This is a genomic window from Mesorhizobium sp. SEMIA396 (genome assembly GCF_024518615.1).
Taxonomy (GTDB): Bacteria; Pseudomonadota; Alphaproteobacteria; order Rhizobiales; family Rhizobiaceae; genus Mesorhizobium.
In genome coordinates this window covers 962,538-1,004,657 of record NZ_JANIFC010000001.1, presented here as the reverse complement: position 1 = coordinate 1,004,657, position 42,120 = coordinate 962,538, and the positions used below count along the sequence as shown (strand labels likewise).

Annotated in this window: 39 protein-coding genes (1 of these 39 cut by a window edge); 8 read left to right on the top strand and 31 right to left on the bottom strand. The window is 63.2% G+C overall.

Annotated features, from left to right (window positions below; genetic code table 11):
• Window positions 1-191: 191 nt before the first annotated feature.
• The 3 genes from ilvC to NP503_RS04910 form a co-directional block, all read right to left on the bottom strand.
• Window positions 192-1,211, bottom strand: a complete 1,020-nt coding sequence (ilvC, locus tag NP503_RS04920) for a ketol-acid reductoisomerase (RefSeq protein WP_013531065.1) — start codon at window positions 1,209-1,211, stop codon at window positions 192-194.
• Window positions 1,212-1,236: 25 nt separating this feature from the next.
• Window positions 1,237-1,890: a TetR/AcrR family transcriptional regulator gene (locus NP503_RS04915; RefSeq protein ID WP_164749002.1), complete on the bottom strand. Its 654-nt coding sequence runs from the start codon at window positions 1,888-1,890 to the stop codon at window positions 1,237-1,239.
• Window positions 1,891-2,037: 147 nt separating this feature from the next.
• Window positions 2,038-2,496: a MarR family winged helix-turn-helix transcriptional regulator gene (locus tag NP503_RS04910; RefSeq protein WP_127270249.1), complete on the bottom strand. Its 459-nt coding sequence runs from the start codon at window positions 2,494-2,496 to the stop codon at window positions 2,038-2,040.
• Between the two features lie 94 nt (window positions 2,497-2,590).
• Between NP503_RS04910 and NP503_RS04905 the strand changes: the two genes are divergently transcribed.
• The gene (locus NP503_RS04905) at window positions 2,591-3,316 is read left to right on the top strand and encodes a glutathione S-transferase family protein (protein ID WP_127270251.1); all 726 of its coding nucleotides are present in this window, start codon (window positions 2,591-2,593) and stop codon (window positions 3,314-3,316) included.
• A gap of 36 nt (window positions 3,317-3,352) precedes the next feature.
• Here the strand turns inward: NP503_RS04905 and NP503_RS04900 are convergent, their stop codons facing one another.
• The 3 genes from NP503_RS04900 to NP503_RS04890 form a co-directional block, all read right to left on the bottom strand.
• Window positions 3,353-6,163 (bottom strand): CHAT domain-containing protein, encoded by a 2,811-nt coding sequence (locus tag NP503_RS04900; RefSeq protein WP_164749003.1) that lies wholly within the window; start codon window positions 6,161-6,163, stop codon window positions 3,353-3,355.
• Between the two features lie 37 nt (window positions 6,164-6,200).
• Window positions 6,201-7,403, bottom strand: coding sequence for an NAD(P)/FAD-dependent oxidoreductase (locus NP503_RS04895; RefSeq protein ID WP_236382982.1), 1,203 nt, complete (start codon window positions 7,401-7,403; stop codon window positions 6,201-6,203).
• 135 nt (window positions 7,404-7,538) lie between these two features.
• Complete coding sequence (locus NP503_RS04890) at window positions 7,539-7,949, bottom strand: helix-turn-helix domain-containing protein (protein WP_127269397.1); 411 nt, start codon at window positions 7,947-7,949, stop codon at window positions 7,539-7,541.
• A gap of 135 nt (window positions 7,950-8,084) precedes the next feature.
• On the opposite strand from NP503_RS04890, the gene NP503_RS04885 reads away from it, so the two are divergent.
• The gene (locus NP503_RS04885) at window positions 8,085-8,978 is read left to right on the top strand and encodes an SDR family oxidoreductase (RefSeq protein ID WP_127269396.1); all 894 of its coding nucleotides are present in this window, start codon (window positions 8,085-8,087) and stop codon (window positions 8,976-8,978) included.
• Between the two features lie 58 nt (window positions 8,979-9,036).
• On the opposite strand, the gene NP503_RS04880 is transcribed toward NP503_RS04885, so the two are convergent.
• Both NP503_RS04880 and NP503_RS04875 read right to left on the bottom strand, forming a co-directional pair.
• On the bottom strand, window positions 9,037-10,956 hold the full coding sequence (locus NP503_RS04880) for a potassium transporter Kup (RefSeq protein ID WP_127272417.1): 1,920 nt from the start codon (window positions 10,954-10,956) through the stop codon (window positions 9,037-9,039).
• Window positions 10,957-11,060: 104 nt separating this feature from the next.
• On the bottom strand, window positions 11,061-11,801 hold the full coding sequence (locus tag NP503_RS04875) for a pyridoxine 5'-phosphate synthase (protein ID WP_127271118.1): 741 nt from the start codon (window positions 11,799-11,801) through the stop codon (window positions 11,061-11,063).
• A gap of 135 nt (window positions 11,802-11,936) precedes the next feature.
• Here NP503_RS04875 and NP503_RS04870 point away from each other — a divergent pair, with 135 nt between their 5' ends.
• Window positions 11,937-12,359, top strand: a complete 423-nt coding sequence (locus NP503_RS04870) for an STAS/SEC14 domain-containing protein (RefSeq protein ID WP_127271116.1) — start codon at window positions 11,937-11,939, stop codon at window positions 12,357-12,359.
• On the opposite strand, the gene NP503_RS04865 is transcribed toward NP503_RS04870, so the two are convergent.
• The 10 genes from NP503_RS04865 to NP503_RS04820 all read right to left on the bottom strand — a co-directional run bounded on the left by NP503_RS04865 (window position 12,352) and on the right by NP503_RS04820 (window position 24,509).
• Complete coding sequence (locus NP503_RS04865) at window positions 12,352-13,479, bottom strand: ATP-dependent RecD-like DNA helicase (protein WP_027034850.1); 1,128 nt, start codon at window positions 13,477-13,479, stop codon at window positions 12,352-12,354. The genes NP503_RS04870 and NP503_RS04865 overlap by 8 nt on opposite strands.
• A gap of 144 nt (window positions 13,480-13,623) precedes the next feature.
• Entirely contained in the window at window positions 13,624-13,983 is a 360-nt protein-coding gene (locus NP503_RS04860; RefSeq protein WP_127272020.1) for a nitrile hydratase accessory protein, read from the bottom strand.
• Window positions 13,970-14,629 carry a nitrile hydratase subunit beta gene (nthB, locus tag NP503_RS04855; protein ID WP_127272759.1) on the bottom strand — a complete coding sequence of 220 codons (660 nt, stop codon included), beginning with the start codon at window positions 14,627-14,629 and terminating at the stop codon, window positions 13,970-13,972. Before nthB ends, NP503_RS04860 begins: the two co-directional genes overlap by 14 nt.
• Window positions 14,626-15,249, bottom strand: coding sequence for a nitrile hydratase subunit alpha (nthA, locus tag NP503_RS04850; RefSeq protein WP_127271239.1), 624 nt, complete (start codon window positions 15,247-15,249; stop codon window positions 14,626-14,628). Before nthA ends, nthB begins: the two co-directional genes overlap by 4 nt.
• An 80-nt stretch (window positions 15,250-15,329) precedes the next feature.
• Complete coding sequence (locus NP503_RS04845) at window positions 15,330-18,491, bottom strand: efflux RND transporter permease subunit (RefSeq protein WP_127273387.1); 3,162 nt, start codon at window positions 18,489-18,491, stop codon at window positions 15,330-15,332.
• Window positions 18,488-19,744 (bottom strand): efflux RND transporter periplasmic adaptor subunit, encoded by a 1,257-nt coding sequence (locus NP503_RS04840; RefSeq protein WP_127272403.1) that lies wholly within the window; start codon window positions 19,742-19,744, stop codon window positions 18,488-18,490. Before NP503_RS04840 ends, NP503_RS04845 begins: the two co-directional genes overlap by 4 nt.
• 243 nt (window positions 19,745-19,987) lie before the next feature.
• Window positions 19,988-20,584 carry a LysE family translocator gene (locus tag NP503_RS04835; RefSeq protein ID WP_127271476.1) on the bottom strand — a complete coding sequence of 199 codons (597 nt, stop codon included), beginning with the start codon at window positions 20,582-20,584 and terminating at the stop codon, window positions 19,988-19,990.
• A gap of 82 nt (window positions 20,585-20,666) precedes the next feature.
• Window positions 20,667-21,239 (bottom strand): acetolactate synthase small subunit, encoded by a 573-nt coding sequence (gene ilvN / locus NP503_RS04830; RefSeq protein ID WP_023757090.1) that lies wholly within the window; start codon window positions 21,237-21,239, stop codon window positions 20,667-20,669.
• Between the two features lie 85 nt (window positions 21,240-21,324).
• Entirely contained in the window at window positions 21,325-23,106 is a 1,782-nt protein-coding gene (locus tag NP503_RS04825) for an acetolactate synthase 3 large subunit (RefSeq protein WP_127272402.1), read from the bottom strand.
• 257 nt (window positions 23,107-23,363) lie between these two features.
• On the bottom strand, window positions 23,364-24,509 hold the full coding sequence (locus NP503_RS04820) for a DUF6600 domain-containing protein (RefSeq protein WP_127272401.1): 1,146 nt from the start codon (window positions 24,507-24,509) through the stop codon (window positions 23,364-23,366).
• Between the two features lie 420 nt (window positions 24,510-24,929).
• On the opposite strand from NP503_RS04820, the gene NP503_RS04815 reads away from it, so the two are divergent.
• Complete coding sequence (locus tag NP503_RS04815) at window positions 24,930-26,750, top strand: NAD(P)/FAD-dependent oxidoreductase (RefSeq protein WP_127268623.1); 1,821 nt, start codon at window positions 24,930-24,932, stop codon at window positions 26,748-26,750.
• A gap of 72 nt (window positions 26,751-26,822) precedes the next feature.
• Here NP503_RS04815 and NP503_RS04810 read toward each other — a convergent pair whose 3' ends face one another.
• Window positions 26,823-27,413, bottom strand: a complete 591-nt coding sequence (locus NP503_RS04810; RefSeq protein ID WP_127268622.1) for an HD domain-containing protein — start codon at window positions 27,411-27,413, stop codon at window positions 26,823-26,825.
• Window positions 27,410-28,561 (bottom strand): gamma-butyrobetaine dioxygenase, encoded by a 1,152-nt coding sequence (locus tag NP503_RS04805; protein ID WP_127268621.1) that lies wholly within the window; start codon window positions 28,559-28,561, stop codon window positions 27,410-27,412. The genes NP503_RS04810 and NP503_RS04805 overlap by 4 nt, the downstream gene beginning before the upstream one ends.
• Window positions 28,562-28,683: 122 nt before the next feature.
• Here NP503_RS04805 and NP503_RS04800 point away from each other — a divergent pair, with 122 nt between their 5' ends.
• On the top strand, window positions 28,684-29,562 hold the full coding sequence (locus tag NP503_RS04800; RefSeq protein WP_127268620.1) for a LysR family transcriptional regulator: 879 nt from the start codon (window positions 28,684-28,686) through the stop codon (window positions 29,560-29,562).
• A 4-nt stretch (window positions 29,563-29,566) separates the two neighbouring features.
• On the opposite strand, the gene NP503_RS04795 is transcribed toward NP503_RS04800, so the two are convergent.
• Genes NP503_RS04795 through NP503_RS04785 form a run of 3 tightly spaced genes read right to left on the bottom strand, consistent with a single transcriptional unit; the run spans window position 29,567 to window position 31,015 of the window.
• Complete coding sequence (locus NP503_RS04795; RefSeq protein ID WP_127268619.1) at window positions 29,567-30,094, bottom strand: GNAT family N-acetyltransferase; 528 nt, start codon at window positions 30,092-30,094, stop codon at window positions 29,567-29,569.
• Between the two features lie 44 nt (window positions 30,095-30,138).
• Complete coding sequence (locus tag NP503_RS04790) at window positions 30,139-30,447, bottom strand: hypothetical protein (RefSeq protein WP_127268618.1); 309 nt, start codon at window positions 30,445-30,447, stop codon at window positions 30,139-30,141.
• Window positions 30,448-30,451: 4 nt separating this feature from the next.
• Window positions 30,452-31,015: a helix-turn-helix domain-containing protein gene (locus tag NP503_RS04785; RefSeq protein ID WP_127272678.1), complete on the bottom strand. Its 564-nt coding sequence runs from the start codon at window positions 31,013-31,015 to the stop codon at window positions 30,452-30,454.
• A gap of 154 nt (window positions 31,016-31,169) precedes the next feature.
• Here NP503_RS04785 and NP503_RS04780 point away from each other — a divergent pair, with 154 nt between their 5' ends.
• The gene (locus tag NP503_RS04780) at window positions 31,170-32,999 is read left to right on the top strand and encodes an ATP-binding protein (protein WP_127272677.1); all 1,830 of its coding nucleotides are present in this window, start codon (window positions 31,170-31,172) and stop codon (window positions 32,997-32,999) included.
• Window positions 33,000-33,217: 218 nt separating this feature from the next.
• On the opposite strand, the gene NP503_RS04775 is transcribed toward NP503_RS04780, so the two are convergent.
• Entirely contained in the window at window positions 33,218-34,009 is a 792-nt protein-coding gene (locus tag NP503_RS04775) for a GGDEF domain-containing protein (protein ID WP_127271965.1), read from the bottom strand.
• A gap of 105 nt (window positions 34,010-34,114) precedes the next feature.
• Window positions 34,115-35,083, bottom strand: coding sequence for a tRNA (adenosine(37)-N6)-dimethylallyltransferase MiaA (gene miaA, locus NP503_RS04770; protein WP_127272676.1), 969 nt, complete (start codon window positions 35,081-35,083; stop codon window positions 34,115-34,117).
• Here miaA and serB point away from each other — a divergent pair.
• The gene (gene serB / locus NP503_RS04765; protein WP_127271592.1) at window positions 35,073-35,960 is read left to right on the top strand and encodes a phosphoserine phosphatase SerB; all 888 of its coding nucleotides are present in this window, start codon (window positions 35,073-35,075) and stop codon (window positions 35,958-35,960) included. The two genes, miaA and serB, sit on opposite strands and share 11 nt — an antisense overlap.
• The gene (locus NP503_RS04760; RefSeq protein WP_127271778.1) at window positions 35,957-36,529 is read left to right on the top strand and encodes a GNAT family N-acetyltransferase; all 573 of its coding nucleotides are present in this window, start codon (window positions 35,957-35,959) and stop codon (window positions 36,527-36,529) included. The genes serB and NP503_RS04760 overlap by 4 nt, the downstream gene beginning before the upstream one ends.
• Before the next feature lie 49 nt (window positions 36,530-36,578).
• Here the strand turns inward: NP503_RS04760 and NP503_RS04755 are convergent, their stop codons facing one another.
• From NP503_RS04755 to NP503_RS04730, 6 genes are all read right to left on the bottom strand, one after another.
• Window positions 36,579-38,096 carry a DegQ family serine endoprotease gene (locus NP503_RS04755; protein WP_127271780.1) on the bottom strand — a complete coding sequence of 506 codons (1,518 nt, stop codon included), beginning with the start codon at window positions 38,094-38,096 and terminating at the stop codon, window positions 36,579-36,581.
• A gap of 127 nt (window positions 38,097-38,223) precedes the next feature.
• Window positions 38,224-38,412, bottom strand: a complete 189-nt coding sequence (locus NP503_RS04750) for a DUF2065 domain-containing protein (RefSeq protein WP_023813072.1) — start codon at window positions 38,410-38,412, stop codon at window positions 38,224-38,226.
• A gap of 6 nt (window positions 38,413-38,418) precedes the next feature.
• The gene (gene hflC / locus NP503_RS04745) at window positions 38,419-39,387 is read right to left on the bottom strand and encodes a protease modulator HflC (protein ID WP_127271782.1); all 969 of its coding nucleotides are present in this window, start codon (window positions 39,385-39,387) and stop codon (window positions 38,419-38,421) included.
• A complete protein-coding gene (gene hflK / locus NP503_RS04740; RefSeq protein WP_023813074.1) occupies window positions 39,387-40,511 on the bottom strand; it encodes an FtsH protease activity modulator HflK in 1,125 nt (374 codons plus the stop codon). The genes hflC and hflK overlap by 1 nt, the downstream gene beginning before the upstream one ends.
• Window positions 40,512-40,679: 168 nt before the next feature.
• Window positions 40,680-41,198, bottom strand: coding sequence for a dihydrofolate reductase (locus NP503_RS04735; protein ID WP_127271784.1), 519 nt, complete (start codon window positions 41,196-41,198; stop codon window positions 40,680-40,682).
• Window positions 41,198-42,120, bottom strand: the 3' portion of a protein-coding gene (locus NP503_RS04730; protein ID WP_127271786.1) for a DUF4424 domain-containing protein. Its footprint extends 79 nt past the window's final position; 923 of the gene's 1,002 nt are visible here — the last part of the coding sequence; its start codon lies beyond the right edge, outside the window; it ends in the stop codon at window positions 41,198-41,200. The genes NP503_RS04735 and NP503_RS04730 overlap by 1 nt, the downstream gene beginning before the upstream one ends.

Here is a 42,120-nt window from a genome sequence, read left to right as displayed (position 1 = left end):
ATCGGCAGGAACCAACTGATCCAGCGTCACCATCTCGAGCGCGGTCTGTTCAGGGGCGGGTCGCTTCAACATGACCCAGTGAATCAAAAACCCCCAGCAAATGCCAGGGGTTTGTCAGCAGTCTGAACGGCGCCACTTGGCGCCGTTTTTGTTCATGGAAGCCGCTGTTTTCGAGCGCTTGTGGATTTCGCTCAGTTCTTGGCCTTGTCGACCAGCTTGTTCTTGGAAATCCAGGGCATCATCGCGCGCAGCTTGGCGCCGACTTCCTCGATCTGGTGGCTGTCATTGTTGCGGCGGATGCCCTTGAAGCGGGACATGCCGGCGCGGTATTCCTGCATCCATTCCGAGGTGAATTTTCCCGTCTGGATGTCCTTCAGCACGCGCTTCATCTCGGCCTTGGTCTCGGCGGTGATGATGCGCGGACCCGAGACATATTCGCCCCATTCGGCGGTGTTCGAGATCGAGTAGTTCATGTTGGCGATGCCGCCTTCATAGATCAGGTCGACGATCAGCTTGACCTCGTGCAGGCACTCGAAATAGGCCATCTCAGGCGCGTAGCCGGCTTCCACCAGCGTCTCGAAACCGGCCCGGATCAGTTCGACCAGACCGCCGCACAGCACGACCTGCTCGCCGAACAGATCGGTCTCGCATTCCTCGCGGAAATTGGTCTCGATGATGCCCGAGCGGCCGCCGCCGACGCCGCAGGCGTAGGACAGCGCCAGGTCGAGCGCATTGCCCGAGGCATCCTGGTTGACGGCGACCAGGCACGGCACGCCGCCGCCCTTCTGGTATTCGCCGCGCACCGTGTGGCCGGGACCCTTCGGCGCGATCATGACGACGTCGACAGTCGACTTCGGTTCGATCAGGCCGAAATGCACGTTGAGGCCGTGCGCGAAGGCGATCGCCGCACCGTCGCGGATGTTCGGCGCGATCTCGTTTTTGTAGATGTCGGCCTGCAGTTCGTCCGGCGTTGCCATCATCATCAGGTCGGCCCATTTGGCGGCGTCCGCCACGCTCATCACCTTGAGCCCATCGGCCTCGACCTTCTTGGCGGTCGCCGAGCCGGCCTTGAGACCGATGGCGATTTCCTTGGCGCCGGAATCCTTGAGGTTGAGCGCATGCGCCCTGCCCTGGCTGCCGTAGCCGATGATGGCGACCTTCTTGCCCTTGATCAGATTGAGATCGGCATCACGATCGTAATAGACGCGCATTTTGTCTTCCTTCCCGTTTTATGAATCAGAGGCCCTGCGGCCCGGTTTTTGCTCCGAAAAGAGCGAGAAACTGCTGCGTCGCGCGCGCGGCATCGCCGCCGATCGCCGCCTCAGTCAATTTCAGCCGGTCGCCAAGCAGCAGACGGATCTGCACGTCGCGGGCGACCAGCCCGAAAAAGGTGCGGAACGCCGTCTCGGCATCCGCGAAATCCAAAAGTCCGGTCCGTCGGCCGGCCTCAAGCACCGGCTTCAACCGTTTGGCCAATGCGAAGCGGCCGTTCTCAAGCACCACGGCGCCGAGATTGTCCTTGCCCGAACCGGCATGGCTGACCGCCACCCGGTTGAGCGCGATCGAGGTGTCACTGGAGATCACCTTGAGCCAGTCCGAGGCGAAGCGTTCGAGACTTGCGGTCAGGGAGGCAAGATCGAGCCCCTTGCCGTCAACCGGCGCCACCCGCACTTTCGAGGCCTGCCACTGCACCGTCGCCGTCAGCAGCCCGTCACGGTCGCCGAACCATTTGTAGAGCGTTTCCTTGGAGCAGCTGGCGCGGCGCGCCACGGCGGTCATGGTCAGATGATCGCCCTCCTCGACCAGCAGCCGCAACGCCGCGTCGAGCACGGCCTTCTGCCGTTCTGTCAGCGCTTCGCTGGTGTCGATGTCGGGCACGCTGTGCAACACGCTCTTCTCTCGAAAGGTCGGGCCACCGGTCATTCCGGTATGCCGTACCGTACGTTACGGTTCGGCATATTGCGCAATCCGAGGCCGCGCGCAAGAGGGCGGGCGCAAAATATCTGCAAGTGATGCGTTGCCGCGCGACAAGCCTCGCTAATCGGAGGCTGGCGGATGGCGCAATCGTCCAAGCAGTGCGGAGACCCTGGTCAATTCATCCGCCGACAGTTTGGCGCCAACCAGTTCGGTGATCGACCGTCCGTAGACAGCCCACATCTGGCGGCGTGTCTCGCGGCCCTTGGCGGTGATGCGGATGGTCTGGCCACGACCATCATCGGCCACCGTCAGTTTCTCGACGAGCCCATCGGCCTCGAGCCGGGCCAGCAGCCGCGAAATGTTGTATTGCGCGAACAGAGTGCGCTCGATGAGCTGGAACGGCCGCAGCCCGCCCTCGCTCGCCTCAGCGAGCTCATGCAGCACGTCGTACCAGGCAAGCGGCGGCAGGCCGGCGGCCTTCAACGCTTCTTCAGCGCTTTCCATCAGTTGGCGCGAAACGCGCATCAGGCGAGCCCAGGCCTTGATGGCTTCTGGCGAAGGCGTGGCTTTCTCGGTCATGGCCAAGCATAGGCAGTAGATGCATCTGCATCAAGCTTGACGATCGATGCATGTGCATCTATATAGATGCAAATGCATTAACCTTGGAAACCTCATGGCACACAAGCTCATCCTCGTCAGCCATCACCTCTGCCCCTATGTGCAGCGCGCCGCGATTTCGCTGGCCGAAAAGGGCGTGCCGTTCGAGCGCATCGATATCGACCTGGCCAACAAACCGGATTGGTTCAAAGCGATCTCGCCGCTCGGCAAGGTGCCGCTGCTGCGCGTACAGCGAAATGGCGAGGAAACGGTGATCTTCGAATCGGCCGTCATCCTCGAATTCCTTGAAGAGACGCAAGCCAATCCCCTCCACCCTGCCGACCCCTATGCCCGCGCCCGTCATCGCGCCTGGATCGAGTTCGGTTCGGCAACCCTCAACGCCATCGGCCGGTTCTATTCAGCCTCGACCGAAGCTGGCTTCCTGGCCGAATCCAGCGCGCTGTCCGCCATGTTCGATCGCCTCGAAGCCGAGCTGGCGGACGAGCCCGGCGGACCCTGGTTCGCCAGCAGGCACTTTTCGCTGGTCGACGCCGTTTACGGTCCGGTCTTCCGCTACCTCGATGTCTTCGACCGCATCGGTGATTTCGGCATTCTGGACGGCAAACCGCTCGTCCGAGCCTGGCGCAAAGCGTTGAGTGAGCGCCCGTCGATCAGGCAAGCCGTGGCGCCGGACTATCCGCAGCGCCTGCATGCTTTTCTGCAAGCGAAGGGATCGCACCTTTCAGGCCTCATCCGGCAAAACGACCCGGCCACCGCGCTTCGGTCAGCCCGATCCGCTTGAACGGATCGATCGCGGGCAAGCGTTGGCTCGCGGCCGTCAGTTTTCGAACATGACGAAGGCGGCCCATACCCGAGGGTCCTGCGCGCCTGATATCTCGCCGTCGCGGGCATCGCGACGGGCCTGGCGCAGCGCTTCCGGATAAGTCCGCCCGGCGGCGAGATGGCCGTAGAAGCTCACCATGAAGGCAGCGGTTCCCGCATCGTCCACAGGCCAAAGGGTTAGCAACGAGCGCTTCGCACCGGCAATGTTGATTGCCGTCGGCAGGCCGCGCAAACCGCCGACGAATGTCTCCTGGCCACGGGCCGTCTCGCAGGCGGAGAGCACAAGCAGGTCGAGGTTCGACAAATCCCACATCATCAGCTCCATGCCATAGAGCCGGCCGTCATCATCATCGCGCTTCATCGATTGCCGGTTTCCCGACCGGGACAGCACGACCTCACTCTGCCACAGCGCATTCACGGCACCGACGCCGCCCTCTTTCTCGTCGCGGTAGGCACCATGTGTGGCCAGATGCGCGACCGTGGCCTGCTCGATGTCCTTGCGCAGCGCCCGTTCGCCGGCAGCCGTTCCGGTAAGGGTCTCGACCGAATAATGATCGCCGCGCAGGATCGAGGCGATCGCGTCGACCTCCTTGCGGGTACCCGGTAGCGGCTCGGCACCCTTCTCCGCACCCCGTGCGTAATCCAGGCCGCCGGCCAGCAAGGCCTTGCCGGACTTGGGAAAACTCTGATCGATGCCTGCGTTCAACAGCGATTCCGGCCGGGTCAGCATGCGCACCAGGAAGCGATCATCGAGCGACGCGCCCTTGCTGTCCTGCAGCAAGGGGAATGGCACCGAAAACAGCTTGCCGTCCGGCACCACGAAAAGCGTGTCGGCGCCGCCAAGCGACGGCTCCAGAGGTGCGATCAGACCGGCGTAAAGCCCTGTGAATGTCGCGTTCAGATCGACCAGGGTCACAGCGCCACGCTCCTGCGCGGAGCGGGTCGACCTGAGGTTTGCCATGCGGGTTTCCCGGGCGGCTGGGATGAGCCGGCGCGGATCGCCGAGGTCATAGAGCGACGGCTGCTGGTCCTTGCGCGTGACGATCGCGTAGAGCCGTTCGTCTTCCAGCGGATCGGCGCTCTCGCGGTCCGCCCGCCACTTGCGAGTGATGAAATAATCGATCAGCGCCTCGTTGGGCTGCAGCAGCGTGTTTGCGGATGGCAGTGGCTTGTCCACCACGCTTTGGTCGAATCTGTACTTCGTCGTAACTCTCGTGATCGCCTTTTCGTACGCCGCCTGAGCCTGGTCGGGCTGTACCGCACCTGGATCGTCGGCACTGTCGCCACTGGAAGCAGCCTCCTGGTAGGCCAGGGACAGCCGTATCCCGGCCTGGATCAAATGCCGTGTCTCCATATCGTTCGGATCGATCAAACGCGACAGTCTGCGCAACTGATCCCGTTTGTCGTTTTCGAGTGTCGGCCAGCGACGCACCGCTTCAGCGAATGCCGGCACTGCCGATGCGTTGTTTTTTGCCAGCCGCGCATAGTCGTAGAGCATGTCATCGGCCAAGGCGCGGCTGGCTTCAGCGACGACCGGGTTGGCGGCCGTGCTCACCTGGAACCAATTCCAACGCAACATGTCATCGTTGAGAGCCGCAAAATCGGTGGCTGCAGCCTCGGGATTCGACTTCGCCTTGAGGTTGGCCATGGCCTGCCGCGCGGCAAAGGTCAGCGGGTGCACCGAGCCGTATGTCGATCCGGCGATGCTATAGGCCCGATCGAGTTGGTTCATGCTGTTTTCGGTATCGCCCATCGCGGCGAAATGCGCGGCGAGCAGGTTGGCGATCTTGATTGCCAATATCTCGGGATAACTCGCGTCGTTGGTCAGCGGCAGCAAGCGTGCGAGCGTCGGCGCGTCGAGCGGCTGTGCACCGGAAAGAGCCCTGGTGTAAAGCAGCCAGGCATCGGCCTGCTCAATCAGATTGCCTTCCTGCTTGAGGAGGACAGCGATATCCCGGTCCTGCTGGAAATAGCGCAAGGCCTCGTCGTACTTGGCGAGGTCGAGATAGTCCTGAGCCGTGTTGTTGGCGCTAACCAGAACGTTGAAGTGATTTGGCCCGTAGTAGCCGATACGTTTCTCGAGCACATTCAGGTCGTACTGTAAGGCGCGTGTCGGTGCCCCGATCTGACGCAGCATGTCGGCCAGATTGTTCTGCAGCTTCCAGGTGAAGCGATCGTCCTGGCCAAGCACCCGCTCCGCAATCTCCAGATTGCGCTGGTCAACGTTGATCGCCGCAGCGATTTGACCGAATGCAGCGATCCCTGTCGCCAGCACATCGTTGGCATACATGAGTTCCAGGGATTCCGTGCCTTGGTAGTGGGCGTAGAGATTGGTTGCCGTAGCGCACATGGAAACGAAGCCCTGATAGTCTTTCTCGGCCTGTTTCAGCATTGCGTAATTGAGATAGAAATCGGCACGCTTCGCGACATCCTGCTGCATCGCCCTGGTTTTCAGGCCTTCGGCGAAAATCTCCTCGGCGTTGTCGAGGATCTGGTTGTTGAGGAACGTCGCGCCGGCGTTCGAGTAGCTCTCCACGGTGAACTCGTAGAGGTCGCTCCTGGCCGCATCGAGCAGCGCTGCCCGCAACTGCGCATAACCATCGTCGAAGCGCCCGACCTCCATCATCAGCTTGTAGGCCGCATCGATCCGAACTTTCAGCGCCTCTTCACTGCCTGCTGGAGTCTGCTGACCGGCTTGGCCCGGCGTCTGAGCTTGCGCCGTCGGCAAGGGCGGCGCCACGACCGACGTGGCCAGGACAGATGCAACGACCTGCATCAGGCCTAGCGATTTTCGGACTATGGACATGACAGCGTTCATGCGGATCGGTCTGATGCGAAAAACTCTAGGATGCGGTCGTATCATGATCCGGATTTTGTCCGAAATCCCACCGCGTTTCCTCAAGTCCAATCCGCCTGAACGGATCGATCACGGTTCCCGCCACCATCGAGGCGAGGAATTGCGGCGCCGGCGGGATTTTTGCCACCGTCGCCACCAGCCTGTCGCGGAGGAAGGGCAGCGCCACCGAATCCGACTGGTAGAACGGCGTGAATGCCAGCGACAGCGCCTGGAAGACGCGGACATGCCAGCGCCGCGCCCTCGCATAGGCCTCCAGCGCTGCCTCGACGTTTGACGCCCGCGCCAGCGCATTGCTGAGCGCCGCGGCATCGAGCAGCGCCATGTTCGCCCCTTGCCCGAGTTGCGGACTGGTGGAATGCGCCGCATCGCCGATGACGGCCAATCGCCTACCGGCCGGAAGCTTCATCGTGTGGTGGCCGTAGCGGGCCAGCGAGAGCTGGTCGAAACTGTCGATCTGGCTGGTGAACGCCTCGCTCTGCGGCCACAGCCGGACCACCCTTTCCTTCCAGGCGTTCAGGCCGCGAACGCGCACCTCATCGGCATCCGACGGCTTCAGGCTCCAGAAGAAGGCCGCCATCTTTTCAGCGCCCGGCTCCGGTCGGCCGATCGGCAGCACGCCGATCATCACGCTCGCTTTGTCGTAGCGTTGCAGCAGCGCGTGCTCGTCGAAACCATCGCCACGCCAGCCGAGCGAGGCCCAGAACGCACCATAGGTGAGTGGCCGCGGCTCGCCTGGAGCGCTTTCGCGGCGCAGTTTCGAGCGCGAACCGCTGGCGTCGACGACCAGATCGAATGGCCCTGCCCTCCGCCCGTTGCCACAGATCAGCGTCGCCCGTTCGCCGGTCTCCAGGGCCTCGATCTCGACGCCGGTCTCGATGGCGATCGCCTCGCTCTGCGCGGCGCGGAAAAGCACACCGAACAAAGCCGCCCGGTGCACCGCCAGCCCGAAGCGGCCACCGCGTTGCGCATCGTAGCGGACATCGAGCACCGTGCGGCCAGTGGAAGCATCGGCGCCATGCAGGCGGTCTATGCGGCTGCCCAGCGCCAGTATGTCGTCGAGCAGGCCAAGACCGGCCAGTACCGTCAGCCCTGTCGGCTGAAGAATCAGCCCGGAGCCGACCGGCTTCGGCTCATCGAAGCGCTCGAACACGGTGACCCGATGCCCGGCACGCCTGAGATAGAGCGCCACGGCCAGTCCCGCCGGCCCGGCGCCTGCAATTGCGATATCATAGGAAATGCCAGTGCCCCCAAAGCCGGATTGGCCGGGACAATCCTTCAGCGGCGGGACGAAATCAAGCCGTCACCAACGGCTTTGCGCCGCTGGTCAGCCTTGGGCGGCGTCAAAATCGGCGCGTGCGCCGCGCACCGCATCATGATTGAGCTCGGCCCACAGGATCAGCTGATGCAAGGCGCCGAACATCGAATGCCCGAGATCGGTCAGGCTGTACTCGACGCTCGGCGGCTTGGTCGGGAACACCTCGCGATGCACATAGCCGTCGCGCTGCAAATCGTAGAGCGTCTGCGTCAGCATGCGCTGTGAAATGTCCGGCACCAGCCGCCGCAACTCGCCGAAGCGATAGGGCTGCTCGGCCAAAGCCATCATCAGCAGCGAGCTCCATTTGCCGCTCACGCCCTGGATGACCTCGCGGACCGGACAATTGGCGAAGTTGCCGCCGCCGGAGACCGCCTTGTAGACCTCCAACTTCGATCTCAGATTGACGATCTTGCTGTCCACCGCTGGTTCCCTGCGCGTGCCTACCTCCCGAAAAACTGCCTTCTTTACGGCTCTGGGTCAATTCCTATTTTAGTGCTGGTCTCTTTTTGAGACTGCCCCTCGAACCGCCTTAGCGGCGCAATGTCAGGATCTTCCATGACCCAAACCCTTCTCGTCACCGGCGCTTCCGGCCAGCTCGGCCGCAGCGTCATCAACCACCTGCTGGACACGTTCAAGGTCCCCGCGGGCCGGATCATCGCCACCACCCGCAATCCGGAAAACCTTGCCGAGTTGGCGGCGCGAGGCGTCATCACAAGGGCGGCTGACTTCGACGACACACTATCGTTGGAGGCTGCTTTCAAGGGCGCCGACAGGGTGCTGATCATCTCGACCGGCGAGATCGACCTGCTACACGGCAAGCGCCTGAGGCAGCACCAGAACGCGGTTGCCGCCGCTAAAAAGGCCGGTGTTTCCCACCTTCTCTACACCTCGATGCCCAACCCGGAACCGGTTTCGCCGGTGCTGTTTGCCAATGATCACTACGGCACCGAGCAGGCGATCAAAGCGAGCGGCATCCCCTACACGATCTTCCGCAACGGCTGGTACCAGGAGAACCTGTTCATGGCCCTGCCGCACGCGATCGCTTCGGGAAAATGGTACACGTCCGCCGGCGAGGGCCGCGTTGCGCCTGGTGCGCGCGACGACATGGCAGCAGCGATCGCCGCCGGTCTCGCTGCCGTTTCGAACGAAAGCAAGACCTACACCTTGACCGGCCCGCAGGCCTACACCACGGCTGAGATTGCCGCCCTGGTAAGCGAGGTCACCGGCAAGCCGCTCGATGTCGTCCAGGTTTCGGATGAAGCCTTGACCGAAGGCGTGAAGGCATCAGGCGTTCCCGAGGATTTCGCTGAGGTCATCGTGTCCTTCGACGCCAACACGCGCGCCGGCCGTATCGCCATGGTGACCGACGCAATCGAGTCGCTTTCGGGCAGGACGCCAAAGACGTTGAAGCAATTCCTCGAGGCGAACAAGGTCGCCCTGGCCGGTTGAAGCGGAGTGACATGGACTGTGCCGTGAGGCACAGTCCATTCGCCGATCCGGCATGCCCCTAGATCGCCACCTGCGTGCCGATCTCCACCACGCGCCCGGTCGGGATCTGAAAGTACTCCGTCGCGTCGGCCGCAGTGCGGGCCAGGCCGATGAACAGCCGGTCCTGCCACACCGGCATGCCGGAATTGGGCGAGGCCTTGAGCGAACGCCGCGACAGGAAGAACGAGGTCGTCATGATGTCGAACTTCCAGCCCTGCTTGCGGCAGATCGCCAGTGCGCGCGGGATGTTGGGCTGCTCCATGTAGCCGAAGGTCAGCGTCACCCGCATGAACAGCTCGTTGACCGTCTCCATCTTGACCCGGTCGCTGTCGGGCACCACCGGCTGCGGCGCGGTCACCACCGAAAGGATGACGTTCTGCTCATGCAGCACCTTGTAGTGCTTCAGGCTGTGCATCAGCGCGGTTGGCGCGCTTAGCGGATCGCTGGTGAGGAAGACGGCGGTGCCGGAGACCAGCTGCGGCTTCTTCTTCAACAAATTGCCGGCAAGGAAATCGAGCGGGATCTCGTTGCGGCGGGTCTTGTCGAACAGATAGCGGCTGCCGCGCACCCAGGTCCACATGGCCAGCACGACGGTGAAGGCCACGGCCAGCGAGGCCCAGCCGCCCTCGAACACCTTGACGATGTTGGAGGCAAAGAAGCCGACATCGATGAAGCCGAACAGCGCCGTAAGCGAGATTGCCACCCACAGCCGCCATTTCCAGATGCGCGTCATGACGACATAGAGCAGCACCGTCGTCACCAGCATGTTGCCGGTCACCGAAATACCGTAGGCCGACGCCAGCCTGCTGGACTCGCCGAAGCCGACCACCAGCATCATCACCACCAGCGCCAGCAGAAGATTGACGCGCGGCATGTAGATCTGGCCGGACTGTTTCTCCGACGTGTGCAGGATTTCGAGCCGCGGCAGCATGTTGAGCTGCACCGCCTGCCTGGTCAGCGAGAACGCGCCTGATATCACCGCCTGGCTGGCGATGACCGTGGCGGCGGTCGCCAGCACGACCATCGGGATCAGCGTCCAGCCTTCGTTCATCTCGAAGAACGGATGGCCGACGACGCCATTCTTGGCCAGCACGAAGGCACCCTGCCCGGCATAATTGAGCAGCAGGCAGGGAAACACGATCGCCAGCCAGGCCAGCACGATCGGCTTGCGGCCGAAATGGCCGAGATCGGCATAGAGCGCTTCGGCGCCGGTCACGGCGAGAAAGATGGCGCCGATGGTCACGAAGGCGACATCGGGCGAATTGATCAGGAAGGCGACGATATAGTGCGGGCTCACCGCCCACAGGATTTCCGGATCGGCGATGATGTGGTTGAGGCCGGAAAGGCCGATGGCCAGGAACCATACCGCGGTCACCGGGCCGAACACCAATCCCACCCCGCCCGTGCCAAAGCGCTGCACCGCGAACACCATGGCAAGGATGACCAATGTCAGCGGCACGACATAGGGCTGGAAGGTCGGCGTGACGACATTCATGCCCTCGACCGCCGACAGCACCGAAATCGCCGGTGTGATGACGGCGTCACCGAAGAAAAGCGATGCCCCGACGATGCCGATAGCGAGCATCAATGCTGAACGCTTGGGGAAACTGCCGCGCGCCAGCGCCATCAGCGACAGCACGCCGCCCTCGCCGCGGTTGTCGGCGCGCAGCACGAACATGATGTATTTGATGGTGACGATGATCGTCAGCGACCAGATGATCAGCGACAGCACGCCGAGAATATCGCCGCGCTGGGCGACATTGCCGCCCGAGGACGCCACCAGCGCCTCGCGAAAGGCGTAGATCGGGCTGGTGCCGATATCCCCATAGACGACACCGAGCGCGCCCAGCATCAGAACCTTGGTGCTGTGCTGTTCGACTTCCGAATGGCTCGATTGTTCGACGGGTTCTGCCTCACTACCAGTGTTGGTAAGGGCCATGGACGACACTCCGATAAGCGCGCGGTGCTCTACGCTTGCTGCGATGCAATATCAAGTGCCGTCGCGTAATGGCTGCCATGCCTGCCGCGCCAGGCTGCCCATCGCTACCATCCGCAGGCCTTGAGGAACCGACCCACCGTGCCGGCCATGCCATACTCCAACGCGTCGGCTGTCAACCCATGTCCGATCGACACTTCGGCCAATGCCGGAATGCGCTTGACCAGCGCCGGCAGATTGCCAACCACGAGATCGTGCCCGGCATTGACCTGCAGCCCGGCGGCAAGCGCCGCGTCAGCGGTTTTTCCCAATCTTTCCAGCTCTTTGGCCGCTTTGGCGGAATCTGTGTGATAGCTGCCATATGGACCAGTATAGAGCTCGATGCGATCGGCACCGGTGTCACGTGCGGCCGCCACCCAATCGGGATCAGGGTCGGAAAACAGCGACACGCGAAAGCCCCCTTTTTTCAAGCGTTTGACGATCGGTGTAAGGAACGCGGCCTGGGTGGCGAAGTTCCAGCCATGGTCCGATGTCGCCTGGGCCGGATCGTCCGGCACCAAAGTCACCTGTTCAGGCTGATGCTTTTCCACAAGCAACAGGAAATCCTCGGTCGGATAGCCCTCTATGTTGAATTCCGCGCGCGGAAACTCGTCGTCGATCAGCGACCGGATCTCAGGCAGATCGGAGTGTCTTGTGTGCCGCTCGTCGGGGCGCGGATGCACCGTCAGCCCATGCGCCCCGGCCGCCAGCGCAATGCGGCCGAGGCCGGTCACGCTTGGCCACGGCAGGTCGCGCCGGTTGCGCAGCATGGCGATGGCATTGAGGTTGACGGAGAGCTTTGCAGGCATGCGGGCGGTCTCGGAAATCATTCAACGCGCCCACCTATAATGCCTTTGACGGGAACAGTAATGCCTTTGGTGGGAACAGACTGGGGGTTTCGGGTGTTCCAAGCCTGATGAACGAGCCGGGAAAGGAAAGCGCCGATGAATTTTCTCGATGAGGTTCCGGCAATTCGCCGTATCGAGACCAGCCGCGACGACCTTTTCGCCATCGATGTCGTCGGGCACGTTTCCGCGGCCGACGGTGAAAATCTTTTCGGGCTGCTGGAGGCAGCCTATGCCCTGCATCCGCGCATCGATGTGCTGGTGCGCCTCGTCGACCACGATGGCGTCGACTGGGCCGACATCGCGGACGAGACCCTGAAGCAGGGCGCGATCCATGCATTGAAACATGTCGGCCGTTGCGCAACCATCGGCGAACCGGACTGGATAGCGGACGCACAACGCTTTCTGCCGTCCTCCCCGCCCGTTGAAATCAGGCACTTCAAGGCGGAGGACGAGGCCGCCGCCTGGCAATGGCTTGCCGCGCAGCCTATCGGAGCAACAGCATCCGGCGCCCCTACCTGACGATCGTCAGCCGCTCGGCCGCCCGCGTGATGGCGGTGTAGAGCCATCGCTGGCGGGTTTCCTTGAAGGCCCAGCTTTCATCGAACAGCACGATCTCGTTCCACTGCGAGCCCTGCGCCTTGTGCACGGTCAGCGCGTAGCCATAGTCGAAATCGTCGAAGCGCTTCTTCTGCTGCCACGGGATGTCGGCATCGGGATCCTCGAACGCCGCCTTGAGCAGCTTGATCTTGGCGACGCCGCGATCCGGATCGTCCTCTTCCGGCGACACCAGAAGGTTGATGCCGGGCTTCACCGTCTCGCGCGACGAGGTCATCACCTTCCACAGCGAGCCGTTGAGCAGGCCCTTGGCCGGATCGTTGCGCAGGCAGACGAGCTTGTCGCCGGCCTGCGGATAATCGGCGTTGAAGCCCTTGAGCTCGCGCAGCCGCTGATTGTAGCGGCGACGCGTGCGGTTGGTGCCGACCAGCACCTGGTCCGCCTTCAGCACCAGCTCCTGGGTAACGTCTTCCTTGCCGATCACCTGCGCCGTGCCATAGTCGCCACGCATGAATTCACGGCCCTCGCGCACATCGAGCGCCAGCCGCAGGATCGGGTTGTCGCGCGCCTGCCGGTGGATTTCGGTCAGCAAAAAATCCGGCTCGTGGTCGGTGAAGAAGCCGCCACCCGAGATCGGCGGCAGCTGGCCGGGGTCGCCCAGCACCAGGATCGGCGTGCCGAAACTCATCAGGTCGCGGCCGAGCTGCTCGTCGACCATCGAGCATTCGTCGATGACGACCAGTTTCGCCCGCGTAATCGGGCTCTGGCGGTTAAGCGAGAAGGTCGGCGACATCGAGGTCTTGCCGGTGACCTCGTCCGATACCGATTCCTCGCCCTTCGGCCGATAGATCAGCGAATGAATGGTGCGCGCATTGACCGCGCCCTTGGAGCGCAGCACCTGCGCCGCCTTGCCGGTGAAGGCGGCGAACTGCACCTGGCCGTCGACATGTTCGGCGAAATACCGCGCCAGCGTCGTCTTGCCGGTGCCGGCATAGCCGAACAGCCGGAACAGCTGCGGCTGGCCGGTCTTCAGCCATTGGGCGACCGCCTTCAGCGCGTCGTCCTGTTGGGGAGAGAATTCCATCAGCGCGAGAGACCGGATTCGCAAGGGAAAGACAAGACAGCCGCCACCATCATCGATGCGCCGGGACGCTTCAATGCCGCCGACGGGTCAGGCTATCAGGCGCAGACAAGAACGTAAAGGGAACATACAAGCTCACCCCACACCTTATCGAATCGGCTGGGGATCGTTTTCCAGCAGGATCGGCTTGCCGTGCGGCGTGGCATGCGCGGCGCGCTCCCAGGCTTCAGCCATGGCGTCGACATCCGACTTGGCGGCCAGCCCTTTGGTGGCAAGCAGGCTTTCCAGCGCGGCCAGCCAATGTTCGTAATAGTCATGGCCGTCAGCCGCGGCGCCTGGCTTCTTCACTTCGATCGACAGCGCCTGCGCCCACTCGCTCCACGAAAACAGGCCCTTGTCGTGCAACGCCACCGTCATGGCGAACGCCTCAGCCTGCCACGGCTCGGCAAACACCGGCGTATCGACGCCCGGCGGCAGCTCGGGCAGATCCGTATCACGCCGGCTCAAGATAGCTCTCCCAGGCGTCTATCGAGACGCTCAGCGTCGGGTCGGCGTCCTCGCCCCAGATTTCCGGCCCTTCGAAAACCACGGTGTAGACCCATTGCGGATTTTCGCCGTGTCCATGCGCGTTGCTGTCGGGGAACACGAAACCGTCGTGCACCGTCTCAATCACCCCCTGCTTGGCGCGCGCATAGCGCGGCAGCCGCGTGTGGCCGGTCGGGTTGAGGTTTTTGGTCCGTACGGGGTCGCCGGCCTTGAACCGCGCCGGCCGCGCCGCCGACCGGTCGCAAGGACCACCCTTGGCCAGCACTGCGGGCACGTTTTCCGCCTTCAGCACCCTCTTGGGCGTCGCTGCCGGATCGACTGCCTTGCCCGCTTCGAGATCGCGCTCGCTGACGAAGCCATGGCGGTTCAACAGCACCTCCAGCGCCTTGATCCATATCTGGTAGTAGCTCGATGAATAGTAGACAGCCGGATGCAGCGATTCCCGTGCGTGCCGGCTCTCGTCGATGTTCCACGCGCCCATGGCGCCGGCAGTCAGCGTAACGCCGAGCGCCCGCCTTTCCCAGGCGGCATGGAAATAGGGCTCGTCCTTTTCGGGCGCGACGGGGCCGAACCCCATCTGCCCGCCAAGATCGTGCGGCCCGTTCATGCCGGCTGCCCCTCTATTTCAGGTCTTTGGGCCAGGCCGGTCCCGATCATCGCATCACGGCTGACCAGCTCCGCCAGCCGCTCCTCGCTCCAGCCCTCGGTGCCCTCAGGCCGCATCGGCACGACGAGATAGCGCAGCTCCGCGGTCGAATCCCAGACGCGTATTTTTGTCCCGGCCGGCAGCGTGAGTCCAAATTCTTCCAGCACGCCGCGCGGATCGATCACCGCGCGCGAACGATAGGGCGGCGCCTTGTACCAGACCGGAGGCAGGCCGAGCACCGACCACGGATAGCAGGAGCACAGCGTGCAGACGACGAGATTGTGCGTCTCCTCGGTGTTGAACACCGCCTGCATGTGCTCGCCCTGGCGGCCGGTATAGCTGAGCGATGCGATCGCCGCCGTCGCATCGCGCTTCAGCCATTCGGCATAGGCGGGATAGCTCCAGGCTTTCGCCACCACCCTGGCGCCATTGCGCGGGCCGATCTTCGTCTCGTAGGTATCGACGATGACGTCGATCGCGGCCGGATCGATCAGCCCCTTCTGAGTGAGGATGGTTTCCAGCGCGCGCACGCGGGCGGCAAACGGATCGAGGTCGTTGTCGTGGTCATGATCGTGTGACATGGCCGCAAACTACGTTTCCAGTGATGCCGCCGCAAGCGCAACGGCTTGGGCCAACGGCACATGGCGCTGGCCCTGTCACATCATTCGGCCGCCGCCCGCTGCGGTTCGGGCAGCATGTCTTCCCTGGCCTTGAATAGCGACGGCTGATCCCCCGCTTCGACCGGGCCCGTCTCGCCCTTGCGCTTCGACCAGAGCCCGACCAGCCAGCCCGAGAGATTCTCCATGTAGACATAGATCACCGGCGTCACGAACAGGGTCAGCGCCTGCGAGGCAAGCAGGCCACCGACAACGGCAACGCCCAGCGGCTGGCGCAATTCGGCGCTGGCGCCGGTGCCGAGCGCGATCGGGAACGTGCCCATCAGTGCCGCCAGCGTCGTCATCATGATCGGCCTGAACCGCATCAGGCAGGCCTTGTGGATCGACTCGGTCGCCGACATGCCTTCTCGTCGCAGTTCAAGCGCGACGTCGACCATCATGATGCCGTTCTTCTTGACGATGCCGATCAGCATCAGGATGCCGATCACCGCGATAACAGACAGATCCATGCCGGCGAAGCGCAGCGCAACGACCGCTCCCAGCACGGCCGATGGCAGGCCGGTAAGGATGGTCAGCGGGTGGATGAAGCTCTCGTAGAGGATGCCGAGCACGATATAGATGGTCAGGATTGCGCCGCCGACCAGAAAACCCTGGTTGGCAAGAGAATCCTGGAAGGTCTTGGCCGTGCCGGCAAAGGTCGTCGAGATCACCGTCGGCATGCCGATCTGCTCCTTGAGCGCATTGATGCGCGTCACGCTGTCGCCCAGCGCCACGCCCTGCGGCAGATTGTAGGAGATGGTCACGGCTGGAAGCTGGCCGAGCTGGTTGACAGTCAGGGCGCCGGCCGTGCGATCGACCCGGGCGAAGGCGCCGAGCGGAACAAGACTGCCGCTCGCCGTCCTCATCTGGATGGCCAGCATCCGCTCGGGCGACCACTCGATCTTGGGATCGAGCTCGGTGATGACTTCGTAGCTGTCGGCCGAACCGAAGATTGTCGAAACCTGGTCGGTGCCGAACCCGCCATAGAGGGCGGAGCGCAACGTGTCGGTGTCGATACCGAGCTGGGCGGCCTTGTCGCGATCCACCACCAGCGTCGCCTGCAACGCATTGTTCTGCAGGTCGCTGGTGACGTCGGTGAAGTTCGCATGGTCGGCAGCCATCGCGTCGTTCAGTTTCTGCGCCCAAATATCGGTCAGGCCGGTATCAAGGCCCTGAACCACGAGCTGGTAGGCGCTGGCCGACGACCGCGAGCCCAGCCTCAAATTCTGCACCGGCTGCATGTAGGTCTCGATGCCCGCCACGCCGGCCAGTTGCTTGCGCAGGTCCGAAAGCACCTTCTCGATATCGGGGCGCTGGTCCTTGCCCTTAAGCTGGACGAAAAGCTGCCCCTGGTTGAGCGCATTGTTGCCGCTGCCCGCCGACCACGCCACATGGTCGACATAGGGCGAATGCGAGAAGACGCTGGCGACCTGTCCTTGCAGCCTGGACATGGCGTCGAAAGAGATGTCCTGGCGTGCGATGGTGGTCACCGATATCTGGCCGATGTCCTCCTGCGGGAAGAAACCCTTCGGCGAAGTCTGGATCAGCCACACCGACGCTGCCGCGGTGCCGACGAAGACGAGGAACACCAGGAAGGTGTGCCGCAGGCAGAAGCTCAAGACCTTGTCGTAGCCGCGGGTGACGAGGTCCGGCTTGTGGCCGGGGCCATGCTTGTCGCGGTCGGCTTTGGTCACCGACAGCAGCCGCGAGCACAGCATCGGCGTCAGCGTCAGCGACACGAACATCGACGCCAGGATGGCGACCGTCACCACGACGGCGAACTCGTTGAAGATGCGCCCGATGACGCCACCCATCAGCAGCACCGGGATGAACACCGCGACCAGCGAAATCGAGATCGAGATGATGGTAAAGCCGATTTCGCGCGCGCCCTTCAGCGATGCGTCGAAGGCCGACAGCCCGTCCTCCTCCATATGGCGGAAGATGTTTTCAAGCATCACGATGGCGTCGTCGACGACGAGGCCGACCGCCAGCGTCAGGCCCATCAGCGATATGTTGTCGATGGAAAAGCCGAACAGGAACATCGCGCCGAGCGTGGCGATCAGCGAAATCGGCACCGCCACGGCCGGGATGATGGTCGCCGTCACCCGGCGCAGGAACACGAAGATCACCATGACCACCAGCGCGATGGTCAACAGCAGCGTGAACTGGACATCATCGACGGCCTGACGGATCGAACTGGAGCGGTCGTTAAGCAGCTTGATGTCGGCGGCGGCCGGCATCTGGTCCTTGAAGGACGGCAGCATGGCCTTGACCTTGTCGACGACGTCGACGGTGTTGGCGTCGGGTTGGCGCTGCACCGCCATGATGATCGCGCGCGTACCGTCATACCAGCTCGCCGTCGTCGTCGTCTGCACCGAATCGACCACACGGGTCACCTCGCCCAACCGCACGGGGTGACCGTTTTTGGTGGCGATGATGATGTTGGAGAAGCCGGCGGCGTCAGTCAGCTGCGTGTTGGCGGTGATGGTAAGCTGCTGCTTGTCGTTCTGCAGCACGCCGAGCGGCGTGTTGCTGTTGGCCGAGGCGACCGCCGCCTGCAGCTGATCGATCGAGATGCCGCGCGCGGCAAGCGCGGTCGGGTCGATCTGGATGCGCACCGCGTATTTCTGTTGGCCGAAGATCGAGACCTGCGCCACGCCGTCTATGGTCGACAGCGACGGCGAGATGACATTTTCCGCGAAAGCATCGAGATCGGTCAGCGGAACCGTGTCGCTGACCAGCGACATCAAAAGGATCGGCGCGTCGGCCGGATTGACCTTGCGATAGCTCGGCGGCGCCGTCATCTGCGGCGGCAATGATTTCTGCGTGCGCGCGATCGCCGCCTGCACGTCGGCTGCTGCCGCGTCGATGTCGCGGTTGAGCACGAACTGGATGGCGATCGAGGTCTGGCCAAGCGAGTTCGTGGTCGAGATCGAATCGATACCGGCGATGGTTGCGAACTGCTTGATCAGCGGGGTCGCCACCGACGTCGCCATGGTTTCCGGCGAGGCGCCGGGCAGCGAAGCCGAGACGTTGACCACCGGGAATTCGGCGCTGGGCAGTGCCGCCACCGGCAGGAACTTGTAGGCGAACAGTCCGCCCAGCACGAGGGCGAACGACATCAGAAGGGTGGCGACAGGCCTGCGTATGCAGAATTCGGAGATCATTGGGCCGCCTCGCCGGCTTTGCTCGCCTCGGCCACCTTCGGCGCGGCATCGGCCGTGGCCTTGCCCTCATGCACCGCGGCGCCGTCCTTCAGCCTCGTCTGGCCCTCAGTGACAACTTTCTCGCCGCTTTTCAGCCCCTGGCTGACGGCGCTGTTCTCGCCTTCGGTCAGCGCCACCTGCACCGGCCGCATCTCGACCGTGTTGTCCGGCTTGACGACATAGACGAACGGCCCCTTCTGGCTTGGCTGCACCGCGACCGTGGGAACCGATGTCATCTGCGGCATGATGCCGGCGTCGAGCACGACATTCACATACTGGCCGGGCCATAGCGAAAGATCGGCATTGGGAATGCTTGCCCGCGTGGCAATCGTGCCCGACGCGGTGTCGACGCTGGAGTCGACGAAATCGAGCGTACCCTTGCCGATCGGCGTCGGGTCACCATCCTTGGTCAGTGTCACCGCGCCCTGCTGCGGGTTGGCGAGCGCCTTGTGCAGCAGGGCCAGGTTACTCTCGGGAAGATTGAAGTTGACCTGCAGCGGGTCCATCTGGGTGATGGTCACCAGCGGGGTCGCCGTACTGCTGTTGCCATTGCTGACGGTGACGAGATCGCCGACGGCGACGCTGACAGCACCCAGCCTGCCGGAAATCGGCGCCGTGATCGTGGCGAAGCCAAGCTGGACATTGTCGGCGTCGATTGTCGCCTTGTCGGCATCGACAGTCGCTGCGGCAGCCTTCTGCGCGGCGACGGCCTGGTCGTAGGTCTGCTGCGTGCCGGCCTGCTTGGCGACCAGATCCTTGGCGCGCTGGAGATCGGACTGCGAGCTGGCGAGCATCGCCTGATCCTTGGCCAGCGCCGCCTGGTCCTTGGCAAGCTGCGCCTTCAGCGCCCGGTCATCGAGCGAAAACAGCAGATCGCCGGTCTTGACCATCTGCCCGTCCTTGACGTCGATGGACACGATTTGGCTGGACACCCGCGCGTTGATGTTGACGACGGCGGGAGAGGAGACGAAGCCGATCGCATAACGCCGGATCGGGAAATCGGCTGTCGAGGCGACGGCCGAGAGGATGGAGACCGAGCGCCCGGCATTGTCGGCCTTCTTGTCCGAAGCCGCAGCCTGTTTGTCCGGCGCGGCAACCTGCTTTGCGCCGATGACCTGCTGGACCCTGCCAAGCGCGTCAGGCGAAAGATAGAGCCAGCCGGCCGCACCCAGGCAGGCGACGGCCAGCAACGAAAGAACGACTTTTCCACGCATGGTCAAAGGCCCTCTCCACCCGACACGTCGTGGTCCGATGGGTTCTATTCCAACGCGGCCCGTTGCCGCGATTTCGCCGAATAGATAGGACACGCCTTTGTTGGAAAAGGGCCAAAAGGCGGCATTACGAAGATTTAATGTGCACTGCACAATGGATGTGCAACACGGGGCGGCTCCCGATCCGGACGGTCCGCCGAGAGTCCGAATCCCGTCCCCCTACGATCGGCTGGTGCGCCCCACAGCCTATTTAAGCATCGGCCAAAGCGTCGCCGCCAGCAGCACGCCCATGGCGATGTTGAACCATTTCAGCCGCACCGGGTCCGACAGGAAGCCACGCAGCGCCGTGCCGAACCCTGCCCATACCGAGACGCTCGGCAAATTGACGATAGTGAAAGCCACGGCGATCAACACCACCGACAGGAACGGGTGCTCGGCATTGGCATAGACGGCCATGGCGGTGATCGCCATCACCCACGCCTTGGGATTGACCCACTGGAATGCGGCCGCCTCGATGAAGCGCATAGGCCGCGCGTTCGTCTCGCCCTTGCCGGTCAGCGTGCGCGACATGGCGATCTTCCACGCGAGGTACAAAAGATAGGCGCCGCCGGCGATCTTGAGCGCGGTATGCAGCGCCGGAAACGCCGTCAACACAGCGCCGAGGCCAAGACCGACGGCAAGCAGCAGCACGAGGAAACCCATGCTGATGCCCAGCATGTGCGGAACGGTTCTGACGAGGCCGAAATTCACGCCCGATGCCAGCAGCATGAGATTGTTCGGCCCCGGCGTGATCGAGGTCACGAAGGCGTAGACAAGCAGGGCAAGGAATGCGTCGAGCGACATGGATATCCTCCCTGACAAGTCAGCATCGGAAGCCTCACTATGGAAGCTGGCTGACGCGTTCGGCGCCAGCCCCGCCGAAGTCCTACATCGCCTGCGGGCCGCGGTTCAACGCTGCCACGCCGGTGCGGCAGATTTCGACCAGGCCGAGCGGTTTCATGATGGCGATGAACTGGTCGATCTTGGAGCCTTTGCCGGTGATCTCGAAGATGAAATGCTCGGTGTTGGCGTCGATGACGCTGGCGCGGAACGCATCGGCCAGCCGCAACGCCTCGACCCGGGCCTCGCCGGTGCCGGCGACTTTGACCAGCGCCAGTTCGCGCTCCAGCGGCCGCTCCTGCCCGGATTCATGCGAACGCACGGTCAGGTCGACGACGCGGTGCACCGGCACGATGCGCTCGAGCTGGTGCTTGATCTGCTCCAGCACATGCGGCGTGCCGCGCGTCACGATGGTTATGCGCGACAAATGCTTTTCATGCTCGGTCTCGGAGACGGTCAGGCTCTCGATGTTGTAGCCACGCCCGGAAAACAGGCCGATGACCCTGGCAAGCACGCCCGGCTCATTGTCGACCAGCACGGAAAGCGTGTGGTTTTCCGGCTTTTCCGTCTCCTTGGCGATGAAATAGGCGGAGCCGGTCGGTTGTAGCTGTGCGTTCATGACATGAATCTCGATTTCAAGCTCTTGAGCTAATTCTTTGTTTGCGCAGGGCTTTCTGGCGACAGCTCTGCCTTGGTTCTGCCGGCTACACCAGTTCCCTGCCCTTGGCGTCGATGGCGTTGGCCACCGCCTCGTCGGTCGCCTCGTCGGGCAAGAGCATCTCATTGTGCGCCTTGCCCGATGGGATCATCGGGAAGCAGTTGGCGAGCGTCGCCACGCGGCAGTCGAACAGCACCGGCTTCCTGACCGAGATCATCTCCTTGATCGCGTCGTCCAGTTCGTCCGGCTTCTCGCAGCGAATGCCGTGTCCGCCATAGGCCTCGGCGAGCTTGACGAAGTCGGGCATCGCCTCGGTGTAGGAATGCGACAGCCGGTTGCCGTGCAGCAGCTGCTGCCACTGCCGCACCATGCCCATATACTGGTTGTTCAGGATGAAGATCTTGATCGGCGCGTCGTGCTGCACGGCAGCGCTCATCTCCTGCATCGTCATCTGCACGGAGGCGTCGCCGGCGATGTCGATGACCAGCGCGTCGGGATGCGCGATCTGCACGCCGAGCGCCGCCGGCAGGCCGTAACCCATCGTGCCCAGCCCGCCTGACGTCATCCAGCGGTTCGGCTTCTCGAAATGATAGTGCTGCGCCGCCCACATCTGGTGCTGGCCGACCTCGGTGGTGATGTAGGTGTCCATGCCCTTGGTCAGTTCGTAGAGCCGCTCGATGGCGTATTGCGGCATGATCACGTCGTTGTTCATCTTGTAGGCGAGCGAGTCGCGCGCACGCCATTTGGCGATCTGCTCCCACCACGGGTAGAGCGCCTTCTTGTCGGCCTTGGCGCTCGCGCGCCACAGCCGCACCATATCCTCCAGCACCCGGCCGACATCGCCGATGATCGGCACCTCGGTGTGAACGTTCTTGTTGATCGACGATGGATCGATGTCGATGTGGATCTTCTTCGAATTCGGCGAGAACGCGGTCAGCCGGCCGGTGATGCGGTCGTCGAAACGCGCGCCGATGCAGATCATCACGTCGCAGTCATGCATGGCCATGTTGGCTTCATAGGTGCCGTGCATGCCGAGCATGCCCATCCAGTTCTTGCCCGATGCCGGATAGGCACCGAGGCCCATCAGCGTCGAGGTAATCGGGAAACCGGTAAGATCGACCAGTTCGCGCAGCAGATGGCTCGCTTCCGGGCCGGAATTGATGACGCCGCCGCCGCTATAGATGATCGGCTTCTTGGCGCTGGCCATCAGCTCGACCGCCGCCTTGACCTTTTCCAGGTCGCCCTGGACCTTGGGCTGGTAGCTGGTGCGCGGCGCGATCTGCGGCGGGACGTAGAATCCCCTGGCGAACTGCACGTCCTTCGGAATATCGACGACGACCGGACCCGGACGGCCGGTGGTCGCGACATGGAAAGCCTCGTGGATGGTGGCGGCGAGCTCGTTGACGTCCTTCACCAGCCAGTTGTGCTTGGTGCAGGGGCGCGTGATGCCGACCGTATCGCATTCCTGAAAAGCGTCGGAGCCGATCAGCGAGGTCGGCACCTGCCCCGTCAGGCAGACCAGCGGGATCGAATCCATCAGCGCGTCCTGCAGCGGCGTCACCGCATTGGTGGCGCCGGGGCCGGAGGTCACCAGCATGACGCCGGCCTTGCCGGTCGAACGCGCATAGCCTTCGGCCGCATGGCCGGCGCCCTGCTCGTGGCGCACCAGTATGTGCTCGACATCGTCCTGCTGGAAGATCTCGTCATAGATCGGAAGGACAGCGCCGCCGGGATAGCCGAAGACATGCTTGACGCCATTGTCCTTCAGCGCCTGCACCACCATTTCGGCACCTGTCATCTCGCGCCGCTCGTTCTGTCCGTTGCTCATCGGTCTGGTCCCGTACTGTCGCCATTTGGCGTTTGCTGGTCGTTTAGTCGTGTTTAAGGCAATAAAAAAGGCCCCCGAGGGAGCCTGTGTCTTGCGCATGGGGGGTTTTCGCCCGGCGGTTACACCGCCTTGCCCACGCGCTTTCCTACGAGAATGAGTGCCGTTTTCATGGTGGCGGACACTAAGGGCGGGCAAGGCAGCCTGTCAACGGGAAAAATCGCGCCGGCGCGCACAGCGTGCCGGCGCGATCGAGCTTGTCAGCCCGGCGCCTTGCAGCGGGAAACGCGTGGATCGCATTTGAACGCCTTCCTGGCCTGCATCTTCGCTGGCGGATGGTGGGGTGCCACCCTTGCCGGGGCATGGTGCTGGGGCATGCGCATTGCCAACGCTTGCTGATGCGGCTTTTGTTGCCCAGCTCCGCGTGCAAGACGCTGCCCCGAAACCGGCTTGGGCGACCCCCGGTTGAGCGACGATTTGACAACGATGCGTCCGTCGCCCGCGGTCCTGTCGGCATGCAGCTTGAGCGCATCGGCCTTCGCGCCGTTGCCGGCGGCCATCCGCTTGCTCACCGGCTTCACGACCACCGGATTGCTGGCAGTCACCGCGCCGGGGGAAATGGCCTTGTTGCCGGTCGCAGTCTTGGGACCCGCCAGGATTTGCCCGTTCCCCTTTGTATTGCCGGCAAGCCTCTTGATCTCGGCGCCCCTGGAAACATCGAGCCGTGCACTGGCAAACACGCCTTTGCGAGGCGGAACCAGTTTTGCCGCCTTGATCGATTCGATGACGGGCTTCGGGAGTTGCTGCAGCCGGGGTCCGGCATTGATTGCAACGACCTGATTGCCAAGTCGCACGCGCGGTGCATTGTTGACCACGACCGTCTGGTTGATGATCGTCGTGTTGCGCATGATGACGACGTTCTCCTGCACCGGCCGCACCATCCTGACCAGATCGACCGCGCCGATCGCCGCCACAGGCACGAAACACCACCAGGCGTCGTCGAAGGCGACACCGACGTCGGGCGGCGCTGGAGCCCAGCCGACATCATTGCCGCCCTGACGCCACACCACCCAGGCTGGCGCCCATTGATCGCCGGCGATCCACACCCAGCCGAAATCGGGATCATACGCCCAGCGGCCATAGTGATAGACGACATCGCCGAATGGCTCGGTGGACTGCCAGTACCAGCCATCGTCGGTCCAGACCCACCTGCCTTCGGTGTACGGCCGCCATTCGGTACGGACCGAGGGAACCCAGACATCGCCGAATCGGGCCGAGGTTCGCCATCCGCCATAATTCGAAAGCCTTTCGCGGACGGTGACGGCAATTTCCGCCGCATGCGCCTGCGTTCCGGGCAGCACCAGCGGGCCGGTCAGGGTCGCGCTCAAGGCCATGACCGCGGCCATTGCTGCTGCGCGTCCACGCCGGCCAAGGGAGCGACATGAAGACGCTTGGATGAAAGGTATGATGATCATAACGGGCTCCAGAGTTCCGCATCCAGAAAATCCCGGGAACCGCCCTGTTGCCCGCCACCGCTTCCCGGCTTCTCACCGATCGGTTGTCATCGGCCCGGGTGACCGCATTGCGGCATTTGACCATCAATTTTGCGCGACCGGCGCGGCATTCACAAATGGAACGTTCGTTTCCGGCGCCCGGGCGATTCCGAAACCGCCTGGCGATCTCATTTCTAGGATAGACCATTGAAATCGCTGGAAACTATGGTGGGGCGTGACGAGGGCCACCATCTCTGACGATACTTGATCGTCCGGCGGCAAGCCCGGCGGAGCGACCACCATGACGATCTGGATTTCACGGGAGGAAACCTGATGCTCGACAAGCCCTCTAGCAAGAACACGGCCCCTAGCAAGAAACTGTCCGACCTGCTCGATCAATTCGGCGCCGCGCTTGCTGCCAATGACATCGAGAAGGCGGTCGATTGCTTTCAAGATGATTGCTACTGGCGCGACCTCGTTACCTTCACCTGGAACATCAAGACCATGGAAGGCCGCGACCAGGTCCGCGACATGCTGAAAAACCAATTGTCGAAAACCAGGCCGTCGCACTTCGCCATCGCCAAGGGCGAGGACGCGACGGAGAGCGACGGGTTGATCGAGGGCTGGATCAGCTTCGAGACGGAAGTGGCGCGCGGCTTCGGCCATATCAGGCTGAAGGACGGCAAGATCTGGACGCTGCTGACCACCATGGCCGAACTGAAAGGCCACGAGGAGCCGGCAGGCTTTGCGCGGCCGATGGGCGCCAGGCACGGCTCGGGCAAGAACCGTCCGACATGGAAAGAAGAACGCGAGAGGGAAGCCGCCGAGCTCGGCTTCAAGACGCAGCCCTATACGGTGATCATCGGTGGCGGCCAGGGCGGCATCGCGCTCGGCGCGCGGCTGCGGCAGCTTGGCGTGCCCACCATCATCATCGAGAAGAACGAGCGTGCCGGCGACAGCTGGCGCAAGCGCTACAAATCGCTCTGCCTGCATGACCCGGTCTGGTACGACCATCTGCCCTATATCGATTTCCCCAAGAACTGGCCGGTCTTCTCGCCCAAGGACAAGATCGGCGACTGGCTGGAAATGTACGCCAAGGTGATGGAGCTGAATTACTGGTCCTCGACCGAGGCCAAAAGTGCGTCCTATGACGACAAGACGAAGGAATGGACCGTCGTCGTCCACCGCGACGGCAAGGACATCACGCTGAAGCCCAAGCAGCTGGTGCTGGCAACCGGACAGTCCGGCAAGGCCAATCTGCCGAAATTCAAGGGCATGGAAACCTTCAAGGGTGACCAGCACCACTCGTCGAAGCATCCGGGTCCCGACGCCTATGCCGGCAAAAAGGCCGTTGTCATCGGATCCAACAATTCCGCCCATGACATCGCTGCCGCACTTTGGGAAGCTGGTGCCGACGTGACCATGGTGCAGCGCTCGAGTACCCATATCTCCAGGTCCGACACGTTGATGGAAATCGGACTGGGTTCGCTCTATTCGGAGCAGGCGCTGCAGAATGGCATCACCACCGCCAAGGCCGATCTCATCTTCGCTTCGCTGCCTTACAAGATCCTGCACGAGTTCCAGATCCCGGCCTATGCCGAGATGAAGAAACGCGATGCGGCGTTCTACAAGGGACTGGAAAAGGCCGGTTTCATGCTCGACTGGGGCGACGACGAGTCCGGCCTGTTCATGAAGTACCTAAGGCGCGGCTCTGGCTATTACATCGATGTTGGCGCCTCGCAGCTGGTTATCGATGGTTCGATCAAGCTGAAGAGCGGCGTCGACGTCGAAGAGATCAAGCAGCACTCGGTTCTGCTCAGCGACGGGTCGGAACTGCCTGCGGACCTCATCGTCTACGCCACCGGCTACGGCTCGATGAACGGCTGGGCCGCCGATCTGATATCGCGCGAGACCGCGGACAAGGTCGGCAAATGCTGGGGCCTCGGCTCGAACACCACCAAGGATCCCGGCCCCTGGGAAGGTGAGCTGCGCAACATGTGGAAGCCGACGCAACAGGAGGCGCTGTGGTTCCACGGCGGCAATCTGCACCAATCACGACACTATTCGCAGTTCCTGGCGCTGCAGTTGAAAGCCAGGCAGGCCGGCTTGGCGACGCCGGTCTACGGCCTGCAGCAGGTGCACCACAAGGGATAGGCGAGCGCCATTCCTGCGGAGTAAAAAAGGAAGGAGGCATGGCTTGCACCCTGCCTCCTTCCTTCGAGGGAATTACGCCGGCTTACCCGCGGCGAACTGTGTCACCACCCGCTGCAGCAGCGGCACGTAATCGCGAAACGCCCGTGTCTTCATGTTGGCGATCTTGCCGCTCTCGTCCCAGATGCGGACCCGGACCGCTTCCTCGTGGAACGGGTTCTTGCGGAACTCGGCCACTTCATCGGCGCTCATCGGCCCGCCCTGCAGCGACAGCGTGTGCACCGAGGCCTGCGACAGCCTGCCGAAATAGGTCGGGTCGGTGGCGCAGAGATAGCGCTTGGCCGCGACATGCAGCCTGACGCATTCGACGATGACCGGCGGAAAGAACGGCGCCAGCACCTCGCCACCGGCCTCGTCATGATGCTTGTCCTCGACATCCTCGGGCGAATAGGTGCCGAACTCGCTGGTGTAGTGGCCGATGTCGTGCAGCAGCGCCGCCGCCACCAGCTCGTCCGGCGCGCCGTCCTGCTCGGCGAACCAGGCGCCCTGCAGCATGTGCTCCGACATGGTGACGGGTTCGCCGAGATAGGATTCGGCACCCCGGCGCTCGAAGATGTCGGCGATGAACTCGACGATGGTGTCCGCGTTCAAATCCTGGCCGCTCATTCCGCCGCCTCCTTGAACCCATGCTCGATCGCCGCGAGCGTCGACAGCAGACCGTCCTTGTCTGCGTAACAGCCCTGCAGCCAGCGCTTACCGGTACCGGAAAACGCCTTGCGGGCATGCATGACGCGGGTGTTGTCGACGATGAACGCCTGCCCCGCTTCGAGCTTGAACGTCACCTCGAAGGATGGATCCTCGATCAGTTCCGCGAACCGGCGATAGGCGGCGTAGTACGCTTCCATATCGCTGAACGGCACGTCGACCGTCGGCGCCAGGGAGCGGTTGTTGAAGCGGATGCAAATCAGCTCGCCATCGGGCCCGAGCTCGATCATCGGCCGCTTCGCCTGCAGCCGCACGCCGGAAGAGCCGGCATATTCGAAGCGCGCCGGGCATGAGCTCAGCAGCCGGAAGCCTTCCGGGTTCTCAGCCTGCAGCGCAGCCGCGACGGCAAACCCATCGACGACACTGGACTCGCCGCCCTCAACCGTATTCTCGATGCAGGACAGGATCTGCAGCGTCGGCACAGGGTCGCGATAGGGGTTGTCGGTGTGTGCCTGGAGGCCGAGATTCGTGTAGGCGAGATTGTTCGGATTGACCTCGGCGCGCACTTCGAACCAGCGCCCGTAATTGGTCTCCCTGATGTAGCCGAACAGATCGGATACTTTGCACAGCGCCCCGGATTCGGTCGGCAGATCGTCCATCACCGCGAAGCCATAGGTTTTCACCGCCGACAGCCATTGCCCCAGCACAGCACGATCGCGGCTGGCCGCAACATAGCCGGCGCGCGGTACCGAATTCTGCATCGAGGCCTTGGTCCATCGCACGGTGGCCTCGCCTGTCCAGCCCGGCTGGCGGCCTGCGTCACGATCATAGGCATTGGCGCTCAGCCATGCCGCGGGAAAGCTGACCGTCTTCTGCTCGGGCACGAAGCTGACTTCCAGGGCGCCGCCTTTGATCGACGCGGCGCCGATCCTGGTGTTGGCGGGAATGTCGAGAATGGTGATGAGCCGTTGACCATTGCCGGCGCTGCGCGTCTTGTCGTCCAGCGCATTGTCGCGCAGCCACATGGCATGAAAACGGCTGCGCGACCCGTCCTGCCAGCCAAGGTCGATTGTTCTGCCTTCGTCGCCGATCAGCGCGTGGGTGAGCATGGAGATCCGTTCCTGTTCATTGCGTCCCCCGCAGCCTGATCCGCAGGGTTTCGATTGCATGTTGATCGCGCGACAGGCATAACTCAAATTATCATTTTTTAGCCAATGACCGCAGAATACTAATGGCTCGTACAAATACACCCGTGCCGCCTCTGGACTGGCTGCGCAGTTTCGAGGCGGCGGCGCGGCTGTCGAATTTCACCGCGGCGGCAGCCGAGCTCGGTCTCACCCAGGCAGCCGTCAGCCAGCACATCCGGTTTCTCGAGGAGCGGCTCAAGACACGTTTGTTTTCGCGGCTGGCGCGGGGCGTTGCACTGTCGCCGGAGGGTGCGGCCTACTTGCCTCACATCCAGTCGGCCTTCGCCACCATCGGCAACAGCACCGCGGAACTGTTCGAGCCGCGTGCCGTCCAGACCGTGACCATCCGGGCGCCGATCTCCTTTGCCTTGCTCATGCTGGTTCCGGCGCTGCCAGATCTCGCCAAGGCACTGCCGCGCATCCAACTCGATCTGGTGACGATCCATCGCCCTGCCGACTACGATCTGCCGGGCTCGGTGCTCGACATCCGCTTCGGCAACGGATCGTTCCCCGGACGCGAAGCCGACAGGCTGACCGCCGAGCGGCTCGTGCCGGTGGCCGCACCTGCGCTCGCCGGCGACGACGACTGGCCTTCCCTGCCGCTGCTTCTGGTCGCCGGCGCGCGCGAGATGTGGGCGGAATGGTTCGCCGCCGCTGGACTGGCTGGCCATCCCAGACGATCGCACCGCTTCGACAGTTTCGTCACCGCCATGGAGGCGGCGAGCGCCAGCGCCGGCGTGCTCTTGGGCTCGCGGCCGCTGGTCGATGCGGCGCTCGACAGCAAGACGCTGGTCAGGCTTTCCGACTATGAACTTTCCAGCACATCGGGGCATTTCCTGACCAGGGCGTCGACAGCACGCCTGACCGGAGCCGAACAGGATTTCCGCCAATGGCTGCTCCTGCGCCTCTCCGCGCCGGCATGACTGGTTATGAGATTGGCCCGATCCGCTTCCAGTAGATCAACGTGCCGGTCAGCCCGCCATGCGGCTTCAGGGCATAGTCCGGTATCTCACCGGCCAGCGTGAAGCCCAACCGCTCATAGAGGCCTGAGGCGCCCTCCTCGGTCGCCGTGTCCAGAACCAGCAGCGTGCGGCCCTTCTCCAGGGCGAGGCTCTCGGCGGCTCGCATCAGGCGCGTTCCCACACCCCTGCCCCGGTAATCGACTGATGTCATCAGCTTGGCGATCTCGGCCCGGTGCGGCTGGTTGGGCGGACAATCGAGCAGCAAGGTCACGGTGCCGACGAGGTTTTTGCCGTCCCAGGCGCCAAGCACCGATCTTTCGCCCCTTGCCGCCGCGGCCAGCGACTTCTCCCAGAACGTCCTTGCCGCCTGCGGCGCCAACGGATGCATGAAGCTGACCGAACCGCCGGCCGCCACCGTTGCGACCAGCAATTCGGCCAGCATGTCCTGCGTTTCGGCAGTCGGGTTCAGGGGTGCGATCTCGATCGAGTTCATGTGCAGGATATCCTGTGATTGCAATAGAAGCGGGCGCATTGCTGTCAGTCCAGACGGTGCGCGCGGCGTCGCTTTCGCGCCGCCTTGATGGCGCTGATGCGGTCGGCGTCTTCGTGCCCGAGATGCCGCCCGCGCTCGAGTATCTCGAGCGTGTACTCCTCATAGGTCAGGCCAAGCCGCTCGGCTCTGTCCATGCGCAGCAGCATCACCTCGTGGCTCGGCGCCTTCCACGCCTTGGCATGAGCGGCCTGCCAGGCAAGGAAGATGTAGGGATCGCCCTTGCCCCATGGCGGGCCCTTGTACTCATCGAGAGGCGGCCCCCCATTGTGGGAGCGCTTTGGTCTTCTTGCCATTGTGTCAGCCCCTGACCAGCGCGACGAGATAGTCGGCGCCGGGCTCGAGGGCGTGGAAGGTGCAGTCCGACGGCGCCCCGAGCGCCAGGCAGTCGCCTGATACAAGCTTGTGCACTGTCTCACCTTCGATGAATTCGAGCCGCCCGGAAATCAGCCATATCTGCTGCTTGATGAAGGCGTATGAAGCGGCCGGAAAACTGACCTTGGCGCCCGCCGGCAGATGCACCTTGATCAGTTCCAGCGGCATATCGCCAGCCGGCGAAAGATGCCGCCTGACATAGCCGGTGTCGGGATCGCGCCACACCGGCTGGTCGGCCTCGCGCAATATCCCGCCGCCCTGCAATTCCGCGCGCGCGATCAAGGTCGACAGCGTCATGCCGAAGGCCGACGCGATGCGCACCAGAAGCGCCGCCGTCGGGCTGGTCTTGCCCCGCTCGATCGTGCTGAGCATCGCCTTCGAGACGCCGGAATGCTCCGCGAGTTCGGCCAGGGACCAGTCGCGCACGGTCCTTTCGGCGTGTATTCTGCGGCCGATCGTCGAGGAAATGTCGTTCGCTATATCATCCATATGTCTATTATAGCGAAAAATAGACGCCGGAGAAGAGCCGGCTGGCGACAATTTTCACGAGCCCTTTAATGCTCTCTACACCATCCGACATCATCGGGCCTTAACCCCATTCGGGTAGGATCGATGCTCCAGGGAAATGGGGATTGGCCTGTCCATGTATGTCGAACGCGAAGCCTCCGTTGGAGAACCGACATCGCAGGAGCGCCGCGACGCAGAGCAGAACGACAAGCGCATCCTCGGCAATGTCGTGCAATGCGATGGCGCGCGCGCCACCATCAGCGCCTATGCGAATGACGCCGACGGCGCGGTGACCGGCCTGTGGACGGTCGGCAAGATGATTTCCATCAATCTCGGATCGACGCGAACCGTCGGCCTGGTCTACGCAATCGGCAAGTCGGACCGCGCCTGGAGCAATGAGGGCCAGAACGCCATCGAGGTCAGCATCGAGCTGATCGGCGAAGTCCGTGACGGAGCAGAGCCCGGCGGCAAACCGGTCTTCGATCGCGGCATCACCACCTATCCGCATATCGGCGCCGTTGCGCATCGGATCCGCACCCGCGACCTGCAGGCGGTCTATGACCTCGCCGGGCGTCATTCGATCACGATCGGCACGCTAGCGCAGGACGAGACGATCGCCGCCAACATCGCCATCGACGATACGCTGGCGCGTCACTTCGCCATTGTCGGCACGACCGGCGTCGGCAAATCCACCGCCGTCTCGCTGCTGCTGCGCAAGTCGATCGCCGCACGGCCCGACCTGCGCATCCTGATCCTCGACCCGCACAACGAGTTCGCTGCATCGCTGCCCGAATACTGCGTCAGGGTCGATTCCAAAACCTTGGATCTGCCGTTCTGGATGTTCAAGCTCGAGGAATTCGCCGAGGTGCTGTTCCGGGGCCGCGAGACCGAGCCGGAAGAAATCGACGCCTTGCGCGACCTTATCCCGGCCGCCAAGAATCTCTACCGCAACCCGAATTCGGGCTCATATATCAGGCGCGGCAGCGATGCGTTGACCGCCGATACGCCGGTGCCTTACCGCATCGCCGACCTGCTCAAGCAGATCGATGAGCGCATGGGCATGCTCGAAAGCAAGACCGATCGCCCGACGCTCAAATCGCTGAAGACGCGCATCGAATCGGCGGCCGCCGATCCACGCTACCGCTTCATGTTCAACTCGCGCCTGATCGAGGACACCATCCACGAGACGATCGGCAACATCTTCCGCGTGCCGCATCATGGCCGCCCGGTAACCTGCTTCGAGATGGCCGGCATGCCGTCGGAAGTGGTCAATTCGGTCTGCTCGGTGCTGGCGCGCCTGGCCTTCGACCTCGCTCTGTGGAGCGAGGGCAAGCTGCAGTTGCTGTTTTTGTGCGAAGAGGCGCACCGCTATATGCCGGCCGACCCGCGCCTCGGCTTCGCGCCGACAAGGCACGCGCTGTCGCGCATTGCCAAGGAAGGCCGCAAATATGGCTGCTATCTCGGCGTCGTCACCCAGCGCCCGGGCGAGCTCGACCCGACCATCCTTTCGCAATGCTCGACCTTCTTCGCCATGCGGCTTGCCAATGAGCAGGACCAGGCGATCATCCGCTCGGCGATTGCCGACTCTTCCGCCTCGACGCTTGCCTTCCTGTCCTCCATGGGCCAGCGCGAAGCCATCGCCTTCGGCGAAGGCGTGGCGACGACCATGCGGCTGAAGTTCGAAAAACTGCCGAGTGACCTGCTCCCCGGCACCGCAAAACGCGAAGAGGCCACGTCGAAGCCAGGCGACGATGTCGATCTGGTGGCGATCGTGGAACGACTGCGCAATGTGCCTAAATCAACGCAGCAGGCGATGGCCTTCGCCGAGGTCGTCGATTCAGGCCGCCAGGCCGGCGACCCCGACTACCGCAAGCCACCCGCCGCACGCGCGCCATCGGACGACGATTTCGACATGCGCTACGGCCTAAAGCCCGCAACCTTCGGCCTGCGCCCGCAAAACGATTAGGTCAGCAGCGCCAACTCCTCTGCCTTCTGACCGAGAAGCCGCGCCAAGCTTGCGCCCTGCCTAGGCCGCTTGGGTAAATCCCGTCAGGGAATTCGTCAGGCTGAGTCGGGTGGTGCTGTTTTCGAGAACCGAAGCGGAGCGGACGTTTGAGTCCGTGAGCATCGGAAGCGCAGAAAACGGCGCCAGACGGCCAGCCTCACGAATTCAGTGATGGGATTTCAGGCGCAGACGCGGTTGCGGCCCTGCCTCTTCGCCTCGTAAAGCTGGCGGTCGGCGCGGCGATAGAACTCTTCCGCTGTTTCCTTGCGGTCCCAGACGGCGAGCCCGACGCTGGTGGTGATCTTGAGGCGGACATTGCCCGACAGCACCGACATGTTGGCGATCGCCTTGCGGATGCGCTCGGCAAACTTGCCCAGAAGCTCGGCGTCCATGTTGGGCGTGACCACGGCGAACTCCTCGCCGCCCAATCGCGCCACCACATCGTGGTAGCGCGTCATGTCCTTGAGACAGTTCGCGACGGCCTTGAGCACTTCGTCGCCGACGTCATGGCCGTGGGTGTCGTTGACCTGCTTGAAATGGTCGAGATCGAGGATCATCAGCCCGACGGGCTTTTCGATGCGCCGGAACTCCTCGAGATACTCCTTCAGCGCATCATCGAAATAGCGCCGGTTCTGCATGCCGGTCAGGCCATCGGTCAGCGCCGCATGCTCGAATGTTTCCGAGCGCGCGCTGAGCGAGACCGTCATGGCGCGCAGCTTGCCTTCCTCCATCGCCTGTTTGCGGATCAGCGGATAGATGAAGAAGATGCCGAAGAACAGCGCGGTGGCCAGGAGCACGCCGGTCGCGAACAAGAGCTTGTTGAGATAGATGACCTTGTCCAGACCCGAAGCCGTATGCAACTCGTCGGCGAAGGATTGCAGAAGTCCGTAAGCATGCAGCGTCACCAGGCCGGCGGCCAGGATCACGAATATAAAGACGAAAAATGCTGATTCCGCCTTGTGGAAACGCATCTGCTCCCCGTTGGAAAAGTGCCCACTGATCTTATGGCATGGGCGGGCTTACGGAGGGTTAATTTGGACAACCACCACGGGAACCGTTCCTTGCAGGTAAACTTTTCAGGTTGTATCGGAAGCAAGCGCTGAGATCGTGGTTTCCAGATCATCACCGGGGCGCAATCTCAGCCATTCCGGCCCCAATTGATGCCTGAACCAGGTGGTTTGCCGCTTGGAATATTGCCTGGTCGCGATCTTGGCGCGTTCGATTGCCTCGGGAAAGCCAATCTCTCCGGCCATCGCTGCCTGCAGTTCGCGAACGCCGATCGCTTTCATCGCCGGCAATTCGGGATCGAGGCCAAGTGCTGCAAGCCGCTTGACCTCGTCCAGCGCGCCCTTGTCCAGCATCTGGTCGAAGCGTTTGTCGATGCGAGCGACCAATGCCGCCCGATCCGGCTCGATCACCAGGAAACGCGCGCTTTCCCTGTCGATGAGCGGCTGGCCGCGTTCTGCCTGCCATTCCAGGATCGAACGGCCAGACGCATCGAGAACCTCCAATGCCCGCACGACGCGCTGGCTGTCGGTTGGCTTGAGCATCATGGCCGCCGCCGAATCCTCGCGCAGCAGCAGGCTGTGCAGCTTGACGGCGCCCTGCTCCTTCAACTCATAGCGCCAGCGGTCGCGGACCCGCTGCGGAATGTCGGGCATTTCCGAAATGCCCTCGGCCAGCGCGCGAAAATAGAGCCCGGTGCCGCCGACAAAAATCACTGGCCGTTCGGAGAATGTGCCGTCCTCGATCAGCTTCATCACATCGCGCAGCCAGGCGCCGGTGGAATAGGCGGTGGCCGGGTGGACATGGCCATAAAGATAATGCAGTGCGCGGGCGAGGTCGGCCGCCTCCGGCCGGGCAGTCAGCACGTCGAGCACCGAATAGCCCTGCATGGAATCGGTATTGACGATCACGCCCCCCCTGCGCTCGGCCAGATCGAGCGCAAGCGCCGACTTGCCGCTGGCGGTCGGCCCGGCTATCAGGATCGCGTTCTTCACGCGGCCCTTGCCCGCCTGCCCGCCGGAATGTTTCATGCCGCTCATCGCCACGCTTGTTTCCCGTCCCGCTGAGCGCGCTTTGTCGCTGTCGCTTGCGAATATGGCCTCACGGTCGGTCGGCGCAAGCGCTGTTGTCTGGCTGGCCGAAGGTATTGCCTGCGATCTCGTCCTGCCTGAGGCAGCCGACGACGCCGTCACGAGTGCCGTCTTGCGCACGGCACTTGCCAGCGAGGCCGTCGACGTGATCGTCCAGCAGGCGGAAACCCGCCGCAAGAAAATCCTGATCGCCGACATGGATTCAACCATGATCGACCAGGAATGCATCGACGAGCTGGCCGACGAGATCGGCGTCAAGGATCATGTTGCGGCCATCACCGCGCGATCCATGAATGGTGAGATCGCCTTCGAACCGGCTTTGCGTGAACGGGTGGCGTTGCTCAAGGGCCTCGACGCCGCCGTGGTCGATCGCATCGTCGCCAATCGCCTGACGCTGGCAGCGGGCGGCCGTGTTCTGGTCCGGACCATGCGCGCCAATGGCGCCTGGACGGCACTCGTGTCTGGCGGGTTCGAGGTCTTCACGACGCGCATCGCCGCCATGCTCGGTTTCCAGGAGAACCGCGCCAATCGCCTGCTCGAGCAGGACGGCCGCTTCACCGGGCTGGTCGGCGAACCGATCCTCGGCCGCGCCGCTAAGGCCGACGCGCTGATCGAAATTTCAGCGCGCCTCGGCCTGACGCCCGCCGACGCCATCGCCGTCGGCGACGGCGCCAATGATCTCGACATGATCTGCCTTGCCGGTACCGGTGTCGCGCTCCACGCCAAGCCGACGGTGGCGGCACAGGCCAAGGTCCGCATCGATCATGGCGACCTGACCGCGCTGCTTTATGTGCAAGGCTACAGGCGGGAGGAGTTTGTGCAATGAAACCAATGCGTACCGAGCGCCTGATCCTGCGCAACTGGGAAGATCGCGACCGCGACCTGTTCCACCGCATAAACTCCGACGACCGGGTGATGGAGTTCTTTCCGTTCCGCCGTGACCGCGCCGAGGCGGATGCCAAGATGGACGAGCTCCGGGCCTGGACCGCGGAGGACGGATACGGTTTTGCTGCCGCCGAGATCACCGCCACCGGTGAATGCATCGGCTTCATCGGTCTCCTCGACACCGATCATGTGCCATCCCTGCCAGCTGGCACCATCGAGATCGGCTGGCGACTGGCACCTGAGTTCTGGGGCAAGGGCTATGTCACCGAGGCAGCCGAAGCGTGGCTGGCCTACGGCTTCGAGACGCTTGGCCTCGATGAAATCGTGTCATTCGCCGTCGCGGCCAACCGCCGCTCCACCGCCGTCATGCAACGCCTCGGCATGAGCGCGGATCCGTCCGGCGATTTCGACCACCCCAGCATTCCCGACAGCCATCCCGCGCTCAAGCGCCATGTCCTGTACAGACTGTCGCGCCAAGACTGGCAGGCAAGAAAAAGGGCGGCCCGCTAGCCGCCCTTTCCATTCAAGATGAGGATTTTTTCGCCGCATCTTCCGGATCTCAGTCCATCCGGATCGTCACGAACCTGAGCTCGCCGGTCTTCGAGGCCAGCATCAAGAGCGCATTCTTGCGCCCCTGTTCCTTCAAGGCGCCGATCCGGTCCATGACGTCCTTGGGCGTGGCGACCGATTCCTGCGCGATCTCGGTGATCACCTCGCCGGGCTGGATGCCGCGTTCGGCGGCGGCCGAGTCCTTGGTGACGTCGGTGATGACGACGCCCGAAACATCGGCCGCAATGCTGAACTTCTTGCGTGTCTCGTCGTTCAGTTCGCCGACCGTCATGCCGAGCACCGAAGCAGTGGAAACGGCCGGAGCCTTGTCGCCCTTGTCCTGATCGGTGTTGCTGCCCTCCTCACTGCTGGCGAGCTTCTCGCCATCCTCGAGCCGGCCGAGCGTCACTTTCACGGTCTGCTCGACACCCTTGCGCACGATGAGCACATCGACCGCCTTGCCAACCGGGCTTTCGGCGACGACGCGCGGCAGATCGCGCATCTCATGGATGTCCTTGCCGTCGAACTTGATGACGACGTCGCCCGCTTGGATGGTGCCATTGTCGACCGGGCCACCCTTGATCACGCCGGCGACCAGCGCGCCCCTGGCGGTCGCCATGCCGAGGCTTTCGGCGATGTCGTCGGTCACCGGCTGGATGCGCACGCCCAGCCAGCCGCGCCGCGTCTCGCCGAACTGGCGCAACTGGTCGACGACGCCGGACGCGAGCTGGGCGGGGATGGAAAAGCCGATGCCGATCGAACCGCCGGAAGGCGAAATGATCGCCGTGTTGATGCCGATGACTTCGCCGGCGCTGTTGAACAGCGGTCCGCCGGAATTGCCGCGGTTGATCGCGGCATCGGTCTGGATGAAGTCATCATAGGGGCCGGAATTGATGTCGCGGTTGCGGGCAGAGACGATGCCGACCGTGACCGTGCCGCCGAGGCCGAACGGATTGCCGATCGCCATCACCCAGTCGCCGACGCGCATCTTGGTGGAATCGCCGAACTTCACCGCCGTCAGCTTGTGGCCTTTCGGATCGACCTTGAGCACGGCGACATCGGTCTTGGTGTCGGTGCCGACCAGCGTCGCCTTCAAGGTGACACCATCGGAGAAATTGACCTCGATGTCGTCGGCATCGGCAATGACATGGTTGTTGGTGACGACGATGCCTTGCTCGGCATCGATGACGAAGCCGGAGCCCAGCGACTGCACCTTCTGCGAGCCGTTGTCCTTGTCACCGCCGCGGTTCTTGAAGAAATCGTCGAAGAAATCCTGGAAGGGCGACCCCTCGGGCAATTGCGGCATCGGCACCGCGCCCGGGCCTTCGGTGCCCTTGACCGTCTGCGAGGTCGATATGTTGACCACTGCGCCGAGCAGGCCTTGCGCCAGATCGGCGACCGAAGCAGGTCCATCGGCGGCAAATGTCGGCGTCACGAAGGACGGGACAGCGACTGCGCTGACAAGAAGTGCCGCCGCGCCGGCGATGAATGTCCGCCGAGCCGCGCACAGAATTGTATTGGATGTCATCGAGAAGCCTCCCGGTATCCTTGAAAAGAAAAGCGCTTCGACGAAAACGCCGCGTCACGCCATGTTGGCAAAAAATACGGCACGTTTGCGGCTATGACTATCGGCAGAGGATAAATCATCGCCGCCGTCATGCGCCCCGTACCAGCCAGACGATGCCGACGCCGATCACGATCGCCGCCAGTCCGGCGATCCGCAGCGCGTTCTCGGGCAGCGACAGCACTTCGGTGGCAAGTTTCCTGGCCAGGCCGGGAAAACCGCCATAGACTAGACCCTCTATGACAAGGACCAGGCCCATGGCGGCAAGAAAATCCTGCACCGGCCGCTACTGGCCGGTGCTGGGCTGTGCCGCCGGCGCGGCGGGTGCCGTCGCCGGAGCGTTTGGCGCAGGCGAAGCCGGCTTTGCCGGCCCCTCGCTGCCGTCAGGATTGCGGAAGAAGCGGAAGAACTCCGAGTTCGGCGACAGCACCATCGTCGTTCCGGTGTTGTCCAGCGCCGTGCCATAGGCATTCATCGACCGGTAGAAGTCGAAGAAGGCCGGATCGCGCTGATAGGCTCCCGCGAAGGTGGCGCTGCGCTGGGCTTCGCCCTCGCCGCGCAGGATTTCCGACTCTTTCTGCGCTTCGGCGACGATCTCGACCACTTCGCGATCGGCGCGGGCGGTGATGCGCTGTGCCGCTTCATTGCCGCGCGCCCTCAGCCGCGCAGCTTCCGCCAGGCGTTCCGCCTTCATGCGGTCGAAGGTCTGCTGCGAGACTTCGGCCGTGAGATCCGTGCGGCGGATACGGACATCCTCGATCTGCAGGCCGAGCGAGGTGGCGTCGGGCCTGAGCTGGTCGCGGACTTCGCGCATCATCACGGTGCGCTGTTCGGAAAGTGCGGCCTCGAAATCACGCAGACCGTAGACACGGCGCAAGGCAGCGTCGAGACGCGTCCTGAGCCGGGCTTCTGCCAGTTCGATCTGACCCGACACGGTGGAGCGGAAGACCCGCGGATCCGAGATGCGGTAGGCGATGAAGGCGTCGACCTCATAGAACTTGCCGCCTGACACCTGGACGCGGATGTTGTCGAGGTCGAAGCGCAGCACCCGGTTCTCGATCAGTTGCACGGTGTCGGCGTCGAAGAACGAGAACGGCGCCTTGAAGTAGATGCCGGGTTCGCTCTTGACGTCGACGATCTCGCCGAACCTGAGCACCAGCGCCTGCTGACGCGCATTGACCACGAAGACCGACGAATAGAGCAGGAACAGGATAACCGCTGCTGCGACGACGATGATGGGAAGACGGTTGGCCATCACTGGTTACCTCCCGTAACGCCACTGGGCGCAGCGGGTGCCGGCGCTTTCGGTTGCAATGCCGGCAGCGGCAGATAGGGAACGACCCCTTGCCCGTTGCCCTGCTCGACGATGACCTTGCTCGAATCCTTCAGAACCTTCTCCATGGTTTCCAGGTAGAGGCGCTTGCGCGTTACATCGGGCGCCTTGGCATATTCGTCATAGACCGAGATGAAGCGCTGGGCCTCACCCTCGGCTTCCTGCACGACCCGGTTCTTGTAGGCGGCCGCGTCTTCGCGAATCTGTGCGGCCTCGCCGCGCGCCTGGCCGAGCTTCTGGTTGGAGTACTGGTTGGCCTGCTCGACGAACTTGTCCTCGTCCTGCTCGGCGCGCTGCACTTCGTCGAACGCATCGGCCACTTCGCGTGGCGGTGCCGCATCCTCGATCGAGACGGCGTTGACGTTGAGACCGGCCTTGTAGCCGTCCAGCGTCGTCTGGATGATTTCACGCACCGAGGCGGCAATGCCCTGGCGGTCGTCGCGGAAGATATCCTGCGCCGGCCGGCGGCCGACGGCTTCACGCATGGCGCTTTCGGCAACCTGCCGCAGCATACCGTCGGGATCGGACACATCGAACAGATATGCGCTCGGGTCGGAGACCTGATAGGCCACCGAGAACTGGACGTTGACGATGTTCTGGTCGCCGGTAAGCATCAGCCCGGACGTGTTGCCACTCGTCGCGCCGCCGCCGCCGATATCGACGAGCTGCTCGGAAATCTTGGCCGTCTCGACGGTTTCGAGCGGCCACCAATGGAAATGCAGGCCAGGCTGCGACAGTTCGGTCTTCGGCTTGCCGAAGCGCAATTCGACCGCGACCTCGTCGGGCTGCACGGTATAAACCGCCTTGAACGCCCACAGCACCACAAGTGCAGCCGCGATCAGCGCGAAGATAGCCGGGCTCGCGCCGCCGCCACCCGGAAGAGCGCGCCGCAGCCGGTCCTGGCCGCGGCGGATGATGTCTTCGAGATCGGGAGGCGAGCCCTGTGGCCCGCTGGGTCCCTTTGGACCCTGCCCCCAGGGTCCTTGATTGTTGCCGCCGCCACCCCATGGGCCGCCGCCACCGCCGCTTTTGTCGTTCCAGGGCATGAATGTCCTTTCGCTTGGAATTCCCTCAAGCGCCGGTATTACGGCGCAAAATCCAGTATTGTTCTTCTATAGGGACGCAACGAGGCGCTTTCAACGCGATGCGCTGCCGACTTCGTCCGATTTGTCCGGTCGCGACCCTTTGTCTTCCTTCAATGCCCCTTTTTTCATTCAATGTCTCTCTCGACGCCGCTCGTAGACCGAATAACGCGTCGGGTGGCTGTCCTTTTCCCCGGCTGGGACGTCGTGCGAGCTGACAATGTGCCAGGAATCAGGATCGATCGGCGGGAAATGCGCGTCGCCGTCGACCGCTGCCAGCACATGGGTGACATGCAGGCGATCGGCCAGCAGCATGGCCTGGGCATAGATTTCGCCGCCGCCGATGACGCACACCTCGTCCACATCGGCCATGCGGCGCCCGCGCTCCGTCGCCAGTTGGATCGCGGCCTCGAGCGAATGTGCCGCCTCGACGCCCTCGGCGCGCCAGGTCTTGTCGCGGGTGACGACGATGTTCAACCTGCCCGGCAGCGGCCGGCCGATGCCCTCATAGGTCTTGCGGCCCATGATGATGGGCTTGCCCATCGTATCGGCTCTGAAGCGCTTGAGATCGGTGGAGAGCCGCCACGGGAGCCCGCCGTCCCGCCCGATCACGCCGTTCTCGGCGATGGCAACGTAGATTGCGACGTGCATCAATTGCCGTCCGTTGGCTCGAGGATCAGGATGTCGATGTCGCGCTCGGGGTAGAAATCATCCGCCGTCATCTCGAATGTCGTCGGTCCGGTCTTTTTGACATTGTCGCCGCAGAACGAGACCAGGGCTTTCGGATTGCCCTTGTCGATCGTCAGCTTGAACTTGCCGATCGTGCCGGTGGCCCAGTTGCCGCCGGTGGTCAGGATATAGGCGATGCGGTTCTCGACATATTTGGGGTAGCCGTCAGGGTCGTCCTTGGCAGCCTTGCGCACCGCATTTTCGAATGTGCCATCCATGCAATAGCGGGCCTTGTAGGCCGCATACTGTCCCTGGAATTTGCCGTCGTAGAAGAAGCTGACTGAAGACGTGCCGCCGACGCTCGGTCTGTAGTGGTGGGAAACATGGACGTCCTTGTTGGCCGGAAAGGTCGAGCGCCACCAGTAGGTCGAACGCAGTTGCCAGAACGGCGTGTAGACCTTGGTCGTCTCGGTGCCGTCGCTGCCGGTGTCCTCGATGATGATGCCGCGGTTGACCCAGTCATCGACAACCGCTTGCGGCAGCTTGGCCAGCGCCGCCTTCGCCGCATCGCCGAATGGATAGAATGGCACGTTTTGCGCCTTCAACTCGGCGCTGATGTCGATGCCGAGCGCAAACACCTTCTGCTCCAACTGCGGCTTGACGGCAACGCCGTCGATCGTCACCTCGAAGCCGAGGAAATTGTCGCTCTGGTTTTCAGGGATCGCCGGGATTTCTTCGGGATTGCCCGATATTTCGGGCATCGGAAAGGCGACAATGGCCTCGACATCCCTGTCGGTGTTGTTATGGAAGACATAGTCGACTGTCACCTTTTCCGGCGAGATGAAAAGGTCCTCGCTTTGCATCGCCACGGCATCGCTGCGCGACAGGATCAGGCCGCCAGTGC

Bases quoted from the DNA above. Each gene is read 5' to 3' on its own strand.
- NP503_RS04820 (WP_127272401.1), bottom strand. From the start codon at position 24,509: ATGGCCGCGGTCATGGCCTTGAGCGCGACCCTGACCGGCCCGCTGGTG.
- NP503_RS04775 (WP_127271965.1), bottom strand. From the start codon at position 34,009: ATGCGTTTCCACAAGGCGGAATCAGCATTTTTCGTCTTTATATTCGTG.
- NP503_RS04880 (WP_127272417.1), bottom strand. From the start codon at position 10,956: ATGGCCCTTACCAACACTGGTAGTGAGGCAGAACCCGTCGAACAATCG.
- NP503_RS04835 (WP_127271476.1), bottom strand. From the start codon at position 20,584: ATGTCGCTCGACGCATTCCTTGCCCTGCTTGTCTACGCCTTCGTGACC.
- NP503_RS04825 (WP_127272402.1), bottom strand. From the start codon at position 23,106: ATGAGCAACGGACAGAACGAGCGGCGCGAGATGACAGGTGCCGAAATG.
- ilvC (WP_013531065.1), bottom strand. From the start codon at position 1,211: ATGCGCGTCTATTACGATCGTGATGCCGATCTCAATCTGATCAAGGGC.
- NP503_RS04865 (WP_027034850.1), bottom strand. From the start codon at position 13,479: ATGGAATTCTCTCCCCAACAGGACGACGCGCTGAAGGCGGTCGCCCAA.
- NP503_RS04810 (WP_127268622.1), bottom strand. From the start codon at position 27,413: ATGAGCGGCCAGGATTTGAACGCGGACACCATCGTCGAGTTCATCGCC.
- NP503_RS04785 (WP_127272678.1), bottom strand. From the start codon at position 31,015: ATGGATGATATAGCGAACGACATTTCCTCGACGATCGGCCGCAGAATA.
- NP503_RS04815 (WP_127268623.1), top strand. From the start codon at position 24,930: ATGCTCGACAAGCCCTCTAGCAAGAACACGGCCCCTAGCAAGAAACTG.
- NP503_RS04790 (WP_127268618.1), bottom strand. From the start codon at position 30,447: ATGGCAAGAAGACCAAAGCGCTCCCACAATGGGGGGCCGCCTCTCGAT.
- NP503_RS04910 (WP_127270249.1), bottom strand. From the start codon at position 2,496: ATGACCGAGAAAGCCACGCCTTCGCCAGAAGCCATCAAGGCCTGGGCT.
- NP503_RS04780 (WP_127272677.1), top strand. From the start codon at position 31,170: ATGTATGTCGAACGCGAAGCCTCCGTTGGAGAACCGACATCGCAGGAG.
- NP503_RS04875 (WP_127271118.1), bottom strand. From the start codon at position 11,801: ATGCCTGCAAAGCTCTCCGTCAACCTCAATGCCATCGCCATGCTGCGC.
- NP503_RS04885 (WP_127269396.1), top strand. From the start codon at position 8,085: ATGACCCAAACCCTTCTCGTCACCGGCGCTTCCGGCCAGCTCGGCCGC.
- miaA (WP_127272676.1), bottom strand. From the start codon at position 35,083: ATGAGCGGCATGAAACATTCCGGCGGGCAGGCGGGCAAGGGCCGCGTG.
- hflC (WP_127271782.1), bottom strand. From the start codon at position 39,387: ATGGCCAACCGTCTTCCCATCATCGTCGTCGCAGCAGCGGTTATCCTG.
- NP503_RS04840 (WP_127272403.1), bottom strand. From the start codon at position 19,744: ATGCGTGGAAAAGTCGTTCTTTCGTTGCTGGCCGTCGCCTGCCTGGGT.
- serB (WP_127271592.1), top strand. From the start codon at position 35,073: ATGCCGCTCATCGCCACGCTTGTTTCCCGTCCCGCTGAGCGCGCTTTG.
- NP503_RS04755 (WP_127271780.1), bottom strand. From the start codon at position 38,096: ATGACATCCAATACAATTCTGTGCGCGGCTCGGCGGACATTCATCGCC.
- NP503_RS04805 (WP_127268621.1), bottom strand. From the start codon at position 28,561: ATGCTCACCCACGCGCTGATCGGCGACGAAGGCAGAACAATCGACCTT.
- NP503_RS04800 (WP_127268620.1), top strand. From the start codon at position 28,684: ATGGCTCGTACAAATACACCCGTGCCGCCTCTGGACTGGCTGCGCAGT.
- nthA (WP_127271239.1), bottom strand. From the start codon at position 15,249: ATGTCACACGATCATGACCACGACAACGACCTCGATCCGTTTGCCGCC.
- NP503_RS04905 (WP_127270251.1), top strand. From the start codon at position 2,591: ATGGCACACAAGCTCATCCTCGTCAGCCATCACCTCTGCCCCTATGTG.
- hflK (WP_023813074.1), bottom strand. From the start codon at position 40,511: ATGCCCTGGAACGACAAAAGCGGCGGTGGCGGCGGCCCATGGGGTGGC.
- NP503_RS04795 (WP_127268619.1), bottom strand. From the start codon at position 30,094: ATGAACTCGATCGAGATCGCACCCCTGAACCCGACTGCCGAAACGCAG.
- NP503_RS04900 (WP_164749003.1), bottom strand. From the start codon at position 6,163: ATGTCCATAGTCCGAAAATCGCTAGGCCTGATGCAGGTCGTTGCATCT.
- NP503_RS04760 (WP_127271778.1), top strand. From the start codon at position 35,957: ATGAAACCAATGCGTACCGAGCGCCTGATCCTGCGCAACTGGGAAGAT.
- NP503_RS04845 (WP_127273387.1), bottom strand. From the start codon at position 18,491: ATGATCTCCGAATTCTGCATACGCAGGCCTGTCGCCACCCTTCTGATG.
- NP503_RS04870 (WP_127271116.1), top strand. From the start codon at position 11,937: ATGAATTTTCTCGATGAGGTTCCGGCAATTCGCCGTATCGAGACCAGC.
- nthB (WP_127272759.1), bottom strand. From the start codon at position 14,629: ATGAACGGGCCGCACGATCTTGGCGGGCAGATGGGGTTCGGCCCCGTC.
- ilvN (WP_023757090.1), bottom strand. From the start codon at position 21,239: ATGAACGCACAGCTACAACCGACCGGCTCCGCCTATTTCATCGCCAAG.
- NP503_RS04735 (WP_127271784.1), bottom strand. From the start codon at position 41,198: ATGCACGTCGCAATCTACGTTGCCATCGCCGAGAACGGCGTGATCGGG.